Annotated in this window: 62 protein-coding genes and 1 riboswitch; of the genes, 13 read left to right on the top strand and 49 right to left on the bottom strand. The window is 49.7% G+C overall.

The window, feature by feature from the left end; translation table 11 throughout:
* Window positions 1–272 precede the first annotated feature (272 nt).
* The 12 genes from I8U21_RS10155 to I8U21_RS10210 form a co-directional block, all read right to left on the bottom strand.
* A complete protein-coding gene (locus I8U21_RS10155) occupies window positions 273–1,292 on the bottom strand; it encodes a cytochrome d ubiquinol oxidase subunit II (protein ID WP_198053835.1) in 1,020 nt (339 codons plus the stop codon).
* Entirely contained in the window at window positions 1,276–2,640 is a 1,365-nt protein-coding gene (locus tag I8U21_RS10160; protein ID WP_198053836.1) for a cytochrome ubiquinol oxidase subunit I, read from the bottom strand. Before I8U21_RS10160 ends, I8U21_RS10155 begins: the two co-directional genes overlap by 17 nt.
* 114 nt (window positions 2,641–2,754) lie before the next feature.
* The gene (locus I8U21_RS10165) at window positions 2,755–3,927 is read right to left on the bottom strand and encodes a dihydrolipoamide acetyltransferase family protein (protein ID WP_198053837.1); all 1,173 of its coding nucleotides are present in this window, start codon (window positions 3,925–3,927) and stop codon (window positions 2,755–2,757) included.
* Between the two features lie 13 nt (window positions 3,928–3,940).
* The gene (locus tag I8U21_RS10170; protein ID WP_198053933.1) at window positions 3,941–4,918 is read right to left on the bottom strand and encodes an alpha-ketoacid dehydrogenase subunit beta; all 978 of its coding nucleotides are present in this window, start codon (window positions 4,916–4,918) and stop codon (window positions 3,941–3,943) included.
* Window positions 4,918–5,988, bottom strand: coding sequence for a pyruvate dehydrogenase (acetyl-transferring) E1 component subunit alpha (gene pdhA, locus I8U21_RS10175; protein ID WP_198053838.1), 1,071 nt, complete (start codon window positions 5,986–5,988; stop codon window positions 4,918–4,920). The genes I8U21_RS10170 and pdhA (I8U21_RS10175) overlap by 1 nt, the downstream gene beginning before the upstream one ends.
* A 9-nt stretch (window positions 5,989–5,997) precedes the next feature.
* Window positions 5,998–7,155 (bottom strand): Leu/Phe/Val dehydrogenase, encoded by a 1,158-nt coding sequence (locus I8U21_RS10180; protein WP_232337616.1) that lies wholly within the window; start codon window positions 7,153–7,155, stop codon window positions 5,998–6,000.
* 85 nt (window positions 7,156–7,240) lie between these two features.
* Complete coding sequence (locus I8U21_RS10185; protein WP_181731603.1) at window positions 7,241–8,014, bottom strand: enoyl-CoA hydratase-related protein; 774 nt, start codon at window positions 8,012–8,014, stop codon at window positions 7,241–7,243.
* A 154-nt stretch (window positions 8,015–8,168) separates the two neighbouring features.
* Complete coding sequence (locus I8U21_RS10190; protein ID WP_037996279.1) at window positions 8,169–8,432, bottom strand: AbrB/MazE/SpoVT family DNA-binding domain-containing protein; 264 nt, start codon at window positions 8,430–8,432, stop codon at window positions 8,169–8,171.
* A gap of 70 nt (window positions 8,433–8,502) precedes the next feature.
* Complete coding sequence (locus I8U21_RS10195) at window positions 8,503–9,567, bottom strand: anti-sigma factor domain-containing protein (protein WP_198053839.1); 1,065 nt, start codon at window positions 9,565–9,567, stop codon at window positions 8,503–8,505.
* Between the two features lie 22 nt (window positions 9,568–9,589).
* Window positions 9,590–10,165, bottom strand: a complete 576-nt coding sequence (locus tag I8U21_RS10200) for a hypothetical protein (protein WP_332307411.1) — start codon at window positions 10,163–10,165, stop codon at window positions 9,590–9,592.
* Between the two features lie 361 nt (window positions 10,166–10,526).
* Window positions 10,527–12,467 carry an AMP-binding protein gene (locus I8U21_RS10205; protein ID WP_181731600.1) on the bottom strand — a complete coding sequence of 647 codons (1,941 nt, stop codon included), beginning with the start codon at window positions 12,465–12,467 and terminating at the stop codon, window positions 10,527–10,529.
* 132 nt (window positions 12,468–12,599) lie between these two features.
* Window positions 12,600–13,958, bottom strand: a complete 1,359-nt coding sequence (locus I8U21_RS10210; RefSeq protein WP_181731599.1) for a YjiH family protein — start codon at window positions 13,956–13,958, stop codon at window positions 12,600–12,602.
* Window positions 13,959–14,238: 280 nt separating this feature from the next.
* Here I8U21_RS10210 and I8U21_RS10215 point away from each other — a divergent pair, with 280 nt between their 5' ends.
* Window positions 14,239–14,958, top strand: coding sequence for an alpha/beta hydrolase (locus I8U21_RS10215; protein ID WP_181731598.1), 720 nt, complete (start codon window positions 14,239–14,241; stop codon window positions 14,956–14,958).
* An 80-nt stretch (window positions 14,959–15,038) separates the two neighbouring features.
* On the opposite strand, the gene I8U21_RS10220 is transcribed toward I8U21_RS10215, so the two are convergent.
* The 9 genes from I8U21_RS10220 to I8U21_RS10255 all read right to left on the bottom strand — a co-directional run bounded on the left by I8U21_RS10220 (window position 15,039) and on the right by I8U21_RS10255 (window position 20,683).
* A complete protein-coding gene (locus tag I8U21_RS10220; protein WP_198053840.1) occupies window positions 15,039–16,124 on the bottom strand; it encodes a glycine-rich domain-containing protein in 1,086 nt (361 codons plus the stop codon).
* Between the two features lie 104 nt (window positions 16,125–16,228).
* Entirely contained in the window at window positions 16,229–16,672 is a 444-nt protein-coding gene (locus I8U21_RS10225) for a BrxA/BrxB family bacilliredoxin (RefSeq protein WP_181731596.1), read from the bottom strand.
* Between the two features lie 56 nt (window positions 16,673–16,728).
* Window positions 16,729–17,220, bottom strand: coding sequence for a preQ(1) synthase (gene queF, locus I8U21_RS10230; RefSeq protein WP_181731595.1), 492 nt, complete (start codon window positions 17,218–17,220; stop codon window positions 16,729–16,731).
* Complete coding sequence (locus I8U21_RS10235) at window positions 17,217–17,624, bottom strand: 6-pyruvoyl trahydropterin synthase family protein (protein ID WP_198053841.1); 408 nt, start codon at window positions 17,622–17,624, stop codon at window positions 17,217–17,219. The genes queF and I8U21_RS10235 overlap by 4 nt, the downstream gene beginning before the upstream one ends.
* Window positions 17,625–17,629: 5 nt before the next feature.
* A complete protein-coding gene (gene queC, locus I8U21_RS10240; RefSeq protein ID WP_181731593.1) occupies window positions 17,630–18,322 on the bottom strand; it encodes a 7-cyano-7-deazaguanine synthase QueC in 693 nt (230 codons plus the stop codon).
* A 15-nt stretch (window positions 18,323–18,337) separates the two neighbouring features.
* Window positions 18,338–19,054 carry a 7-carboxy-7-deazaguanine synthase QueE gene (locus tag I8U21_RS10245; protein WP_370527065.1) on the bottom strand — a complete coding sequence of 239 codons (717 nt, stop codon included), beginning with the start codon at window positions 19,052–19,054 and terminating at the stop codon, window positions 18,338–18,340.
* Window positions 19,055–19,156: 102 nt separating this feature from the next.
* Window positions 19,157–19,423 carry a hypothetical protein gene (locus I8U21_RS15385; RefSeq protein WP_483316386.1) on the bottom strand — a complete coding sequence of 89 codons (267 nt, stop codon included), beginning with the start codon at window positions 19,421–19,423 and terminating at the stop codon, window positions 19,157–19,159.
* Window positions 19,362–19,730: a DeoR family transcriptional regulator gene (locus I8U21_RS15390; protein ID WP_483316387.1), complete on the bottom strand. Its 369-nt coding sequence runs from the start codon at window positions 19,728–19,730 to the stop codon at window positions 19,362–19,364. Before I8U21_RS15390 ends, I8U21_RS15385 begins: the two co-directional genes overlap by 62 nt.
* A gap of 203 nt (window positions 19,731–19,933) precedes the next feature.
* Entirely contained in the window at window positions 19,934–20,683 is a 750-nt protein-coding gene (locus tag I8U21_RS10255; protein WP_198053842.1) for an IclR family transcriptional regulator, read from the bottom strand.
* A gap of 351 nt (window positions 20,684–21,034) precedes the next feature.
* Here I8U21_RS10255 and acnA point away from each other — a divergent pair, with 351 nt between their 5' ends.
* Window positions 21,035–23,749: an aconitate hydratase AcnA gene (gene acnA, locus I8U21_RS10260; RefSeq protein WP_198053843.1), complete on the top strand. Its 2,715-nt coding sequence runs from the start codon at window positions 21,035–21,037 to the stop codon at window positions 23,747–23,749.
* A gap of 78 nt (window positions 23,750–23,827) precedes the next feature.
* On the opposite strand, the gene I8U21_RS10265 is transcribed toward acnA, so the two are convergent.
* From I8U21_RS10265 to I8U21_RS10275, 3 genes are all read right to left on the bottom strand, one after another.
* Complete coding sequence (locus I8U21_RS10265) at window positions 23,828–24,019, bottom strand: hypothetical protein (protein WP_037992942.1); 192 nt, start codon at window positions 24,017–24,019, stop codon at window positions 23,828–23,830.
* A gap of 52 nt (window positions 24,020–24,071) precedes the next feature.
* Complete coding sequence (locus tag I8U21_RS10270; protein WP_181731590.1) at window positions 24,072–24,620, bottom strand: S1 RNA-binding domain-containing protein; 549 nt, start codon at window positions 24,618–24,620, stop codon at window positions 24,072–24,074.
* Between the two features lie 154 nt (window positions 24,621–24,774).
* A complete protein-coding gene (locus I8U21_RS10275; protein ID WP_198053844.1) occupies window positions 24,775–25,575 on the bottom strand; it encodes an ABC transporter ATP-binding protein in 801 nt (266 codons plus the stop codon).
* Between the two features lie 555 nt (window positions 25,576–26,130).
* On the opposite strand from I8U21_RS10275, the gene thiC reads away from it, so the two are divergent.
* The gene (thiC, locus tag I8U21_RS10280) at window positions 26,131–27,876 is read left to right on the top strand and encodes a phosphomethylpyrimidine synthase ThiC (RefSeq protein WP_198053845.1); all 1,746 of its coding nucleotides are present in this window, start codon (window positions 26,131–26,133) and stop codon (window positions 27,874–27,876) included.
* Window positions 27,877–27,882: 6 nt separating this feature from the next.
* Here the strand turns inward: thiC and thpR are convergent, their stop codons facing one another.
* From thpR to hutU, 5 genes are all read right to left on the bottom strand, one after another.
* Window positions 27,883–28,437 carry an RNA 2',3'-cyclic phosphodiesterase gene (gene thpR / locus I8U21_RS10285; protein WP_198053846.1) on the bottom strand — a complete coding sequence of 185 codons (555 nt, stop codon included), beginning with the start codon at window positions 28,435–28,437 and terminating at the stop codon, window positions 27,883–27,885.
* 73 nt (window positions 28,438–28,510) lie between these two features.
* Window positions 28,511–29,038: a thiol peroxidase gene (gene tpx, locus I8U21_RS10290; protein WP_198053847.1), complete on the bottom strand. Its 528-nt coding sequence runs from the start codon at window positions 29,036–29,038 to the stop codon at window positions 28,511–28,513.
* Between the two features lie 132 nt (window positions 29,039–29,170).
* Window positions 29,171–30,055, bottom strand: a complete 885-nt coding sequence (locus I8U21_RS10295) for an agmatinase family protein (RefSeq protein WP_232337618.1) — start codon at window positions 30,053–30,055, stop codon at window positions 29,171–29,173.
* Between the two features lie 124 nt (window positions 30,056–30,179).
* Complete coding sequence (gene hutI, locus I8U21_RS10300; RefSeq protein WP_198053848.1) at window positions 30,180–31,439, bottom strand: imidazolonepropionase; 1,260 nt, start codon at window positions 31,437–31,439, stop codon at window positions 30,180–30,182.
* 5 nt (window positions 31,440–31,444) lie between these two features.
* Complete coding sequence (gene hutU, locus I8U21_RS10305) at window positions 31,445–33,103, bottom strand: urocanate hydratase (protein ID WP_198053849.1); 1,659 nt, start codon at window positions 33,101–33,103, stop codon at window positions 31,445–31,447.
* Window positions 33,104–33,315: 212 nt separating this feature from the next.
* Here hutU and I8U21_RS10310 point away from each other — a divergent pair, with 212 nt between their 5' ends.
* Window positions 33,316–33,633: a hypothetical protein gene (locus I8U21_RS10310; RefSeq protein WP_198053850.1), complete on the top strand. Its 318-nt coding sequence runs from the start codon at window positions 33,316–33,318 to the stop codon at window positions 33,631–33,633.
* Between the two features lie 39 nt (window positions 33,634–33,672).
* The gene (locus I8U21_RS10315; protein WP_198053851.1) at window positions 33,673–34,257 is read left to right on the top strand and encodes a YdcF family protein; all 585 of its coding nucleotides are present in this window, start codon (window positions 33,673–33,675) and stop codon (window positions 34,255–34,257) included.
* Between the two features lie 8 nt (window positions 34,258–34,265).
* Here I8U21_RS10315 and I8U21_RS10320 read toward each other — a convergent pair whose 3' ends face one another.
* A complete protein-coding gene (locus I8U21_RS10320; protein WP_370527067.1) occupies window positions 34,266–34,670 on the bottom strand; it encodes a DUF309 domain-containing protein in 405 nt (134 codons plus the stop codon).
* 43 nt (window positions 34,671–34,713) lie between these two features.
* Here I8U21_RS10320 and I8U21_RS10325 point away from each other — a divergent pair, with 43 nt between their 5' ends.
* A complete protein-coding gene (locus I8U21_RS10325) occupies window positions 34,714–34,947 on the top strand; it encodes a DUF1128 domain-containing protein (RefSeq protein ID WP_181731579.1) in 234 nt (77 codons plus the stop codon).
* 27 nt (window positions 34,948–34,974) lie between these two features.
* On the opposite strand, the gene I8U21_RS10330 is transcribed toward I8U21_RS10325, so the two are convergent.
* The 8 genes from I8U21_RS10330 to I8U21_RS10365 form a co-directional block, all read right to left on the bottom strand.
* Window positions 34,975–35,367: an acyl-CoA thioesterase gene (locus tag I8U21_RS10330; RefSeq protein ID WP_198053853.1), complete on the bottom strand. Its 393-nt coding sequence runs from the start codon at window positions 35,365–35,367 to the stop codon at window positions 34,975–34,977.
* Between the two features lie 21 nt (window positions 35,368–35,388).
* The gene (locus tag I8U21_RS10335) at window positions 35,389–35,964 is read right to left on the bottom strand and encodes a hypothetical protein (RefSeq protein WP_181731577.1); all 576 of its coding nucleotides are present in this window, start codon (window positions 35,962–35,964) and stop codon (window positions 35,389–35,391) included.
* A gap of 183 nt (window positions 35,965–36,147) precedes the next feature.
* The gene (lpdA, locus tag I8U21_RS10340; protein ID WP_198053854.1) at window positions 36,148–37,566 is read right to left on the bottom strand and encodes a dihydrolipoyl dehydrogenase; all 1,419 of its coding nucleotides are present in this window, start codon (window positions 37,564–37,566) and stop codon (window positions 36,148–36,150) included.
* A gap of 1 nt (window position 37,567) precedes the next feature.
* On the bottom strand, window positions 37,568–38,839 hold the full coding sequence (locus tag I8U21_RS10345) for a dihydrolipoamide acetyltransferase family protein (protein ID WP_370527068.1): 1,272 nt from the start codon (window positions 38,837–38,839) through the stop codon (window positions 37,568–37,570).
* Between the two features lie 103 nt (window positions 38,840–38,942).
* Entirely contained in the window at window positions 38,943–39,923 is a 981-nt protein-coding gene (locus I8U21_RS10350) for an alpha-ketoacid dehydrogenase subunit beta (protein WP_181731575.1), read from the bottom strand.
* Window positions 39,924–39,926: 3 nt separating this feature from the next.
* Window positions 39,927–41,030 carry a pyruvate dehydrogenase (acetyl-transferring) E1 component subunit alpha gene (gene pdhA / locus I8U21_RS10355; protein WP_198053855.1) on the bottom strand — a complete coding sequence of 368 codons (1,104 nt, stop codon included), beginning with the start codon at window positions 41,028–41,030 and terminating at the stop codon, window positions 39,927–39,929.
* A 553-nt stretch (window positions 41,031–41,583) separates the two neighbouring features.
* Window positions 41,584–42,939, bottom strand: a complete 1,356-nt coding sequence (locus I8U21_RS10360; protein ID WP_198053856.1) for a hemolysin family protein — start codon at window positions 42,937–42,939, stop codon at window positions 41,584–41,586.
* 90 nt (window positions 42,940–43,029) lie between these two features.
* Window positions 43,030–43,899, bottom strand: a complete 870-nt coding sequence (locus I8U21_RS10365) for a Cof-type HAD-IIB family hydrolase (RefSeq protein ID WP_181731572.1) — start codon at window positions 43,897–43,899, stop codon at window positions 43,030–43,032.
* 128 nt (window positions 43,900–44,027) lie between these two features.
* Here I8U21_RS10365 and mnmL point away from each other — a divergent pair, with 128 nt between their 5' ends.
* Both mnmL and mnmM read left to right on the top strand, forming a co-directional pair.
* Window positions 44,028–45,023 (top strand): tRNA modification radical SAM protein MnmL/YtqA, encoded by a 996-nt coding sequence (gene mnmL, locus I8U21_RS10370; protein WP_198053857.1) that lies wholly within the window; start codon window positions 44,028–44,030, stop codon window positions 45,021–45,023.
* Window positions 45,020–45,592 carry a tRNA 5-(aminomethyl)-2-thiouridylate-methyltransferase MnmM gene (mnmM, locus tag I8U21_RS10375; protein ID WP_198053858.1) on the top strand — a complete coding sequence of 191 codons (573 nt, stop codon included), beginning with the start codon at window positions 45,020–45,022 and terminating at the stop codon, window positions 45,590–45,592. The genes mnmL and mnmM overlap by 4 nt, the downstream gene beginning before the upstream one ends.
* Window positions 45,593–45,681: 89 nt before the next feature.
* Here the strand turns inward: mnmM and I8U21_RS10380 are convergent, their stop codons facing one another.
* On the bottom strand, window positions 45,682–46,056 hold the full coding sequence (locus tag I8U21_RS10380; RefSeq protein WP_181731569.1) for a S1 RNA-binding domain-containing protein: 375 nt from the start codon (window positions 46,054–46,056) through the stop codon (window positions 45,682–45,684).
* Window positions 46,057–46,408: 352 nt separating this feature from the next.
* Between I8U21_RS10380 and I8U21_RS10385 the strand changes: the two genes are divergently transcribed.
* From I8U21_RS10385 to udk, 3 genes are all read left to right on the top strand, one after another.
* On the top strand, window positions 46,409–46,546 hold the full coding sequence (locus I8U21_RS10385) for a hypothetical protein (RefSeq protein ID WP_198053859.1): 138 nt from the start codon (window positions 46,409–46,411) through the stop codon (window positions 46,544–46,546).
* Between the two features lie 180 nt (window positions 46,547–46,726).
* The gene (gene pckA, locus I8U21_RS10390) at window positions 46,727–48,304 is read left to right on the top strand and encodes a phosphoenolpyruvate carboxykinase (ATP) (protein WP_198053860.1); all 1,578 of its coding nucleotides are present in this window, start codon (window positions 46,727–46,729) and stop codon (window positions 48,302–48,304) included.
* Between the two features lie 128 nt (window positions 48,305–48,432).
* Window positions 48,433–49,113, top strand: a complete 681-nt coding sequence (gene udk, locus I8U21_RS10395; RefSeq protein WP_181731566.1) for a uridine kinase — start codon at window positions 48,433–48,435, stop codon at window positions 49,111–49,113.
* Window positions 49,114–49,141: 28 nt separating this feature from the next.
* Here udk and I8U21_RS10400 read toward each other — a convergent pair whose 3' ends face one another.
* From I8U21_RS10400 to I8U21_RS10435, 8 genes are all read right to left on the bottom strand, one after another.
* On the bottom strand, window positions 49,142–49,567 hold the full coding sequence (locus I8U21_RS10400; protein ID WP_037992978.1) for a hypothetical protein: 426 nt from the start codon (window positions 49,565–49,567) through the stop codon (window positions 49,142–49,144).
* 306 nt (window positions 49,568–49,873) lie between these two features.
* Window positions 49,874–50,263 (bottom strand): glycine cleavage system protein GcvH, encoded by a 390-nt coding sequence (gcvH, locus tag I8U21_RS10405; protein WP_049720543.1) that lies wholly within the window; start codon window positions 50,261–50,263, stop codon window positions 49,874–49,876.
* A gap of 16 nt (window positions 50,264–50,279) precedes the next feature.
* Window positions 50,280–50,726: a TlpA family protein disulfide reductase gene (locus I8U21_RS10410; protein WP_232337619.1), complete on the bottom strand. Its 447-nt coding sequence runs from the start codon at window positions 50,724–50,726 to the stop codon at window positions 50,280–50,282.
* Window positions 50,727–50,822: 96 nt separating this feature from the next.
* Complete coding sequence (locus I8U21_RS10415) at window positions 50,823–51,179, bottom strand: arsenate reductase family protein (RefSeq protein WP_181731565.1); 357 nt, start codon at window positions 51,177–51,179, stop codon at window positions 50,823–50,825.
* A gap of 51 nt (window positions 51,180–51,230) precedes the next feature.
* On the bottom strand, window positions 51,231–51,788 hold the full coding sequence (locus tag I8U21_RS10420) for a cob(I)yrinic acid a,c-diamide adenosyltransferase (RefSeq protein ID WP_181731564.1): 558 nt from the start codon (window positions 51,786–51,788) through the stop codon (window positions 51,231–51,233).
* On the bottom strand, window positions 51,785–52,585 hold the full coding sequence (locus I8U21_RS10425) for a heme ABC transporter ATP-binding protein (protein WP_198053861.1): 801 nt from the start codon (window positions 52,583–52,585) through the stop codon (window positions 51,785–51,787). Before I8U21_RS10425 ends, I8U21_RS10420 begins: the two co-directional genes overlap by 4 nt.
* 13 nt (window positions 52,586–52,598) lie before the next feature.
* A complete protein-coding gene (locus tag I8U21_RS10430; protein WP_181731562.1) occupies window positions 52,599–53,624 on the bottom strand; it encodes a FecCD family ABC transporter permease in 1,026 nt (341 codons plus the stop codon).
* Window positions 53,621–54,577 carry an ABC transporter substrate-binding protein gene (locus I8U21_RS10435; protein ID WP_181731561.1) on the bottom strand — a complete coding sequence of 319 codons (957 nt, stop codon included), beginning with the start codon at window positions 54,575–54,577 and terminating at the stop codon, window positions 53,621–53,623. Before I8U21_RS10435 ends, I8U21_RS10430 begins: the two co-directional genes overlap by 4 nt.
* 137 nt (window positions 54,578–54,714) lie before the next feature.
* Window positions 54,715–54,906: riboswitch (cobalamin riboswitch) on the bottom strand.
* A gap of 74 nt (window positions 54,907–54,980) precedes the next feature.
* On the opposite strand from I8U21_RS10435, the gene I8U21_RS10440 reads away from it, so the two are divergent.
* Complete coding sequence (locus I8U21_RS10440) at window positions 54,981–55,835, top strand: alpha/beta hydrolase family protein (RefSeq protein WP_198053862.1); 855 nt, start codon at window positions 54,981–54,983, stop codon at window positions 55,833–55,835.
* 39 nt (window positions 55,836–55,874) lie between these two features.
* Window positions 55,875–56,195: a metal-sensitive transcriptional regulator gene (locus tag I8U21_RS10445; protein ID WP_181731559.1), complete on the top strand. Its 321-nt coding sequence runs from the start codon at window positions 55,875–55,877 to the stop codon at window positions 56,193–56,195.
* 249 nt (window positions 56,196–56,444) lie between these two features.
* Here I8U21_RS10445 and I8U21_RS10450 read toward each other — a convergent pair whose 3' ends face one another.
* Both I8U21_RS10450 and I8U21_RS10455 read right to left on the bottom strand, forming a co-directional pair.
* The gene (locus I8U21_RS10450) at window positions 56,445–57,320 is read right to left on the bottom strand and encodes an SDH family Clp fold serine proteinase (RefSeq protein ID WP_181731558.1); all 876 of its coding nucleotides are present in this window, start codon (window positions 57,318–57,320) and stop codon (window positions 56,445–56,447) included.
* Window positions 57,321–57,340: 20 nt separating this feature from the next.
* Entirely contained in the window at window positions 57,341–57,532 is a 192-nt protein-coding gene (locus I8U21_RS10455; protein ID WP_181731557.1) for a hypothetical protein, read from the bottom strand.
* Window positions 57,533–57,671: the final 139 nt, after the last annotated feature.

Raw genomic sequence — 57,671 nt, forward strand, 5'->3', positions numbered from 1 at the left:
ATCGGCTCCTGGCGCCAAGGCATCCACCGTGTGCCCTTAGTAGCTTACCCTACTGGCTCTCTTGGAGATTACTTCTCCCGGTGATTGCAACTTGACAAGCGACGTGTGAAGATTCTCGTCATACGAGTCTCTTCAACCTCGTCATGCTTCTTCCATATCTCATTTTCAAGGTGCGTCGTTTTCCTTTTGTCCACCGCCTCGCGGCGACAAGAAATAATCTAACATAAATCGACGAATTGTGCAAGACATTTTTTTAAAAAATTTTATGTTCCCTATTCCTGCTTTTGCAAATAACGTTTATCCTTCAGGAAGAAACGCCAAAAAATCAGGAATCCCGGCAGAAGCAGGGCAATCCCCGCACCAAGGATTTTAAGCAGGGAATAAAAGGTGTTGATGTTGGTAAATGCTTCTCCGACCGTCAAGTAAGGATAGACAATATACGGGAGATGGGCAATTCCGTAAGCAAACGTGGCAAACGCATATTGTAAAAATATAAAAATAATCGCCAGCCGGATCTTCCGGCCTCCCCGCCATAAAAAGAGGTACCCGATCAAAAAACAAATCATGGAGAACAAAAACAGTTTCAACTGTCCGCTGAGCCTTTGCAACAACCACTCCGCTTCCGGCTCCAAAAAAACGAGCGTCAAAACCGCCGCCACGATGGCCACCGGCCCGAGCCAGACAGCTTGCCTCCGGTACATCGCATAAGCCTCCGTATCATTGGCTTCCCTGGAATAATCCGCGAGAAACAAAGCAGACAAAAACAACTCCGAGGCAAGCCCGAACAACATATACAAATACACGGAAGGACTGGTTAACCACTTATCAAACAACATTATGATCTGTCCTCCGGTTTCCCGGATAAAGCCGCCTTCCGTCACCGGCAACGCACTGATCAAAAGCGCCGGGACAAACAAGCCGGTCATGCCCGAAACAATCCGGAGCCCTTTGGCTGCCCCCCCTGCCGAATAAGACAACACCAGAAAGGAACTGCGCAAGGTAATCAGCAACAAAATGATGCTGACCGGAACCAACAGCACCGTTCCCAGCATATAAGCCGCTTTCGGGAAAAAGCCCACGGTGGACACCACCAACAACACCAAAATCGTATTGGTCACTTCCCAGGTGGGAGATAAAAACCGGTTGGCCACTTGTCCGGCTTTGGATCGTTTTTGATTATAAAGCATCGCCCAAAAGCTGGCTCCAAAATCGATGGATCCGGCCATGCTGTAGACGAAGACAAGCATCCAGATCAACAAAATGGCAATGGACGGTTCAATAGTTTGCTCCATAGGAATACCCCTTTTGTCTCATTTGTTCCAGGTCTTCTTCGAGGGGATGGCGCCGGAAATAGGAGATCATCACTTTGACCAACATCCAACTCAACAACAAGTATACCGCGGCAAACAGGATATACAGGAAACCGAGGTTTCCGGCTTTGGTTGCCGCTTCCGCCGTGGTTTGCACCCCGTAAATCGTCCAGGGTTGCCGGCCGCTGCAGCTGAAAATCCAGCCAAATTCGATCCCCAGTATGGATAAGGGCCCGGATGCAACCAGTAACCACAACAGCCAGCGGGGCAGATTTTTTTCCTTGGCCTCCCGTTGTTTCCACCAAAAATAAAGGGCCAAAGCGGAAAGAGCCAGCAAGAGGACACCGATCCCCACCATGATGTTAAACAAGGTGTGCACATAGGCCGGCGGCCAGGTTTCCTCCGGAAATTCTTCCAAACCTTTGACTTCCGTGTCAAACCGGTCTCCTGCCAAAAAGCTGAGCATGTAAGGGATCTCAATCCCGTTTCTTACTTCTCTTTTCTCTTGATCCACCACACCACCGATGATCAAGGGGGCATAACGCCGGGTTTCAAACAATCCTTCCGAAGCGGCGAGCTTTTCCGGATTATATTGATGCAAATTTTGTGCGGATCCATGTCCGGAAACTGCCGTCAAAAACGACATGGCAAACGCTAAAATCAACGAGAAAAACAAAGCTTTTTGATGAACGGGACGTTCAGCGGCCCTCCCCCTCAACAAGCGGTAACTGGCCACAGAAACGATTACAAAAGCTCCGGTCATGAGCGCACTGACCACCACGTGATAAGCGGTGTTTCCAAAACTCGGATTAAAAAAAGCTTTCCATGGATCCACATTGTAGACCGTCCCGTCCGGTTTCATGTCAAACCCCGCAGGGGTATTCATCCAAGTGTTTGCCGACGTGATCAAAATGCCCGAAGCCGCGGCGCCGAAAGCCACCAGAAACACGGAAATCACCCGCCACAAAGGGGCCAGGCGGTCAGCGGCGTAAACATAAATGGACAAGGCGAGCGCTTCCAAAAAGAATGCATAAATTTCGATCTGAAACGGTACCGAGATCACTTGACCGACAATTTTCATAAATCCCGGCCACAACAGCGAAAGCTGGACAGCCACAATGGTCCCGCTCGGAATGGCCACACCCAAAAGCAGTGCCACCGACTTGGTCCACCGCTTTGCCATGACCGCATAGTGAAGATCTTTTCTTTTGTAAAAGAGCCATTCGCTCACAAAAACCATCGCGGACAAACCGATTCCCAACGTGGCGTAGATGATGTGAAAAGCCAAAGAAGTCCCAAAAAAGATTCGGGCCATGGTAACCTGATCCATACCAATCCTCCTCGTCTCACCGTCTGTCTTAGTTTGATTGCATCAGGAAATTTTATGCAAAAAAAAGAAGACTTACTGGGTAAGCCTTCCTTCAAAACCTCAAAACCCGTTTTATCAAACCATTTCCCGCAACAACTTTCCGGGATCGCGGGTATATTCGCCTAATGTTTGTGTAAAGCGGATGGCATCGGCTCCGTCCAACACCCGGTGATCAAAACTGAGCGAGACGTTCATCCGCCACCCGACGGTCAGCTGGTGATGTTCCACGACCGGTTTTTCCGCGATCCGGTGCAAAGCAAGAATGGCCACCTCCGGGGGCTGGATGATCGGGGTTGCCCATTCTCCCCCCAAAGCCCCGGCATTGCTGATGGTGAAGGTGCTTCCCTTCATTTGTCCCGGCGAAAGCTTCCCTTCTCTGGCCAGTCTGGTCAATCTTCCGATCTCTTCTGCCAGCTGGTCGATGCTTTTTTGCTCCGCCTGCTGAATCACCGGAACGACGAGTCCTCCCGGGGCATCCACTGCCATCCCCAGCGAAATGGATGAAAACTGCCGGATGCGCTGAGTTTCCTCATCATAATGGGCATTAAACCGTGGATGATGTTTCAAGGTCACGGCGACCAATTTCGCCAAAACGGCCATATACGTCAATTTGGGCACTGACGGATCGCCGGCCGAAGCTTGTTTTTGTTGTTCGTACCACCGGACCAATCCGTCCACCGACAATTCATCAAAATGGGTGGCATGCGGCTTGCGGGTAACCGAATAAAGCAGCCGGTCCCCGATCACCCTGCGTGTCGGCGACAAATCTTCCTCCACCACTTCCGGGGCGGGAACTTCCGCTTTCGGAAGGAAGATGCCGGGGGCCGGGCTCTCCTTGTTTTGATTCACGTGGCGGAGGACATCTTCTTTGGTGACCCGACCATGTTCCCCCGTTCCCTTGATTTCATTGATATCCACACCGTGTTCCCTGGCCAGACGCCGCGTGGAGGGGGTTGCCAAAACTCTTTTTTTCTTGTTCTTCTGCAGAGCCACCGGGGAAGGAGCGGTTTCGTCTTCTTCCATTTCATACAAAACTTCCCCAACGGGAACCACTTGCCCTTCGGTCCATTTCAAATTCATGATTTTTCCGCCGGCAGGCGCAGGCAATTCCACCACCGCTTTGTCGGTCTGCACTTCCAAAACCGGTTGATTTTCTTCGATTCTCTCTCCTTCTTTCACCAGCCAGCGGATAATTTCGGCTTCCGTCACCCCTTCGCCGATATCCGGCAAACAAAATTTCACTGCCACTTCTTCTCCCCCCTCAATAAGAAACGACTTGGCAAATCGATTGGTACACCCGTTTCACATCCGGGCGGAAATCATCTTCCAAGGCATACATCGGCACCGGCACGTCATAACCCGTCACCCGGGTCACCGGGGCTTCCAGATACAAAAAAGCTTGTTCATTGATCAGTGCCGTCAACTCCGCTCCTACCCCGGCGGTCCGGGGAGCTTCATGGACAATGACGACCCGTCCCGTGTTTTTGACAGAGTGAATAATCGTCTCTTCATCCAACGGAGACAAGGAACGCAGATCAATCAAATCACAGGAGATCCCTTCTTTTTTCGCTGCTTCTGCCGCTTTTTTCGCCACCGGCACCATGGTTCCCCATGCAATCAGGGTGACATCTTCCCCGTCCGTCACTTTCCTCGCTTGACCGATCGGAACCTCATACCATCCTTCCGGAACTTCTTCTTTCACCGACCGGTACAACTGCATCGGTTCCAAAAACAAAACCGGATCCGGATCTTCAATGGCAGCAAGCAAAAGCCCTTTGGCATCTTTCGGAGTTGAAGGCGTGACAACTTTCAATCCGGGAATGTGGACAAATAAGCTTTCCGTGGAATCAGAGTGCAATTCGGGCGCCCGGATCCCCCCGCCATACGGAACGCGCACGACCATGGACGCCGGATACCTCCCTTGTGTCCTTGTCCGCAAGCGCGCGGCATGCGTCACCAGCTGTTCCATCGCCGGATAAATAAAACCCATGAATTGCACTTCCGCCACCGGACGAAACCCGCCCACAGCCAGTCCGATCGAGGATCCGATGATGCCCGCTTCCGCAAGTGGGGTGTCCATCACCCTCTCCTCTCCGAACAATTCCCACAATCCCTCCGTCGCGCGGAAAACCCCTCCGTTTTTCCCGATATCTTCCCCCAGCAGAATCACCCGCGGATCGTTCTCCAATGCCACCTTCAATGCATCGCATATGGCTTGCACCATGGTTTTTGGTTTCATCAACGGTGATCCCTCTCTTCCAGCTGCTGTTTTTGTCTCTTTTCATTTGCGGACAAGGTTTCATACACATGCGCAAACATATGCCCGGGAGGGGCCGGTTCTTCTTTTTCCGCCCGGGAAATCGCTTGATCCATTTTCTCTTTGCAGGTTTCTTCCCACGTTTTCTCCTCTTCGTCCGTCAACAACCCTTCCTTTTTCAACAGGCGGGTGTATCTCAGCAAAGGATCTTTTTCGTTCACCCATTCTTCCACTTCTTCCGGCGGACGGTACCGCGTGGCATCATCGGCCGTGGTGTGAGGACCGAAGCGGTAAGTCACGGCTTCGATCAAAGTGGGGCCTTTCCCGGCCCGGGCGCGCGCGACGGCTTTGGACATCACATCATACACGGCCAAAACGTCATTTCCATCGACGCGGATTCCCGGGAAGTTATACGCTTTTGCCTTTTCGGCCACCGTTTTTGACGCCGACTGGCGTGAAAACGGCACACTGATGGCATAACCGTTATTTTGGCAGAAAAAAATCACCGGGATGTTGAAAACCCCTGCAAAATTGCAAGCTTCGTGAAAATCCCCTTCGGATGTGGCACCGTCCCCAAAGTAACAAACCGCGATGCTGTCCTCTTTTTTCAATTTCGATGCCCATGCCGCCCCGACCGCATGCGGAAGATGGGTGGCAATCGGCACGGAAGGCGGCAATAAGCGAATTTCTTCCGGAGCCTTGCACCCTTCGACCCTGCCCATCCAATAAAGCAAAATTTGCGACAACGGCATTCCGGCAATCATCGCCACCCCGTGTTCCCGGTAACTCGGAAAAATCCAATCTTGTTTTTGCAGGGCCAAGGCACTTCCGACCTGCGCCGCTTCCTGCCCTTCCAAAGGCGCATAGGTTCCGATTCTCCCTTGCCGTTGCAAGAAAACCGACCGCCTGTCAAAATGGCGGACGAAGGCCATCCACCGGTAAAAGTCTTTTTTCTTTTCCACACTCAGCCGGTTCCAGATTTCCTTTCCCGATTCCGTCAAACGGCCATCCGGGGCAAGATGGCGGACATCCTCCTCGGTCATCAGTTTCATCAATGATTTTTACCTCCTTGCGCTGTTGCGGGGATCCTCCAACAAGATCCGGCGAATATCGGTTAACTTTTTCAAACGCTCCATCACGATCCGGTCCGCTGCCTCACAAGTGGGAATATTCTCATTTTTCGCCCGGTGAAAAATATCCAGGACCATGTCATAAATCGCTTCGGTTTTGACGAGCACTCTCTCTTCATGGAAGCCTTCCAGTTCATCAGCCACTTGAATCAGCCCGCCGGCATTCACCAGATAATCGGGTGCATACCAAATGCTCCGTTTTTGAAGCAGTGCCCCATGCCGGTCTTCCACCAGTTGGTTGTTGGCGGATCCGACAATGGCCAGGCAACGGAACTCGTCAATGGTGTCATCATTGACCACGCCGCCTTTGGCGCAAGGCGAGAAAATATCGCAACTCTCCTTGTGAATCCGGTTCACATCCACCAATTGGACCTTGTCGCCATACTTTTCTTTCAGCTGTTCGCATCGCACCGAATCGATGTCGGCAATTTTGCAGTAAGCCCCCGCTTCGACCAAAAGCTGCAACAAGCGCTCTCCCACCTTGCCGACTCCCTGGATGGCAACCACACGCCCTTTCAGCTGATCCGTCCCCCATAAAAACCGGGCGGTGGCCCGCATTCCGTGAAACACCCCGAGCGCGGTTGGAATGGATGTGTCCCCGCTTCCGCCGTACGATTTCGGCAATCCGGCAAAAGATTTCGATTCCCTGGCGGCATGGACAAAATCTTCCGGATTGGTTCCCATGTCGGTTCCGGTATAGAAACGGCCGTTTAACCCGCCCACAAAACGGCCGATCACGCGAAACAACTCCGGCGATTTATCTTTTTTCGGATCGCCGATGATAACCATTTTTCCCCCGCCAAAGTCCACATCCGCCAGACTGCATTTATAGGTCATGCCTTTGGACAACCGCAAAACATCCTCCAAGGCTTCGTCCGTCGAAGCATACGGGATCATACGGCATCCACCCAAAGCCGGCCCCGCGGTTGTATTATGCAAGGCGATGATCGCTTTGAGACCGGTTTGCGGATGACGGCAAAAAATGACCTGCTCGTGGCCATAGCGGTCCATCATTTCAAACACGTCGCGCATCTTCGCTTCCTCCAGCAAAGATCCCCGCTTTTGTTCATTGATTTTCATGCTTCCCATTCTTATCATCTCCACTTTGAACAAGTTGACTGACAAGCCTGAAAATCTTTCAACTCATCATATGCCCAAAACCGGAAGTGTGATCTTATTCCCCCCGAAAAACCGGTTTTCTTTTTTCCAAAAACGCCCGCATTCCCTCACTTTGATCTTCGGAGGAAAAGAGCAGGAAAAAAGCATTTTGTTCCAAATTCAAACCGTGTTCCAAGGGAAGTTCCTGGGCCTTTAAAACCGCTTGTTTGGCCAGCCGGACAGCAACCGGCGGCTTTTCTGCAATCTCTTTTGCCAAAGACAGCACCTCTTTTTCCAAATCCTCCGCCGGAACCACACGATTGATCAGTCCCCACTTCAGGGCTTCTTCTGCCGAAATGCTCTTTCCGGTCAAAATCATTTCCATCGCTTTTTTCATTCCGACTGCTTTGGTCAGACGCTGTGTTCCCCCGGCTCCGGGGATCACTCCCAATAAAATCTCGGGTTGTCCAAATTGAGCCGCGTCGGAAGCAATGATCATGTCACAGCACATCGCCAGTTCATTGCCTCCGCCCAATGCATAACCGTTGACAGCCGCAATCAAAGGTTTGGAGATTTTACGGATCCGTTCCCAATCCCGGAAAAATTGTTTCATCACAAAGTCGACCGGCCTGGTTTCAGACAGTTCTTTAATGTCGGCTCCCGCCGCGAAAGCCTTTTCACTTCCGGTCAAAACAATCACCCGGATCGCTTCGTCCCGGTCCAGCCCTTCCAGTTCATCGGCCAGTTTTTTCATCAGGCCGGAGTTTAAGGCATTGAGTGACTTCGGACGATTCAGCGTTATTTTTGCGATCGGCTCCATCCTTTCCAGCAACAGCATTTCCTGATCCATTGGAATATTCCTCCTTATAAAGAAAGCGATTTCATTTTTCGAAAAATTATTTATTTATTATATGTTTTCATTTTACCAAACAAGCGATTGTTTGTCAGTCCGTCACGGTGAAGCGGTTATGGGATAAAGAAGACATGCATCAAAAAAAGCGCCCTTACTCAGGCGCTCCTTTCATCATCACCTTGGATGTTTCCTCTACACATTTTTTGCAAATCATTTTTCCGCGATAGTAGATCACTTCTTCCAGGCTCCCGCAAAAAATGCAGTTGGGCTCGTATTTTTTCAGCACGATATATTGATCATCCACAAACACTTCAACACCGTCGCTGGGATGAATATTCAAAAGATCCCTCAGGCCTTTTGGCAATACGATCCTTCCCAGATGATCCACTTTTCTTACGATCCCAGTCCCTTTCATCGAAATCGGCCCCTCTCATTTCTGTTGTAAGCTGGTGGGAGGTGTCAGCTTGCAACCCCTGTTCAACGGTTTACTCATCCGTCACCATGTTGGACTCTTTCGGATCCGACGCATTTGAATCGGAAGAGGAGTCTGTTTTTTCATCTGCAGGCTTCGGTTTTTGATCCTGATCTTTTGATGGAGATTGGGAATCGGTTTTCTCCGGTTCCTCCTTGTTGGCAGGTTCCTCCTTATTCGTATCCGAAGCCGGATCACGGGTGGAACCCGAAGAAGAGTCATTGCTGGTTTTGTCAGGTTGTTTGGCGGGGGCATCGTCTTTGTGATCCGTTTTGGGTTGATTCTCATCTTTGATGATGCTTTCCCATTCTTCTTCCGATGGCGGCCGATTGAGAAGATCGGATACCGGCTTGATGTCTTCAGCCAGTTGAGTTATCGGAATCTCTTCCATCTCTTTGACATCCAAGTTTTTCCCCTCTTTGTTTGCAATCATCCACACGGCATATTTCGCCGGGGACAAACCGGTTTCATCTGCTTTTTTCTTCACTGATTTCGGCATCGTCAGCGTATGAACAAGCAATTCCAGTTTCTCTTCTTTGCTTTCCTCGTCAATCATGGTTTCAATCTCTTGTAACGTTCTCACGCTGGTTTCTTCATCGTTGTAACCGGATAAAACAATTTGGTCTTTCGGATGCAAGAAACCTTGTTGTTTCGCTTCATCCAAAAAATGTTCCACAAATTCGTCCACTTGCTCGTTTTTGTAACTTTTACCGCCAAGCACTTTTAAAGCGGATTTGTTTAAGGGTTTGACCTCGGTGATATGTTTGTTTTTATCCATTCCAATTGCAATGCTTGGATTCACATCCAAATAAATATATCCTTCTGCATGGGCTTCCTTGGAAGGCGAAAATTGGGGAAGAACATAAAACATTCCGATCATCGCTGCCACGCCGGCACTGATCGCCGCAATCCAAGGCTTTCTCTTCCATGCGGAAGAACGATTCACAACCAAGGGAAACTCCACTTCTTCTCCCACGGTCAGTTCCATGTTTGTTCTCGGCACACGAACAAACTCGCCATCCGGTGTCATCACAATCCAATGGCGCGGCCGAACTTCCATGATAACTCCTTTCCGCATTCATTCGCCCCCTTTCTTACCCTTACAGACCCAAATAACTTCGCACAAGGGTTAAATCTTCCGTCATGACAATGGTAAGAGCCGTCAGGTATTTTCTGTGCCGATTCAAAGTTCGGCGATGCATTCCCAAATATGAGGCAATCTCTTTATCCAGCTTTTTTTGGTGCAGGAATTTGTGCAAAAGCTCCTTCTCAGACACCAGCTTTTTCGCCACGTGGAATAAATTTTCGCGTGTATCCCGGTGTTTCGGGCTTTTTTTGACCAATTCATCCAAAGTGATCCCTTGCTTGGCCAACGCTTTTTTAAAAATTTCGATCTCAAGGCGGCGCATTTTGCTCAGTTCTTCATCCCGGTAACTTTCAAAGGCTTTGGCCACCACTTCCTGGTTTTGGATCTCTTCCTCATTGGGCCCGGAAGTCAAAAGCGGCACCGTTTTCTGATGCTTTGCCTCTTGCCGGAAATAATCCACCAACCGCCGATGGATCACTTTGTACGCAAAGGACATGAATGTTGCCTGAAATCCTGAGCTGTAGCCACTGATCGCTTCATCCAAAGCTTTGTAAGCGATCATGTACTCGTCATCCTGCTTAGTGATCACCCTCCTGCAAACACGTGAAGCGATTCTGCGCACATGTGGTTCCAGTTCCCTAAGCAGATCGTCTCGTTTGTCTGGAGAGTGTGTTTCTTGCACCTGAAGCACACGTGTTTCTAAATCTGTTCCCCGGAACATGCAATACCGACACCTCTCCTATGTATTCATTCGCACGGCTTCTCTGTTTTTCTGTCCATTTCATGGATCAGTATCATTGTATCACGGATCATTCCCTCCATTATATAGACAAAAGCGATCATTTTATCAACAACAAAAAACAGAATGAACCAAAAACCGGCTCATTCCGCAAGGTAAGCAAATTCATGAATCACTCAAATATATATATTTTATCATATTTATGAAAATCTTATTTTTCGTTCCCGGCCAACCGGCGGATCGCCTCAACGGTCTCCGTGTTTTCCAGCGAAGACAGATCACCGGTGTCTTCTCCCAAATAGGCGGCCCGGATCACGCGGCGCAAAATTTTTCCATTCCGGGTCTTGGGCAATTCGTCCACCACCCATACCCGCTTTGGTTTTAATGCTTTTCCCATTTTGCGGGCCACAAACCGGATCAGCTCCTCTTCCAACCCTTCGGTTGTCCCGCCTTTTAAGACGACAAAGCAGACGGCACTCTCCCCTTTTTCCGCATCCGGAATCCCGATGGTTGCCGCTTCCGCCACCAAGGGATGATTGACCAGAACCGATTCCATCTCTGCCGGCCCCAACCGTTTTCCAGCGATTTTCAGCGTGTCATCCGAACGTCCGGTGATAAACCAGTTGTTTTCCTCATCGATATACACCCAGTCCCCGTGCAACCATACATTCGGCCAGCGGCTCCAATAAGCTTGTTCATACCGCCGGTCATCCTGCCAGAAGCTTCGCGTCATGCCGACCCATGGCTGACGCAAAACCAGCTCCCCCACTTGCCCGCGGACCGGGCGGCCCGAATCATCAAACACTTCGGCATCCATTCCCAAAATGGGGCCGGCAAACCCGCACGGAACAATGGGCTTGAAAAAATGATTGCCTAAAATGCCGCCGGAGATTTCAGTCCCGCCGGAATAATTGAAAATGGGCACTTTCTTTTTGCCGACTTGTTCAAACAGCCAATGCCACGGCTCCGGATTCCAAGGCTCCCCCGTGGAACCGAAAACGCGCAGGCTGCTTAAATCCCATTTTTCATGCCACTTGTCCCCGTGCTTCATCAACGCCCGGATCAAGGTCGGGGAGATTCCCAAGTGAGTGACCCCGTTTTTTTCGACCAACTGCCACAAACGGTCCGGTGCCGGGTAATCCGGCGTTCCCTCATAAACAATCATGGTGCTTCCCATCATCAAAGCACCGAACACCATCCAGGGGCCCATCATCCACCCCATGTCCGTCACCCAAAACAACACATCCCCCGGTCCCACATCAAACATGTATCCCGCATCAAAAGCCGCTTTCACCGGAAACCCCGCATGCACATGGACCGTTCCCTTCGGTTTGCCGGTGGTCCCGGAAGTATAAATGATCATCACGGGATCATCCGCCGCCGTGGGATGGGGTGACAGCGCTTTCAAATCTGTCCGCAACCGGTCCCAATCCACATCCCTGTCCCTTGCCGGGCACTCCCGGTTGGCCCGCCGCACCACAATCACTTTCTCGACAGATGGCGATTGATCCGCGGCCAGATCGGCTTCCTCTTTCATCCGGACCAATTTTCCCCGCCGGTAGAACCCGTCCGCCGTGATCAGCCATTTGGCCTCGCATCCTTGAATCCGGGTGGCCACCGCATCGGCGCCGTATCCGGAAAAACACGGGATGAAAATCGCACCAATCCTGGCGACCGCCAACATGGCAATCACATTTTCCGCAATCATGGGCAGGTATATGGCAACCCGGTCTCCCGGCTTCACACCCAGCTTTTGCAACCCTCCTGCAATCCGGTTCACTTCCAGCCATAAATCCCGGTACGAATATTTCCGGCACTCCCCGTTATCGCCTTCCCAGATCAACGCAATCCGGTGACGGGACGATGGATCATCGACAAACCGGTCCAAGCAATTTTCCGAAATATTGAGTTTCCCGCCAACAAACCAGCGGGTCCATAAAATGCCGTCACTCATGTCCATCACTTGACGATACGGAACCTGCCATCTCAACTGCATATCTTTGACCGCTTCATCCCAAAACCAGGCAATATTTTTCACACTGTCCCGGTAAAAAGCGTCATAATCCTGATAACCCAGCCGGTTCATCCATTGATAAAGACGGGTTTTTTTCATCTGTCCGGGGGTTGGAACCCAGGCCGGTTCATGACTCATCGCCCATATCACTCCTATCTCAAATAAAATGACTCATCATTATTTTAAATGTATTTAAAAGATTAAGCAAAATAGATATACGCATAAAAAAGGGCTTTCTGCTTTTAGCACAGAAAGCCCGCCCGGGTTCCGTCAAAAAATCAGATGAGCCATCAAGGCGATGATGGGCAACGTCAGCAACGTACGCTGCAGGAACAAAATCACCAGATCTTTAAAATCAACGGGGACTTTGGAACCCAACAACAGCCCGCCCACTTCGGACATGTAAATCAATTGGGTCACCGAGAGACAGGCAATGACAAACCGGGTCAATTCGCTTTCAATCGCTCCGCTTGCAATCACGGAAGGAAGGAACATGTCCGCAAAGCCGACCACAACCGTTTGGGCCGCTTCGTGTGCTTCCGGGATGTTCAACAAGGATAAAATCGGGACAAACGGCAATCCCAGCCATTTAAACAACGGGGTATATTCCGCGATAATCACTGCGGTGGTTCCAAAAGCCATCACAACCGGCAAGACGCCCAGCCACATATCGAAGATGTTTTTGGATCCGTTTTGAAAAACTTTTTTAAACTGCATGCTGCGCGCACGTTCCACGGCTTGGTGCAAACCCCATTGCCACACGGAAAAGCCTTCCGGAAACGTTTCATTCAGGTTCCCTTTCAACCCGTCATAATACGTATCCTCTTTCCGGGACAACGGAGGGATCCGCGGCAAAACAATCGCCGCCACCAACCCGGATAAGGAAATGGTTAAATAATAAGGCCCGAACAAATGCCCCAATCCGATCTGTTCCAAAACGACAATGGTAAAAGTGATGGACACCACGGAAAACGTCGTTCCGATAACGGCCGCCTCCCGCTTGGTATAAAAGCCGTCTTCATATTGCTTGTTGGTAAGCAAAACCCCGATCGTTCCATCCCCCAGCCAGGATGCCAGACAGTCAATGGAAGCCCGTCCGGGAAGTTTGAATAACGGACGCATCAACCGTGTCAACAACGTTCCGGTCATTTCCAGCAATCCAAAATCCATCAAAAAAGGCATGAAAAGTCCGGCAAAAATAAACACTGTAAACAATACGGGAATCAGGTCATACAGCAACAAACCGCCTGTATTTTCCGACCAAACCCAATCCGGTCCCCACTGAAACAGCGTCAGCACGGCCAATACCGCTCCCAAAGCACGAGTGACCGCCCAAAAAACCGACACGTGAAACAAACTTTTTAAAAAGGGGCGATCCATGATCCAAGTTGGTTTGATAAAAGATCCAATGAGCGTGAGCACTGCAGAAACCAAGATCAGGACCGTTGCCAAAGCCGGGAGGACATCCGCCAGCAACTCCTGCAACCATTTGGCCAGCATGGCAACAGGAATGGTCATTTCCCCCCCGATGGAGATCGGAATCATAAATAAGATAATACCGATGATAGATGGGATGATAAATTTCAAATAGCTCGTCACCGGGCGCGTCCCTTTCTGAACATTTTCCATATCGACTGGATCACCTCAATATTTGCGTATAGATAAAACATAGATACATAAATCTTATAATTATTTTATAAAAAAGAAAAGATATATTTTTCCGACCAATTTGATCCATATGAATTGTTTATACAGATAAAAAACAGATATAAATGGATAACAATATTATTTTTTCAATAACACAGTATAAATATACAAAAATACGATATAAATAATCAATAGGAAAATATAACAAAAATAAGGTATAGTAGTATTAAACCACTTTCATCCAAAAGGGGACTATACAAACATGATCAAGCGGACCATCAAAAAAGAAGTACTTGACAGCAAACATCTCGATGAAACAAAAGAAATCCTGATTTTTCTTCCCGAAGAAGAACCATCATCCGTCCGGAACTATCCGCTGGTCCTCCTTCATGACGGGCCTGATTACTTCAACTTGGGACGTGTGGTGACTCAGGCCACCCAAATGATTGCAAACGGGGAGCTGAAGCCCTTTGCCATGGCAGCCATTCCGGTGGACAAAAAGAAACGGACATCGCAATACTCCCCTGTTGGAAAACAACAATCCGGACATATCCGAATGGTGATGGAAGAACTCCTTCCATTGCTTCGTGATAAATATCCCGTCTCCCGTGAAAAAGAGAAGCTGGTGATCGGCGGTTCATCACTGGGTGGAACGGTTTCTTTGCACATTGCCTTGCAACATCCGGAGCAGGTGGTCAATGTCTTTACCCAGTCGGGAGCCTTTTTGGAAGAAACCTGTGAAGAAATCCTGCGGCAAGACACGCTTTCCCATCTGCGCATCTATCAATCGGTCGGAACCTCTGAAACGAAAGTTCCCACCCATATGGGGGATCTGGACCTCTTGGCCCGCAACCGGGAAGTCCACCGTTATTTAAAAGAAAAGGAAGCCCGGGTGCAATATGCAGAAAAAGACGGAGATCACACCTGGGGCTTCTGGCAACGGGATCTCCCGGATGTCTTGAAAACCTTTTTTTCGTCCTGAATCATAAAAACAGCCATCCGTGCGCCCCACAGATGGCTGTTTTTTTACCGGATGCTTCCATTCCTTTTCACCGGCTTGCTTCAAACACTGCTTCCGCAACTACTGCCACTGCAACTGCTTCCGCCGTCACTTCCTCCCGAAGAGTCACTGCCGGAGCCGCTTCCCGCGTCATTCCCCGAATCCGGTCCTGTGTCGCCACCTCCGACGTCTTCCCAAAAATATTCCGTGCCGGAAGATTTGTGATCATTGCCTGTCCGTTTTTTGGCGTAAACCACGGAACCATGATCGTCTTCCAGTGATTTTTTACAGAGCTCGTGGTATTTTTCATGGAATGCATCGGCATGGTATAACGAAAGGAAAATCGCGCCATGGACCGGATCGCCTTCTTTGAACGGACCGGAATCTTTTTTGAAATGGCGGCGGAATTCTTTGATGGAGGTTCCCTGATTCACCACATGCTTTTCGACTTCCTCCAATTTTCGTTTCAAAAGCCGGATCATGTTATCCATGACACGGGCTGCCGGTTCCAAATTTTTCACGGTGTGCGGATTAAAGTATTGATCCTTTAATTCCAAATCCGAGCAGTGCTTAATGTCATCCAAAAGCGCTTTGGAAAGCGGTTGCCGGAAAAAATCCCCCCAAGTGTGGCGGCTGTACGGGGTCGGACGAAACAAAAGCAAATAGATTAAATCAAAAAAACTTTTCTCACTTTCACTCACCGTTTGCCCCGGCACATTGGGCTCATGATGCAAAGTCGTGCCCAGGAAACGGTTGGAAAACTTTTCGTATTCCCTGGTAAACATCAGCATTTCATGCCAAATCTCATCGACTTCATGACTGTACATCGGCACTTTTTTCAGGATGGCTGTCATAATTAAATATCGTTTCCACTCAAAAAAACGGTTTTCCCATTCGGTCAAACTGATTTTATATTCACGGATCACACGTTCTTTGACCCGTTCCACATAACTTTCTTGAAATGAATGTTCCAAATGTTGCACCAGTGCTTGAACATCCTCCTGCAGCTGCGGCCGGGGCTGAACCCCCAGATCTCCAAGCACATAACTCTTTTTATGGTTTACTTTTTTCGCCGAGCGGTACAAGACATTCACAATGATCGATGTGATGATAAACAAAGCCACCAAAAAAAAGGCGATCAATTCCATTCCTTCACCATCCTTTCCCTTTTATTTTAATGAAAAAAAACCCTGCCGCCTATGTACCTATAAAAAAACTCCCCTATCTTTCACACAGGGGAGACTTTGTAAATTTAATCCACGAAACGGTCATAAGCATCCGTCAGGTTCTTGGCAATTTCCTCCAGCGGGACGTTTTCAATATCGTGGCGATGCACCATGTGCACCAGCTTCCCGTCTTTCAACAAGGCAAAAGATGGCGAAGACGGGGGCATTCCTTCAAAATATGAACGGGCCCGTTCCGTGGCTTCCCGGTCTTGTCCGGCAAAAACGGTATACAAGTGATCCGGGACTTTGTCATGTTTCAAAGAAAGAGCCACTGCCGGGCGGGCCAGGCCGGCTGCACAACCGCAAACCGAGTTCACCGCCACCAAGGTGGTTCCTTTCGCTCCTTCCCCCTGCAGGGCTTCATCCACTTCTTCCGGAGTCCGGAGCTCTTTGAAACCGACGCTGGTCAATTCATCACGCATATGTTGAACCATCTGCTGCATTTGCAGAATATAGAAGTTTTCACTCATTTTGAACCCTCCTCCCCCCTATTCTATCCCAATCGGAAAACGGAGAAAAGAAACATTTACCGGTTGTCCACTTTTTCGGGATACAGGTCATGCTGCGCCAAACGCTGTTCGGCGATTTTCTCCCACCGGGTTCCCGGCTTTCCGTAGTTCACATAAGGATCGATGCTGATCCCGCCTCTGGGTAAAAATTTCCCCCACACTTCGATATATTTGGGATCCAGTTTCTCAATCAAGTCCTTCATGATCGTGACAATGCAGTTTTCGTGAAAATCGCCGTGATTGCGGAAACTGAACAGATACAACTTCAGCGACTTGCTTTCCACCAGTTTTTGGTCCGGAACATAACTGAGATAAATGGTTGCAAAGTCGGGTTGGCCGGTAATCGGACATAAACTGGTGAACTCCGGGCAATTGAACTTCACAAAATAATCCGTCCCCGGATGACGGTTGTCAAACGTCTCCAACAAATCGGGGTTGTATTCGAAATGGTAAGTGGTTTCATTCCCCAACGCTTTCAGGGACAATTCCTCTTTCGACTTGTCGCTCATGACTTTTCCTCCTGTTCATCCACACGTTCAAAACGGGCATAAGCTTCATTAGTTTCTTCGACTTCAACCCATTTGCACCGGGGTTGATTCGATTTTTGTCGGCACAAGCCTTCAATAATCCGGAAAAATACCTCCGCCACTTTCTCGGTGGACGGGGCCACTCCGGTTTGATCGGGATCAAACTCCGGAAAATCATTCAAATAGTGATGGTCATACTTTTTCTCGATGGCATGTTTCACTTGCCGGAAGTCAATCAACATATGCTTTTCGTCCAACTCAAACCCTTCCACACAAAAAGTGACTTTATAGTTGTGCCCGTGAATCCTTTCACATTTCCCGGCCCCCGGAATGCTGTGGGCGCAGGAAATCCAAAAGTGTTTCACCATCGTGTATTTGCCGCGCATGTTTATCACCTTAATTGTTCAGGGATTTTTTTATAAGCAATGGGATCCGTCACGTTATTCTCCTTAAACCCTTTCAGGCGGAGCAGGCAGCTGTCGCATTCCCCGCACGCTTCCTCTCCCCCCAGGTAACAGGAAGTGGTCAGTTCATAAGGAACGTTCAGTTCAAGCCCTCTTTTGATGGTTTCCGCTTTGCTCAAATGAATCAGCGGCGTCCGGATCTCAATTTTTTCGGATACGCCCATTTTGGTCGCCAAATTGACCGTTTCGCTGAAAGAACGGATAAATTCGGGGCGGCAATCGGGATAACCGCTGTAATCCACCGCACTCACCCCAGTATAAATCCGTCTGGCCCCGATCACTTCCGCATAAGCCGATGCCAGTGACAGGAAGATTAAATTGCGGGCAGGCACATACGTATCCGGAATATCTCCTTCCACTCCCCCGGTCCGCACTTCCATCGTCTGATCCGTCAGGGCGCTGCCGCCGATTTCGCCGAGGAAAGAAACGTTTACAATTTTATGACGGTGGCCCACTCCGTAGTGTTGGGCGATTTTCTTGGCTTGCTCCACTTCCCTGCCATGGCGCTGGTTGTAATAAAAGGTGATCGGATACAGCGCAAAACCTTCTTCGCGGGCAATCCCCATGCATGTCGTGCTGTCCAATCCGCCGCTCAACACAATCACAGCTTTTTCTTCCACCCGTTATCCCTCCTGTCATACCCCGCGCAAGTCGGGGTCCCAAATCACTTTGTGCATCTGCAGGCTCAATTTCACCTGTGTCAATTGATGCTTCAAGATCAAATCCACCAGTTTTGCCGGTTTCATCGATTCCCACACCGGACTGAACAAGGGAATTCCTTTTTTCATCTTGGTTTGGACGACTTCTTTGGCCACCTTGAAGTCTTCTTCCCCGGCAATCACAAATTTGACCTCGTCGGCATCGTTCAAATAAGCGAAATTCTCTTCGATCATCCGCTTGTTTTCGCCGCTTCCCGGCAATTTATAATCCAAAATGAACCGGACTTTTTGTCTTGCCGCTTCATGGTTTTGCCTTAACTCCGCAAACGGCTTCAAATGGATCGCGCCGTTGGTTTCAATGTGAATGTCCTCGATATGGTCAATCTCGGCCAATGCTTCAATCAACCGTTCGGATTTATATCCATGCATCAACGGCTCACCGCCCGTCAGGCAAATGAACCGGTGCGGAAACTTTTTCACTTCCTTTACGATTTCGGAAACCCGCGCAAAATATTCCGGTTTGGAAGGGGCGTAGCTGTAAGGTGTATCACACCAGGTACAGCGCAGGTTGCAATTAAACAACCGTACAAACGTGGTGGGAAATCCGGCACGGGTCCCTTCCCCTTCAACGGTTTGAAAAATTTCCACCATCGGAAGTTTGGGATCTTTTACGGATCCGGAATCTGGTTGCAAAAGGGCACCTTCTCTCCTGCAAAAAATATAGACATCACAAAAATTATATTCTACTTTGTCATGCTATCAAAAGCAAACGTTTTCGGGCAAGCGATGCTTGGGTCAACCTTCTGCAACGTGCCACTCCACATTAGCTTTTTCCAGACATTCTTTCCAATGATCCGGCAAACGGTCCGTCACCAAAAGATCAACATCTTCCAAACGGCAGATTTGATAAAAAAACTGCTTTCCAAATTTTGTGTGATCGGCCAGCACGATCACTTGTTCCGAACAGGCAATCATCTGTTTGACAACCTGGCCTTCCTCTTCATCCTTGACAAAAATCCCGTCTTTGGTGATTCCCCCGCCGCCCATCAAACACTTGTTCACCCGGAACTCCTGCAAATGGCGGAGGGTCGCGGGGTTGGATGGTTGCGGCGGCCAGCCGCCCGATCTTTGCTTTGGCTTCGCTTTTCTGCCCCACGCGTTTTTTGTAACTGTCGACTTCTTTTTCAAGAACCGGCAAAATGGCCCCGCCCCGCGTTCGGATGATGGCATTTTGTTCACTCAATTTCACCAAATCCCTGCGTGCTGTGTCACGGGAAACCCCGAACATCCCGCAAATCTCCTGAACGCTGATCCGGTGATGTTTTTTTAAATGGCGCAAAATCATCATCATTCTTTCTTCCTGATACACCCCTCGTCCCTCCTTTCACCCGGTGATAAGCGATCATAAGTAATTATAAGACATAACACTCGACATCCGTGCCGATATTGCTTATAATTACTTAAAAAGAAGCTCACAGGATCAGCGGGAATGGAGCGTGACCTTCAGCGGGCGTGATCTTTTCCCGTTCTCTAAATTTTGTCAGCCCGAGAAACCTCGGGCTTTTTTTCTGCTCAATCCCCTATCATTTTCCCCATTTTTCCCGCCGCTTCCATCATATACGGGACGAATTGCTCCATCTTGTCCACATTCATCCGGGAAACCGGCCCCGACACGGCGAGCGCCGCCACCAATTTTTCCCGGCGGGAAAAGATCGGGACCGCCACCGCGGCTGTTCCGGCTTCCCTTTCTTCGATGCTCACCGCGTAACCGTCTTTCCGGATCTGTTTCAGTTGGTTCAGGTATTCAGACTTTTCCACATGGTCCGGCCATTCGGATTCGGCCAGCACTTTTTGCAACAGCGCCGGCTCCGCGAATGCAACCAGAACTTTACTGGAAGCCCCGACGGTAAGCGGCATCCGGACCCCGACCGGAGCCACCCGGCGAATCGCCTGATTGCTCTCGACAGCCTGAATGCGGATCCGCTCGATGCCGTCATAAACATACAAGCTGACGGTCTCATCCAATTCATCCCGCAGCCGCTCCATTTCCGGCAAGAACAGCACGGCAGGATCCTTGGACCGGTTCAAATGGGCGGAAAGCTCCCAAATCCGGAAACCCAGCTGATATTTTTCGGTATCCAGGTCTCTTTTCACAAATCCTTTGCTCTCCAAGGTGGCCAGCAAACGAAACACCGTGCTTTTGTTCAATCCAGTGCGTTCGGCGATTTCCGTCATTCCCAGCCGGGTTTCATCCACAAAGCACAACAAAATATCCAGTGCACGCTCAGCTGCTCGGACTGTCGATTTTTTTTCTCCACTCAAAATCAAGTCTCTCCCCCGTGTTTCACTCTGTGAAACTCATTTTTCAAATATTATACTCCTCTCTTTTCCATTAGAAAACGGAAATTTTGACAGAAAACAAAGAGATCGGCCCTTCTATGTGATTTTGCAAAAGAACAACCGTCTGACTTGTCCGTTTTTTTGCATTTTTTATAAAGAGTCTATACAAGTTTAAAAAAACATTGTATAATGAAGACGAATTTAGAACTTAGTTTCATCTGGTGAAACAAGACGTTTCCCTCAGCGAGTCTTATTCCTTGCACTTTTCACGCGTCTCATTCAGCCACCGCTGATATGAAAGCTTTTACATCTTTCTTCAAAGGAGGTTTTCCCATGGCAAAGGACTTGTACAATGTGCGCTCCACATTAAAAGTGGGCGATAAAGAGTATGTTTACTACCGTCTGGACAGTTTGGAAGAACAAGGGATCGGAGAAATTTCCCGGTTGCCTTTCTCCATCAAAGTGTTGTTGGAAGCCGCCCTTCGCCAATATGACGGAAAATCGGTCACCCGGGAGCATATTGAGCAGTTGGCTTCCTGGACCCAAAACAAGGATAAAAAGGAAATCGGTTTTAAACCGGCCCGCATCGTTTTGCAAGACTTTACCGGTGTGCCGGCCGTCGTGGACCTGGCGGCATTGCGTTCGGCCATGAGCCGGGTGGGCGGCGATCCGGAACGGATTAACCCGTTGATTCCGGTTGACCTGGTGATCGACCATTCAGTGATGGTGGATCGTGCCGGAACCGAAGATGCACTGCAATACAACATGGATCTGGAATTCAAACGGAATGAAGAACGCTACCGCCTGCTTCGCTGGGCTGCTGAATCCCTTGACAATTTCCAAGCGGTTCCGCCTGCAACCGGAATTGTCCACCAAGTGAACCTGGAATACTTGGCCCGCGTCGCACAAACCCGTGAAGAAAACGGCGAAACCGTGGTATTCCCGGATTCCCTCGTCGGAACCGACTCCCACACCACCATGATTAACGGACTGGGCGTTGTCGGTTGGGGAGTTGGCGGAATCGAGGCGGAAGCTTGCATGTTGGGGCAACCGTTATACTTCATCATCCCGGAAGTCATCGGATTCAAATTGACGGGACAACTTCCGGAAGGGGCAACCGCCACCGACCTTGCGCTCACGGTCACGGAAATGCTCAGGAAAAAAGGCGTCGTCGGCAAATTCGTCGAATTCTACGGCCCCGGCTTATCCAACCTGAACCTTGCGGACCGGGCCACAGTGGCAAACATGGCGCCGGAATACGGTGCAACGGTCGGTTTCTTCCCGGTTGACGAAGAATCCTTGAACTACCTCCGCACCACCGGCCGGGACGAAAGCCTGATTCAACTGGTGAAAGCATATTATCAGGCACAAGGCTTGTTCCGGACCGATGACACCCCGGATCCGGTCTTCACGGACACCATTGAACTGGATCTCAGCACCGTGGTTCCAAGCCTGTCCGGACCGAGACGCCCGCAAGACCGCATCGAACTGAACAAGATGAAAGAAGCTTGGAACGAAACCTTGCGCAAGCCGATTGACGAAAGCGGCTTTGGCCTGACGGAAGAAGAAATCAGCAAATCCGTGCAAGTCACCCGCCAAAATGACCGGTTTGACCTGAAACACGGTTCCGTGGTGATTGCCGCCATCACCAGCTGCACCAACACGTCCAACCCGTCCGTCATGGTGGGAGCCGGCTTGGTGGCGAAAAAAGCCGTCGAAAAAGGATTGAGCGTACCGGCTTATGTCAAAAGCAGTTTGACCCCCGGTTCCAAAGTGGTCACCGAATACCTGGCCCAAGCCGGTCTGCTGGAACCGCTCGCCAAACTCGGCTTCACCGTTGCCGGTTACGGATGTGCCACTTGTATCGGTAACAGCGGACCCCTCGCGGACGATGTCAGCAAAGCCATTGAAGAAAACGATTTGACGGTGGCTTCCGTTCTGTCCGGAAACCGGAACTTTGAAGGACGCATCCATCCGCTGGTCAAAGCCAATTACCTGGCTTCCCCGCCGCTGGTAGTCGCTTATGCGCTTGCCGGAACCGTCAATATCGATTTTGAAACCGAACCGATCGGCCACGGCAAAGACGGCCAACCCGTCTATCTCAAAGATATCTGGCCGACTTCCCAGGAAATCAGCCGGGTCATGAGCGAAGCGATCAACGCGGAACAATTCCGAAAACAATACAGCCGGGTGTTTGATGCCAACGAACGCTGGAATCAATTGCCGACTCCCAAAGGCGTTCTCTACGATTGGGATGAAAACTCCACCTACATTCAAGAACCGCCGTTCTTCGTGGATATGTCGGTGGAAGCGGAAGAAATCGCTCCCATTCAAAACGCCCGTGTTCTCGCTCTGTTGGGAGATTCTGTCACCACGGACCATATTTCGCCGGCCGGAAGCATTGCCCCCAACAGTCCGGCAGGGAAATATCTCCAAGAACATGGCGTCAAAGTCAAAGACTTCAACTCGTATGGTTCCAGACGCGGGAACGACCGGGTCATGACACGCGGAACCTTTGCCAACATCCGGATCCGGAACCAAATGGTACCCGGTTCTGAAGGCGGAGTAACCGAACATGTACCGAGCGGGCAAGTCATGTCCATTTATGATGCGGCCATGAAATACAAAGAAGAAAACACGCCGCTTGTCGTGATTGCCGGAAAAGAATACGGCACGGGAAGCTCCCGTGACTGGGCGGCAAAAGGAACCAACCTGCTCGGGGTAAAAGCGGTCATCGCCGAAAGCTTCGAACGGATTCACCGCAGCAACCTGGTCGGCATGGGCGTATTGCCGCTCCAATTCAAAGAAGGACAAAGTTGGAAAAAATTGAACCTGACCGGAAAAGAAACCATTGACATCCTCGGCTTGAATGATGACATTCAACCGGGACAAAGCCTGACGGTCCGCGCCACCAAACCGGACGGCGAAACCACGGAATTTGAAGTCACCGTCCGCCTCGACAGCGTTGTGGATGTGGAATACTACAAAAACGGCGGCATCCTGCAAACGGTTCTGCGCCAAATCTTAAACACCCAAAAAGCTGAATAACCGGAAACAAAAAACCTCCCGGGGACTTTCCCGGGGGGATTTTTTTTGGACAGACGGCGGGTAGATCCAACGACAGGCTCAATCTTTGGCTTCCATCCACATCCCTTTGACAATGGCCGATTTGATGATCCAGCGGTCCTGATCCCGGATGCAAGGAAATCGAATATCCTGTTCGCGATGGTACAAATAAAGATGGCGGTCGGTCTCCAGGATCACCTGGCTCTCCCGAATCATCCGGTCAATCTCATGCCCGGAGATTTTTCGGTTCAAACGTTCTTCCAGCCGCTTCCGCAAATGATAGGAAAAATGGTAAGAACGCGTTTCAAAGATGTTCCCTCCCTTGGCTGCTTAATTCCTTCAAAAAATGGTAAACCAAGTCCCTTTGAAACTGCGGAAGCGTTCTCATCATTGCCTTTGTAAATTGATAAACCCCCATTTCCCGGACCATATCCTTGATGATGGTTTTGGACTCTTCCGACACGACGCCGAATTCTTTGGAAAGGTCTTGAATGATTTGATCCACTTCGTCTTGCGGAACCTCTTTCTTGGGGAGTTCATTTTTGACATTTTCCAATAATCGAAAAGGATTGTCTCTTTTATCCATATGCATCAGACTGAACTCCACTTTATGGTCTTCTTTCACTTGCCTCACCTCGGCATCGATCACCTGGTTGACTTCCACGGTCACCCCGTCGGGAATTTGGGAGATATGGATCAATCCCGAAGCCATGTGTTCATCCTTGGTCACGACAAAGGCGCCGTAATCCATGATCCGGGTGATGCGAACCTTGACTATATCACCAACCGCATAAGGCAGCGGAGCTTTCCTGTCACTATGTAGGAACTTGTCGATCCGTTCATCAATGCTCATTTCCGCTTTCCTCCCCCTGAGAAACGATTTTCATTCCATTATAAATACAGAGATAAAAAAAGGGCAAAGTGATTTCATGATCCACGCTCTTCACACCCTCGCCCTCGTTTCATCGATACAATATATTCTCTCTCTTCACCGAACGTCATTAAAATTAAAAATGATGTTCTTTCCTAAGGTAAGAAAAGGCTTGCATCGCTTCGTACCAAGCCCGTACCGTGCCCTCCGGGACCCCGGATGTCAAAATCTTTCGACTCCCCAAGCGCCTGCAAGCTCCCGATTCCAGCAACATCAAATCATTTGCGCATTCGGCCAAGTCCATGTCGGTGGTCGTCGCAAACAAGGTGATGAGCCCTCTTTGGCGTTTTTTCAGCTCATGCATCAACAAATAACGTCCCCATGGATCCAACCCTTCCGTCGGCTCATCCATGATCCAGACCGGGGCGGGTGCAATCAAGCTGCGGGCCAACAAAAACCTTTTCAAAACCGCTCCGGAAAGTTCGTACAAAGGCATTTTCCGGAAACCGGCCAATCCCCATTTTGCAATGATTTCCGCAATGGTTTTCCTGGGATTTGGAACGCGCATCAACTGCGCATGCATGAAGAGTGAAGATTCGACGGTGGTATCCTGGTTCAACCGTTGAACATGAGGAGTGTAGTGAATCAGCGACTTGAGAAAGGAAAGATCTGAAAGACCGGAATGCAACATTTTCCCTTTCGACCAGACGTGCGGCTGTTTTGTATGGGAGAAAAAAACAATCCTGCCGTCATCCGGAACCATTTTCAGGGCGGTCAGCTTCAGCAACGTGGTTTTTCCCGAACCCGCCGGGCCCAACAAGGCCGTCACTCCTTCCCGGACCGAAGCGGAAAAATCAATGAGCCCCGTCATCCTCGTGCGTGAAATCTGCGCCTTTTGTCCAAATACTTTCCGCACATGATGCCACTCTATTCTCAATTTTCATGCACCCTTTCTCCAAGCTCTCTCAGGTACAAAAAACAAGATCATTTTCACAACTTTTCACAATCAACCAAACATGGAAAATATCCCCTTCTCCGGGGTTTGTTTATTTTAAGTATAACGGACAAAAAATATCCTGTCTAAAATGAGGATTATGAATATATTGCAAAATCGTGACAAAAAACCTTTATAAATCACAGATTTCGACAGTATGGGGATTCCGCCAGTTTTCCTTCTCCTCTCATATAAATTTATTCTTTTGTGATTGACCTCCCGTAAAATCTGTGATAGCTTGAAAAAGAAAGCAACTAAATAGGGTCAAAAAACGGGAGCTTGGAGTCAGCCAGGCTGAGAGGGCGGAGAACTCTGCCGCCGACCGTGTACCTGATCTGGGTAATGCCAGCGTAGGGAAGATGACGGGACTCGTGTGTCCCCTCATCGTTTTGATTTCTTACCCGATCCATACGCATCAGGTGTATGGTTTTTTTGTGTCGTATTCGCCCTTCGTCCGTTTTGGCCATTGGTTGCAATCACCAAAGGAGGGCAATATTGATGGAACGTTATTTTTATCCGAACAGCAAAAAAGTTTATGTCAAAGGGTCCAGACCCGATCTCCGCGTTCCCATGCGGGAAATTTCCCTTTCCCCCACCACTGACTGGCGCGGAACCCGTGCCAATGAACCTCTCCGCATCTATGACACAAGCGGGCCTTACACCAATCCGGAAGCATCCATTGATTTAAGACGAGGATTGCCAAAATTGCGAAGAAACTGGATTTTGGAACGGGGCGACGTGGAAGAAACCAAAGGCCGCCCGGTCCAGCCCGTCGACAATGGATACCGCTCGGAGGAAAAGGCAACGCTTGAATCATTTCCTCATCCCAACAAACACCCGTTAAAAGCAAAACCCGGAAAAATCGTCACCCAGATGCATTATGCCAAAAAGGGGATCATCACGCCGGAAATGGAGTTTGTCGCCATTCGCGAGCAGTTGGATCCTGAATTTGTGCGGCAGGAAGTCGCCAGCGGCCGGGCCATCATCCCCGCCAATATCAATCATCCGGAATCAGAACCGATGATCATCGGCAAAAACTTCCATGTCAAAATCAACGCCAACATCGGGAATTCCGCCGTTTCCTCCTCCATTGAGGAAGAAGTGGAAAAAATGACCTGGGCCACCTTATGGGGAGCCGATACCATCATGGATTTATCGACCGGAAAAAACATTCACAACACCCGGGAATGGATCATCCGCAATTCACCGGTCCCGGTTGGAACCGTTCCCATTTACCAAGCGCTCGAAAAGGTCAACGGGGTTCCGGAAGACTTGACATGGGAAATTTACCGTGACACCTTGATCGAACAAGCCGAACAAGGGGTGGATTACTTTACCATCCATGCCGGCGTGCGGCTCCATTACATCCCGCTCACTGCGGAACGCACCACCGGGATTGTTTCACGCGGCGGTTCCATCATGGCCGCATGGTGTCTGGCCCATCATGAGGAAAACTTTTTATACACACACTTCCGCGAGATCTGCGAAATTCTGCAAGCTTATGACATTTGCGTTTCGCTCGGCGACGGCTTGCGTCCGGGATCAATTGCCGATGCCAATGACAAAGCCCAATTCGCCGAACTGGAAACGTTGGCGGAACTGACCCAAATCGCATGGGAACACGATGTGCAGGTGATGATTGAAGGTCCGGGACATATCCCGATGCATAAAATCAAAGAAAACGTGGATATTCAGCAAAAACTGTGTCAAGAAGCTCCTTTCTACACCCTGGGACCGCTGACCACCGATATCGCCCCCGGCTATGACCACATCACGTCTGCCATCGGTGCGGCGATGATCGGTTGGTACGGCACCGCCATGCTTTGTTATGTGACGCCGAAAGAACATCTGGGGCTCCCCAACAAACAAGACGTAAAAGAAGGCGTCATCGCATATAAAATCGCCGCCCATGCCGCCGATTTGGCCAAAGGGCATCCGGGAGCACAAAAACGGGATGATGCATTGTCCAAAGCCCGCTTCGAATTCCGGTGGGTGGATCAGTTCAACTTGTCCCTGGATCCGGTCCGGGCAAGAGAATTCCATGATGAAACCTTACCGGCCGAACCGGCAAAAACCGCCCACTTCTGTTCGATGTGCGGCCCCAAATTTTGCAGTATGAAAATCACGCAGGATATCCGGGAATATGCGGACAAACAAGGATTGACCCTGGAAGAGGCCGCCAAAAAAGGGATGAAAGAAAAAGCCCGGGAATTTAAGAAAAAAGGCTCTTCCCTCTATCAATGATCCCGGTCAGAGGGAAACAATGCCCACCGGTTCATACATCGGCTGCCGCCCCAATTTCGTCTCGTAGCACGCTATTTGCCGGACCTGCCATTCAATATTTTGGAAGTTGGAGCTCATTTCGGGCGTCAGCGTAAAGTTTGGCTGCCGGCATTTGCGAGCAATCGTGACATGGGGGCGGTATGCCCGTTTTTCACCCGGAAAACCGAGCGGTTCCATCGTCCGGACCACTTGTTTTTGCAAGCGGGACAAAGGGTCCAGATCCCCCGAAACACCGGCCCACAAAACGCGCGGCTGATGTTCCCTGCCAAATGTTCCGAGACCGGACAGTTTTAACGAAAACGGCTCCGTTCCTTGAACGCAGCGGGGCAAGGCGCTTAGAATTTTGTCTTTTTTCTCCGGGTTGACATCGCCCAAAAATTGAAGCGTAATATGGTAATCCTCTTCATAGACCCAGCGGGAAAAATCGCATTGTTGCTTCAACATGTCACTTCCCCGCGCCAAATACCGTTTTACTTCCGACGGCAATTTCAAGGCAATGAACAAACGGGATTCGTCTGTCATCTCCGATCCGACCTCCATTCCATGATGAAAAGGCTCAGCGGTGGTCATCGCCGAGCCTTTTTTTCATATGGATTTATTGGTTCAATGCTTTTTTCGCAGCAAGAATCGGCGCTTCATAATCCGGATGATTGGTGGCTTCCGGTACGTATTGCACATAGACGATCTGATCATTTTGATCCACCACAAACACGGCCCGGGCCAACAAACGCATTTCTTTAATGGCGACACCGTAAGCCATTCCGAACGACAAATCGCGGTGATCGGAAAGAGTTTGCACGTTTTCCACACCGGCCGCCCCGCACCAGCGTTTTTGGGCGAACGGCAGATCCACACTGACGGTCAGTACTTTCACCCCGTCAATGCCGCCTGCTTCTTCGTTGAAACGGCGGGTTTGCGCATCACAAACTCCTGTATCCAGAGACGGAACCACACTGATAATCCGGACAAACCCTTTGCTGTCCGCCAGTGTGACTTCGGACAAATCATTTGCCAACACTTTAAAATCCGGCGCTTGATCCCCGACTTTCAACTCCGGGCCAAGCAAAGTGACCGGGTTTCCTTTAAATGTTACAGCACCTTTTCGTTCGATGGCCATGAGCATTTCCTCCTTTAAAAAGTCATCTTCTTTATCTTAACACTGTTTGAAAACAAAAAAAATAAACATCCCCCGCCACAAATAAAAGAGCCTCTGTTTCTCTGCAAGAAAAGGCCGTTTTTTCAAAAAACGGGGTTTTTATTCTTCGGATGAACCCGACTTCCTTCTTAACACCCCGGATAAGAAGGAAAGCATGGTGTGGGTTGCCGTTTTGACCGACACCGATCCCACATCCCGCATGGGATCGAGACAAACAATGTCCAATGCCTTGACTTTCGGTTCTTTTCCCAGCCGGAACATCGCCTCAAACAATTCCCGGGAATACAAACCGCCGGGATGGGATCCGGGAGAACCCGGCAAAAATGAAAGATCCAGCACATCCATATCCACAGTCACATAGATGAAATCGACCGATTCGGTCAATCGGGACAGCGCCTCTTCAAAAACCGCGGCAAATCCTTTCTTCCAGATTTGATGCATGGTATAAAAAGTGATTCCCTGCTCCTTGGCATATTGGCGGTAGATCCGGGAATTGGCAAAGCCGTGGATGCCGATCTGGACAATTTCTGTTCCTTCCAGGGTGCCGGACTCCAACAGCCCGCGAACCGGTGTCCCGTTGCTCGGCCCTCCGCTTTCCAAGCTCCGCACGTCAAAATGCGTGTCAAACTGGAGCAAGCCGGTCTTGCCGGGCGGACAAGCTTTTTTCCACGCCTTGACTGAGGGGCACGTGACGGAATGGTCCCCTCCGATGATCACCGGCAAAAAGAAGTCCTGCTTTCGTGCCTTTTGATAAACTTCTTCCATTCCTTTTTCAATGTAATGATGGCAAAGCGGAATATCCGTCACATGCATGCGGACATCGCCCAGATCCCGCACCGTCAAGCAGGTTAAATCAACATCATGATCCACATCATAGGTGGAAAAGCTTTTCCAGCTTTGCCGGACGGCCCACGGTGTTTCGCTCGCTCCCGACGCACTGATGGAAGAACGGGACAACGGGACCCCGATCACTCCGACATCCATGGTTTCTTTCCCGTTCCACGGCCGGATTCACTCACTCACTTTCGGGTCATTGGGATCCGCCGTCTGAAAACGGTGGACAAAGGGGGGCGGATTCAAATAACGAAAGTTCATCCTTCCTTCCTCCCTAAACAACCCATTTTCCTTTTTTCATCACCCGTTCCACGTCATTGGATCCGTAATGATACGTCAAATGCAGATAATTGGGCACATCGAACACGACCAAATCCGCCTGCTTGCCAGGCTCCAGACTTCCGATCCGGTCCGCCCGGCCGATGGCATGGGCAGCATTGACGGTCACTGCCGTTATCACTTCCGCCGGTGTCATCTTCATGTGAAAACAAGCCAGATTCATCATCAAAAGCAAAGACTCGGTCGGGGAAGAGCCCGGATTGCAATCCGTCGACAAAGCCACCGGCACCCCGGCATCAATCATCTTTCGCCCGTCGGCAAAGGGAGCCATCAGGAAAAAAGCCGTTCCCGGAAGCAAGACCGCCACCACTTTCGCTTTGGCCAGTGCGCGGATTCCTTCATCAGACGCTTTCAGCAAATGGTCCGCGGAAATAGCGCCGATGCGGGCAGCGAGTTCCGCCCCTCCCGTCGGTTCGAGTTCGTCCGCATGAATCTTCGGGATCAGGCCGGCTGCTTTGGCCGCCCGGAGAATGGTTTCAGACTGTTCGACGGAAAAGACGCCTCTTTCGCAAAAAACATCGCAAAATTCAGCCAAACGTTCGGAAACCACCCGCGGAATCATCTCGTCCGTGATCAGTCTGACATACGCATCCGGTTGTTTTTGGTACTGCTTCGGAACCGCATGCGCTCCCATAAAAGTGGATACAACTTCCACCGGATGCTCCTCGTTCAATCGTTTGGTCACTCGGAGCTGTTTCAGTTCATGTTCCGGGGACAGCCCGTATCCGCTTTTTGCTTCGACAGTGGTCACCCCGTTCTTTAAAAACCGGTCCAGCCTCGCTTTGGCTTGCTCCACCAATTCATCGATCCCCGCTGCCCGTGTTCTTTGGGTGGTTGACAGAATCCCGCCGCCTGCCTCCAAAATCTCCAAATAGGTTTTTCCGTTCAGGCGCATGTTCAGCTCATCTTCGCGGGAACCGGCATACACCAAATGGGTGTGCGGATCAATGAGCCCCGGCATGATGACTTTTCCCGTTGCATCCATATGGTTCACCTTCTCCCATGAACCCCAGCGTTTCCGCGCTTCGCTCTCCACTTCTTTGCGGGTCCCGACGGCAATGATGGTGTCTTTTTCAACCGCCACCGCCCCGTCTTCGATGATGCCCAGGTCATTCATTTCTTTCCCGGTTTTCGGGCGTCCCGCCCCTTGCAACGTGAGCAATTGGTTTGCTCCGGTAATCAGCCACTTCTCCATGTGCCTCACTCCAACATCGGAATCTGAATCCCATGCTTTTTCGCCGTTTCGACCGCTTTTTCATAACCGGCGTCCACATGGCGCACGATCCCCATACCCGGATCAGAAGTCAATACCCGTTCCAAGCGCCTCGCCGCTTCTTGGCTGCCGTCTGCCACCACCACCATGCCCGCGTGGATGGAATAGCCCATCCCGACACCGCCTCCATGATGGACAGACACCCAGCTTGCCCCGTTGACCGCATTGATCAATGCATTTAGCAACGGCCAATCCGCAATGGCATCACTGCCATCTTTCATCGCTTCGGTTTCGCGGTTGGGAGAGGCCACCGAACCGCAGTCCAAATGATCCCGTCCGATGACAACCGGCGCCTTCAGTTCCCCCGATGCCACCATTTCATTGATGATTCGCCCGAATCGCGCTCTTTCGCCGTAACCCAGCCAGCAAATGCGGGCCGGCAAGCCTTGAAATTGCACCTTTTTGCGGGCCAAATCAATCCAGCGCACCAAAGTGGGCTGGTCCTTGAATTCCCGTTTGATCACTTCATCCGTTTTATAAATGTCTTCCGGGTCGCCGGACAAGGCCACCCAGCGAAACGGGCCTTTTCCTTCACAAAACAGAGGCCGGATAAAAGCCGGGATGAATCCGGGGATGGAAAACGCTTCTTTCACTCCTTCATCGTAAGCGGCCTGCCGGATGTTGTTTCCGTAGTCAAAGGCAACCGCCCCCCGTTCTTTCATCGCCAACATCGCCTTGACGTGTCCGGCGATGCTCGCCTTGGCCCTTTGGATATATTGCTTTGGATCGGTCTTGCGAAGCTGCTCGCATTCCTCCAAAGCCATCCCGGCGGGGTAATACCCGTTCAACAGGTCATGAGCCGAGGTTTGGTCGGTCACCAAATCCGGGATAAACCCCCGTCTCACCATTTCAGGGAGGCATTCGGCCGCATTTCCCATGAGTCCGATGGACAACGGTTCCCCTTTTTGTCTGGCCGCTTCCGCCATGCGAATCGCTTCATCCAGACTGTCCGTTTCCCTGTCGAGATAACCCGTTTGAATTCTCCGCCGGATTCGGGAAGGATCGCATTCGACCGCAATGATCACCCCTTCGTTCATGGTGACGGCAAGCGGTTGCGCGCCTCCCATTCCGCCCAACCCGGCAGTGACCGTGATCGTTCCTTTTAAACTGCCGCCGAAGTGTCTCCTTGCGGCTTCGGCAAACGTTTCATACGTCCCTTGCAAAATCCCCTGGGTTCCGATGTAAATCCAGCTTCCTGCCGTCATTTGCCCGTACATGATCAAGCCTTTTTGTTCCAGATCGCGGAATGTCTCCCAATCAGCCCAGGCCGGAACCAGATTGGAATTGGCCAGCAAGACCCGTGGCGCATCCGGGTGTGACTTGAAAACCGCCACCGGCTTTCCGGATTGAATCAGTAACGTTTCGTCATTTTCCAACGCCTTCAGCGAACACAGGATCGCATCAAAACACTCCCAATTCCGGGCGGCCTTCCCCATTCCTCCGTACACCACCAGCTCTTCGGGACGCTCTGCCACATCCGGATCCAAGTTATTCATCAACATCCGGTAAGCGGCTTCTTGAACCCATCCCTTGGTTCTTAAATCCGTTCCCCGCGGAGCGCGGATCTCTTGCCTCTTTCCATTCACCACGGACGGCTCCTTTCGAAATATTCTTTAAAAACACAATTTTATTTATATTTTACTTTCACCTTATCATGCTTGAAAACCGGGGAGCAAGCCATTCCGTTATCGAGTTAGCTCAGCGCAGAAAACGGACCGAAAGCCCTCTGCCTTTCCTTTCATGTCTTACGGATTTTTGCTATATTGATGAAGAATGCATTTCAAGGAGTGAATATCCATTGAGTATGGTGATTTCCGATTTGGCGGCCGGGAAACTGCACTGGCTGCTTTACCAGGAACAGCAGTCGGAAAACCGTCCGTTGGGAGTGAAAATTGTTTCCCTCACATCCGGGTGCAACAGCCCGATGTATGCCCTCGAGATCACGGAAACGGATCCGGCCTGTGAGCAAGAAAACATTAAAGGCATCCCGTTTATGTGGCAAGCCGGCGAAAAGGAATGGATCCAAGGCTTGAAAATCGATTATGATCCGGTCCGCAGAAAATTTTCTTTGACCCATCAACATCCGCCACGCATGCCCGACTGCCCGATTGCATGAAATAATACAGAGACACCAAAAACAACGGAGAGGGGAATCATGCTGACAAGCAAATGGTTTTGGTTCGGATGGCTGTCCGCCCTTTTTTTCTGCGGGGTGTTTGTCTTCATTCACCTGTGGCAATGGGTTTCCCGCTTTGACCATAAAGATCCGCCGGAAGAACATGCAGAAGTCGGAATCGTGTTGGGAGCGGCATTATGGAATCAACAGCCGAGCCCGGCCCTGAGGGAGCGTTTGGAGCTGGCTTTGCAATTGTACCGGCAAGGGAGAGTGGATTATCTCATTTTATCCGGGGGATTGGGCAACAACGGGATCACAGAAGCGGAAGGTATGAAAAACTACCTGGTGGAACGCGGGGTTTCCCCCGCCCATCTTCTTCTGGAAGACCGTTCCTCCAACACCCGGGAAAACCTGCTGTATTCAGCGCAAATCATCAAGCGGAAGGGGTTTGAGAAGACCACCGTCATCACCCATGACTATCACATGGTACGGGCTTTGAATTATGCCCGGCAAGCCGGTCTCAAAGTGACGGCTTCGCCCGTTCATTCCAAGGTATTATTCCTTCCGTACCACAAAGCGCGTGAATGTCTGGCCTTGATCAAGCAACAAGTATTTAAACACTGACGGAACCCCTAATGATCCGGATTTCCCATCCCGGCCACTTCCTTTCTTAACACCGGATCCGTCAGTTCGATCACGATCCGCTCCGGAGTGGCATCCGGAAGGGCATTTCCGTTTAAAAAGGTGATCATCTTTTTCACATCCCGTTTTAACCGGTCCAAGTGAATTCCCATCCACTCTTTCTCCGGATAAAGCGACAGCTTTTCCAAAGCACCGGAAAGCAATTTTAAAGCTCCGTTCCGGTTGTCGTTTTGCAAATGATACAATCCGACAGCCACTTGGAGCAACCCTTGGTAATAGGGTTCCCTGCCCTCTTCTAGCCACAGCTCTTCCAACACATCGTGGCATACATAGTAGTCACAGACGGTGTTAAAATAATGAAAAAAAGCAATATATAAAGGGGAATAAGGCTCCACGGATTTCACTCCTTTAAAAAACGGCAGAGAGGATGGAGCAAATTTGAATTCTGGCACGCCCAGCAAGGAAAACCTGGAACAACTTGTCGAGGAAATCAAAAGCAACCTGAGATTGGTCAATGCATCCATCATCAGACCGGAAGATTTCGATTTGGATCAATATGAGGATTTGTTGGAAATCCACCGGCTGATCCAAAAAAAAGAAGGCCGGCTGACAATGATGGAAATCGAAGGGATTCTGGAGGAGTTAAGGGAACTCCGGGCAAACGCAAAATGAAGGCAGGGCTTTCCCCCTGCCTTGTTTTTATGTAAATACTTTGGCCAATGGTTCGGGCAATGCAACCGATTTTCTTTTTTTCAGGTCGATCGTGACACTGGTCACTTCCGCATCCGCCACTTTCTCCCTTTGTTCATTATAAATTTCATGCTTGAGCACAAAACTGGTTCTCCCTTTCCGCACCGGCTCTGTGGATATCACCAACTTTTGCCCCAACAACGCTTCCTTCCGGTAGTTAATGTTGATATTGACGGTCACCGTTCCCACTCCCATCTTGGTAAACACATCAAACGGGAGTCCCATTTTGTTGTACCAATCTTCACGGCTCCATTCCATATACTCTAAATATTTCGCATTATTCACATGCCCCATGACATCGATTTCCGTCGGCCGCACTTCGATTTGAATGGAGGTTTTCATCTCTTTCTCCCCTTTTTGAGATCAAAATAACGATTTTTTCTTTGTCTGAAAGGCATTTTTCTTGATGTCATCGATCATCTCCAAAATCTCCAGCCAATATTGGTGATCCTCAACCAACCCGAACTTCCGTGTAAGGTATTCATGATTCCAAACAAATGCACGCAACGTAAATGCGTTGATCACCACGGTCTGTCCCTGACAGGATTCATAAAAACTTTTGTACAAAATGGGTTTCATTTTCAGAAAAGCCGCCTCCATCAACTCATCCTGTGCGGCTCCGCCTTGCCGGACATAAATGCCCGGCCGGATCTTTTTCCACTCTTGCAAGATCCGCTTGTTTAAAAAGCTTTTCTGATATTGGACAAACGCTTTACGTTCCTCTTTCGTCACTTCCCCTTTGCTTCCCGCAATCTGATCCATGATATGGAAGATGGTGTTTAATTGGGGAGGTGACAAATTTTCCGGTTTTCGGTGCCTGACATAAATATTTTGGTGTTTGAGAGAAGGAATCAACTCACCCATTTTCACGGCAATGGTTCCGCGCCAGCCGTTGCAAACCTTCAGAAACAACCGAGCCCATCGATGATACCAATTCATCTGCTTCACCCTTAACCATGCATGAATTGCCAGACCAAAAAAGATTATTTTCAGAAATATTCCCTTCCCATTATAATACGAAAAGCTCCCAAGCAGTTTAAATCACGATTATTTTTAAATTTCCGTCAAATCTCACCAAAAAAATACCCCGTGAAAGAGTCACGGGGCACCGGATCCGAAAGTTTACCGGTTCACCATATGGATGGCATGGCCCAGAACGCCTTCGGCCGCTTCCATGATCGTTTCGGTCAAGGTCGGATGCGCATGAATCGTCAAAGAGAGATCTTCTGCGTTGGCACCCATTTCCACGGCAAAAACGGCTTCCCCGATCAATGTGGAGGCCTCCGGACCGACAATTTGAACGCCCAAAACCTGTTTGGTTTCGGAGTCGGCCACGATTTTGACAAAACCGTCGGCCTGATTCATCGACAAAGCGCGTCCGTTTGCTTGGAAAGCAAAGCGGCTGACCACCGGATCATAGCCTTGTGCTTTGGCTTCTTCTTCCGTCAGGCCGGTGTAAGCAATTTCCGGATCGGAGAAGACGACAAACGGCATGGCTTGATAGTCGATGACGCTGTTCATGCCGGCAATGACTTCTGCAGCCACTTTTCCTTCATAGCTGGCTTTGTGGGCCAACAGCGCGCCGCCGGCGCAATCCCCGATGGCATAGATGTGGTCCACATTGGTGCGGCATTGATTGTCGATTTTGATAAAGCCGCGCTCATCCAGTTCCACTTGGGCATATTCCAATCCCAATTCGTCGGTGTTCGGTTTCCGGCCGATCGCAACCAGGCAATAGTCTGCGGTATATGTTTTTTCTTCCCCGCCGACCGTGGCTTTGATTTCCACTTCTTCGCCTTTGTTTTCGCCGCCTTGAACCATGGCTTCCGTCACAACGTTGACGCCCAGTTGTTTCAAGCGGCGCATCACCATTTTCGTCAATGCCGGATCGCTTCCGGGGAGAATGGATTCGGCTCCTTCCAAAATGGTGACTTCGGCACCCAGTTTTGCATAAGCGGTACCCAATTCCAGACCGATGTAACCGCCGCCCACGACCACCAAACGTCCGGGAACTTCTTGCAATTGCAGCGCTTCGGTGGAAGAGAGGATCCGTTTTCCGTCAAACCGGAGAATCGGCAGTTCAGCCGGGCGGGATCCCGTTGCAATAATCACATCGTTAAATTTATAAGTCTGGCTGGAATCGTCCGTGACAACGCGGACCGAATCGGTGCCGTTAAAATATGCTTCTCCGCTGATGATCTCCACTTTGTTTCCTTGCAACAGAGATTTCACACCACCGGTCAACTTTTTCACAACGCCGTCTTTCCATTTCATAAGTTCCGGCATGTTCACTTTGACGTCCCCGGAAACTTCGATCCCCATCTGATCCACTTCTTTGATGGACAGGAAACGTTCAGAGGCCGTGATCAAAGCTTTGGACGGAATACAACCGCGGTTCAAGCACACGCCACCCAAAGCATCTTTATCGACAATGGTCACTTTGCGGCCCAGTTGTGCAGCACGAATGGCTGCCACGTATCCTCCCGGACCGGCTCCGATCACCAGAACATCGACTTCTTGTGCAAGATCTCCCACTACCATATCAGCTCATCTCCATCATTAAGAGTTTTGGATTTTCCATCAACTGTTTGAACCGACGCATAAATTGTGCAGCCAAATCGCCATCCACCAAACGATGGTCAAAGCTCAAAGATGCAAACATTTGCGGGCGGATGACAATCTCTCCGTCACGAACCACCGGTTTTTCCTGGATGGTTCCAACGCCCAAGATGGCCACCTCCGGATAGTTGATGATCGGGGTGAAGAATTGCGCCCCGTATCCGCCGAGGTTGGAAATGGTAAAGGTGCTGCCTTTCAACTCGCTGGGATCCAGTTTCATTTCGCGTGCTTTGGTTGCTTTTTCGGTGATTTCCTGAGCGAGTTCGAAAAGCGATTTGCGATCGGCATCTTCAATAACCGGTACCATCAAACCATGGTCGGTCGCGGTGGCCAGACCGATGTTGTAGTATTTTTTGATGACAATCTCTTCTCTTTCTTCATCGATGGACGCGTTCAGTTCCGGGAACTCACGCAATGCAGCGATGGCCGCTTTGATCATGAACGGCAGGTAGGTCAATTTGATTCCGCGTTCTTGCGCCACTTCTTTTCCCCACTTGCGGATGGCCATCAATTCCGTTGCATCGATTTCGTCCATCAAGGTGACATGAGGAGCGGTGTGTTTGCTTTCCACCATGCGTTTGGCAATGGTGCGACGGATACCGCGAAGCGGAATGCGTTCTTCGTTTCCTCTGGTTTCCACCGGTGTTTTTGCCTCCACGGTTTTCTCTTGAACCGGTTTCGTTTCCGGTTGGGCTGCCGCTTCAGCTTGCCCGCCTTCTGCAAAACGTCTGACATCTTCGGCCAAAATCCGGCCATGTTTTCCGGTGCCGGTTACTTGGGTGATGTCGACTCCCAGTTCACGCGCCAATTTGCGGACAGACGGCATCGCCGAAACATTCCGTTTGTTGCCTGTTTGCTCCGGAGCCGCTTTTTTCTCCTCTTTGGTTTCCTGAGCCGGTGCTGCCGCCTCTTCAGCCGCGCTTTCTTCTGCCGCCGCTTCTTCTTCAAAATCTCCTTCTGCATCGATGATGGCAATCACCGAGTCAACCAGCACCACATCCCCTTCTTTGACTTTGATCTCTTTGATCGTTCCCGTTACCGGGGAGGGGATTTCGACTACGGCTTTATCGGTTTGAACTTCGGCAAAAATGTCAAATTCCTGGATGGTGTCTCCTTCTTTGGCATGCAGTGCCACGATTTCGCCTTCATGAATTCCTTCGCCCACATCCGGCAGTTTAAATTGATATGCTGCCACGAAAATAGCCTCCTTTTCTGATTTCATGTTTAAGAAAGGACGCGGTGATGTCGAAACCACCGCATCCATCCGTTATGTGTCTTTCCGGCACTCTGTTTCACAATCAGAAGTCAAGCACTTCGTTAATGCCTTGCACCACGCGTTTGACATCCGGAATCCATTGGTCTTCAATCATCGGGAATGCGATGACGGTATCCGGAGGAGCAATCCGTTTGACGGGTGCTTCCAGTTTCAAGATGGCATGTTCATTGATTTGGGCAATCACTTCAGCCGCAATTCCGGAAGATCTTTGCGCTTCCTGCACCACCACGGCGCGTCCCGTTTTTTCCACCGATTGGATGATGGTTTCGGTATCCAGCGGGCTGAGCGTGCGAAGGTCGATCACTTCCACTTTGGCTCCGCGTTCTTTTTCCAATTGCTCTGCCGCTTTCAAGGATGTATGAACCATGGCACCGTACGTGATCACCGTGACATCGGAACCTTCCCGAACCACGTTGGCTTTGCCGATCGGAACGGTGTATTCCCCTTCCGGAACATCTGCTTTTTGCGAGAAGTAAAGTTTCAAGTGTTCCAGGAAGAATACCGGGTCATTGTCCCGGATGGCCGAAATCATCAACCCTTTGGCATCATACGGATTGGAAGGCATCACCACTTTCAATCCCGGTGTTTGGGTGAGCAATCCTTCCAACGGGTCCCCGTGAAGTTCCGGCGGTTTCACTCCTCCGCCAAGCGGTGCGCGGAACACGATCGGGGCATGGAAACGGCCGCCGGTCCGGTAACGCAAGCGGGGAGCTTGTACACAAATCGAATCCATGGCTTCAAAGATAAAACCGATAAATTGGATTTCAGCAACCGGACGGAATCCTTGGCTGGCAAGACCGACTGCCAAACCACCGATTCCGGATTCGGCAAGCGGAGTATCAAAAACGCGGTCTTCCCCGAATTCTTTTTGCAGTCCGTCACTGACACGGAACACACCGCCGTTTTTCCCCACGTCTTCCCCAAACAAGAGGACGTTCGGGTCCCGTTTCAACTCGACACGAAGTGCATCATTAATCGCTTTTACCATTGTCATTTGTGGCATGGCTTATTTCCCCTCCTTTGTATATTCCGCTTTTTGTCTTTCAAGGTTCGGAGGCGTGACTTCGAACATGGAGTCAATCAAACCAGGAATGGTCATTTTCTCATATTTGTCCGCTTTTTTAATCTCTTCGGATACGGTTTGTTTTGCTTCTTCAATCACTTGATTTTCGTCTTCTTCCGTCCACAAACCTTTGGATTGTAAGTATTTGCGGAAACGAACCAACGGTTCGATTTTTTCATATTGTCCCGGCTCATCTTCCGGACGGTAACGGGACGGATCGTCACCGGACATGGAGTGTGCTCCGAGACGGTAGTTAATGGCTTCGATCAAGGTCGGTCCTTCACCGTTGCGGGCACGATCGGCAGCATCTTTCACCACCCGGTACACGGCCAAAACGTCCATTCCGTCCACTTGCACGCTGCGAATACCCGCAGCCACCCCTTTTTGCGCGACGGATTTTGCCGCTGTTTGTTTGCGGAACGGTGTGGAGATGGCATAACCGTTATTTTGCACGACAAATACGGCAGGCAATTGATAAGCGCCGGCAAAGTTCATTGCTTCATAGAAATCCCCTTGGGAACTTCCCCCGTCACCGGTGAAGGTGATGGCAACGCGTTTTTCCCCGCGGCGTTTAAACGCCATGGCCACACCGGATGTTTGCACATATTGCGCCCCGATAATGATTTGGGGAACCAAGACGTTCACGCCTTCCGGAATTTCCCCGCCGTGCTGATGACCGCGGGACCACAGGAATCCTTGGTACATCGGATAGCCATGCCAGTAAATTTGCGGAATATCCCGGTATCCCGGCAAGATAAAGTCTTCTTTATTCAAAGCGTATTCGCTTCCGATCATCGTGGCTTCCTGCCCGGAAACAGGCGCGTAGAAACCCAGACGTCCTTGGCGGGCGAGGCTGACTGCACGCTGATCCCATGTACGGGTAAAGACCATTCTTCTCATTAATTCTCTCAGCTGTTCATCGCTTAACTCCGGCATTTGTTCTTCGTTGATCACTTCCCCATCCGGAGAAAGGGTGGCAAACGGCTCTAACGGTTTCAGGCTGACTTCCGATTTGCCAAAGACGGCAGCTTGTTTTGTTTTTGCCATGATTCATTCACCTCTTTGAATTAGTCTCAAAAAACCAATCAGTGAAAGCGTTTCACTGTTACACCCATTTTTTTATTCTGTTTTATAACAATAAAAATAAACAAGGGAAAGCAATTGATTTTATTAACTTTTGTGCTTTGAAACAAATGGCCTTTCCTCAATAATACAACTCACAGCAAATTTGTCAATCGCTCCAGAGCATCATTTTGTACTTTCCTTATCTTACCCATTGGCAAACACGCTCCATGCACAATCCGGGAATCATCACCTGTTCATCAAAAAAACAATTGATGAAATTAAATATTTAAGAAATTAATTCCTTTATAATTAAATTAAAAAATGGTACATTTTATAGAAGGATTTTTGTTTCCCCGCATGATTATCCATTTAATTTTTAAATGAAGAGGTGACGTTTCATGTGCACATTTTTGGAAGCGGACCCGCCCATCAGCCAAGCCTCTTGATCACACAGAAATCACGGCAATTCATCTCAGCCCGTCATATATACATACAAAAAACAACACCAAAAGGCCTGGAAATGGATCCAGGCCTTTTAGTGTTCCGAAAATCGCGGCATGACATTTTCCCATTTCGGGGGAACCGGTTCCGAAAAACGGAATTCCCCGGCCCGCCCTGCTTCCGGTGCCCATGCATGCCTTTGATCCAGTGACACTTCTATTTTGCTGATCCGCAAATGATCCACTTGTTTCACCCGGAACAACAAATGGGAAAAGGCGACTTGATCTCCGACTTCCGGCGCTTTCTCCAACCGGGAGAAAAGCCATCCGCCGATGGTGTCATTGTGATCGTCCTGAATATGACAATGAAAAACCTGATTCACCTCGTCAATCAACCATCCCGGGTCGATCTCCATCTTGATGGAATCAGACAGCGGTTGCTTTTCTTCGGGCAACGGACGGGGAATCTCTTTCAGCATCTCATTCACAATGTCTTCCATCGTGACCAGCCCGGAGGTTCCGCCGAATTCGTCGATGACCACTGCCAGCCCGGTGTTCTCCTGCCGAAAACGGCGAAGCACGGCTTTGAGCTCCATCGTCTCGGGCACAAACATCGCCGGACGAACCAAATCCCTGATGGAAAAACCATCGCCTTCCCTCATCTTTTCAAACACGTCTTTGATATGGATCACGCCGAGAATCTCATCTTTGTCTTTCCCGCAATAAGGAAACCACGTGTGGCTTGACTGTCGGATGGTCTGAAACATCTCCCGTTCCGATTTCCCTTGATACAGGCAAACCATTTCCACCCGGGGAACCATCACTTCCCTCACGACACGGTCAACCAATGCAAAGACATTATCCACCAGGGCAAAAGCAGTTGGATCGATCTCCCCATGTTGATAGCTTTGCTCCAGCGACCGGCGGATCTCTTTTTCCGATTGAACCCTTTGTTCACCGGCATCCATCCCCAGTTTCCGCGAGAGGAAAACGGTCAATTGCCGCAAAATTTGGACAACCGGACGAAAAACATGGTAACAGCCAAGCACCCACGGCGTCAAAAAACGCATCACATTTTCCGGTTTGGAAAGGGCAAAAAGCTTCGGCAAGATCTCGCCAAAAACCGCGTGCAACAATGTCAACAACAAAAAGACCAAGAAAAAAGCAATGATTTGAACGGCTCCGTCCGACAGGCCGAAACGGTTCAGCCCGGATTCCATCCATTGAAACAAAAAAGATCCGCCCATCCATCCCAAACCGAGCGAGGATACCGTTATCCCGAGTTGCGCGGCAGAAACATATTGGTGGATATCCAACCTTTTCAACGACATTTCCAGCCTCTTCTTTGCCGGCGTATGACGCACCATAAGCTCTGCTGCAACAAAAACGGAATTAAACAGCACCAATAAAAGAACGACTCCAAGCACCCACCAACTGTCAGGATCTTCCAATTGTCAATGCCCCCTAAAGCGTTCTCGTTCTTATTATAGCAAAAAAACTCTTCATGAGACCGTATTCCGGCCCACAAAGAGTTTTCCCCTCTATACCACCGCTTCGATGCCGGCCCAGGTTTGAATCGCGTAGGCCACCCCGTGTTCATCATTGGTGCGAGTGACATAACGGCAGGCTTTTTTCACTTCTTCCTCCGCATTTCCCATCGCCACGCTGACACCGGCCCGTTTCATCATGGAAAGATCATTGAATTGATCGCCCAGGACCATGACTTGTTCCATCGGAATCCCGTGCTGCCGGGCAAAAAACTCCACCGCGATCCCTTTTTGCGCTTCGGGATGATTGATTTCGATGTTTTGCCCGTTCGAGCTGGTCACACAAACCCCGGCAACCGATTTCGCCTTTTCGCGGGCTTCGGCCAATTTTTCTTCCATCAACGAATAAGCCAAGACTTTATAGACGGGGGATTTCGCTTCCTCCATCACATCTTCATAATACCGGTCGCAAATCTCCGTCGTGCGAAATTGTTTCTTGGCCAAATCCCGGATCCATTCCTGAACCTTTGCACGATCGATCTGAAGCCGGTCCAGCTCCCCTTTCAGATTTTGAAATCCGTCGCGATTGCAGTAAATTCCGCCAGAGGTGTATAATTCATGATAAATCCCCACTTCCCGTAAGGCTTCATGCAGCTTCCGGACCTGATTTGCATCCAGAGAGATCTCCCGGAGAATTTCCCCTTTTTCCGACCGGATGCAAGCGCCGTTCAAATGAATCAAAGGCAACCGGAGACCGGCTTCCTCAAGAACCTTGACGGCGCCTTGGTATGAACGCCCGGTTGCAATGACCACCAAAATTCCTTTTTCGCGGGCCAATCGCAACGCCTTTTGATTTTCCGGACTGATCTTCCCTTCGTGATTCAATAACGTCCCATCCATGTCTGTTGCAATCATTCGAACCATGTTCCCCACTCCTTCCCGATGCTGACAAATCATTTCTTACCCCAACCAGCCATCCCTTAACCATCCTGAACCAAATCATGTATAATGGTCAATGGAATTTGACAGCAGACAAACACAAGGATGATACCATGAAAAACCATGAATCTAACACCCCTTTCTTTTGGGGCGAGAAACGATATCACACATGGAACCACCATCTGCGCCGGGTTTTCGGACAAAAAGTGTTTAAGGTGGCCTTGGACGGCGGATTTACTTGTCCCAACCGGGACGGAACCGTGGCTGTCGGCGGATGCACGTTTTGCAGTGCACGCGGCTCCGGGGACTTTGCCGGAAACCGGCGGGATGATTTATTAAAGCAATTTCACGAAGTCAAAACGCGGATGCATCAAAAATGGCCGGAAGCCAAATACCTCGGCTATTTTCAGGCCTTCACCAACACCTATGCCCCCGTGGAAACATTGAGGAACATGTATGAAATCATATTAAAACAACCAGGTGTTGTCGGCTTAAACATCGCAACACGACCGGACTGCCTGCCGGATGACGTGACGGCGTATCTGAAAGAACTCAACGAACGGACTTATTTGTGGGTGGAGTTGGGGTTGCAAACCATCCATGATGAAACGGCCAAACGGATCAACCGCGGGCATGACTTCTCCTGTTTCCTGGAAGCCGTGGATAAACTGAGGCAACACGGAATCCGTGTCTGTGCCCATATCATTCACGGCCTGCCGGGCGAAACCGAAGAAATGATGCTGGAAACCGTCAAAGCTTGTGCTGGCATGGACATCCAAGGAATCAAAATCCATTTGCTGCATGTATTAAAAAATACGCCGATGGCGAAGCAACATGAAGCCGGGCTTATCCGGTTTTTGGAAAAAGATCAATATGTACGTTTGATCGCCGATTCCCTGGAACTTCTCCCTCCCGACATCGTCATTCACCGGTTGACGGGCGACGGTCCCCCGGACTTATTGATCGGACCGATGTGGAGCACCAACAAATGGAGTGTGCTCAATGCCATCGATGCCGAATTGAAAAGGCGCAACGCATGGCAGGGAAAAAAAGCCAAACCGCGCAAGCCGATGACGGCTTCCGCATCCAAGTCAGGAGGAAAAGCATGATTGTTCCATCCATCTTGCAAAGTGCCCACCAATGGGCGTCCGAAGTATTAACCCCCGGCGGGGCGGCCATCGATGCCACAACGGGAAACGGCCATGACACCTTGTTTTTGGCCAGGCAAGTCGGGCCGGACGGACATGTCTTCGGCTTTGATATTCAAGAGCAAGCCATCCAAAACACCCGCCGGCGGCTCTTGGCGGAAAACGCGCATCATCAAGTCACATTGTTCCAAAAAAGCCATGATCAAATGTATGAAGTGTTGCCGGAAGAACTCTTGGGAAAGGTCCAGGTCGTGATGTTTAATCTGGGCTATCTCCCGCACGGGGACAAAACGATCATCACCCGGCCCGACACCACCGTCAGGGCCATGCAACAGGCCCTCCGATTTTTAACATCCGGCGGACTTTTGATCGCGGCTTTGTACACCGGCCATCCGGGCGGAAAGGAAGAAGCCGGCAGCGTCATTGCGTGGGCTTCCGGCTTGTCCCCCCGTTCTTTCCAAGTCATGTGGCAACAGATGGTCAACCGGGACCGGTCCCCTTCATTGCTGATGATCGAAAAACGTTCATAAAAAGACGGATCCCCGCGGCGATCCGTCTTTTATAATAAAAACATCTTCCCGGCTTCCTGGAAGATGTTTGATGGCTGATTTATGAAACATTATCGGTTTTTTCTTTGCTTGGCTGCAAGGGCACTCAGTCGTTCTTCGCTGCTTTTCATCCATTTTTTCATCATGTCTTCGAAGTCCGTCGAACTTCTCCGACCGGAACGTCCTCCTCTTCGATCCCGCGGACGATCCGCCTGGAGCGCTTTTATTGACAAGGAAATTTTTCCTGAAGGATCAATGGAAAGCACTTTCGCTTTAACTTTTGCACCTACTTGCAACTCATCTTCAACTTTTTCCACATATTTTGTCGAGATTTGAGAAATGTGAACCAAACCCGTTTCACCGGATTCCAGTTTGACAAATGCGCCGAACGGTTTGGTGGTAATCACTTCCCCTTCTACGACGGCCCCTTCCTTTAACACGCTCATTATAACACTCCCGAAGTGTAATTAATTCTGTACAAAAATACCATTTATTTTCGTAAAAGTCAATGGGTAAAAATGTCTCCGCACCCGATGATGCGCTTATTTTATTTATCTCCTTGTTTCCACGGTTCCAAACCCTTGCCTTTAAAATATACACCAAGACATGGCAAAATATGCCCTTGATTTCCCACCTGTTTCTTAGTTTAATATTTTTCTTATAAGGGAATTTGAAAGGATATGTGATTGTATAATCCCTTTCTGATTCTGTTGGACAAATCTGAGGCGGGGATGAAGCGGCGACATCCTCCGTGAACAACCCGTGCCGCGCAGAATTTATCGTTGGGAGGCTATTTTTGTGCAGCATTCGGTGAATGACGTGAAAATCATTGAGGAAAAGGCTAAGAAAGATCAGGCGGAAGAAAGAAAAGCGATCCGGGTGGTTCGGGAAGCAACCAAACATTTAAAAAACGAAAACAATCATCATTTAAAATAAACCTTTCCCAGCCAAATCCATCTCAGAAAAGGGGAACCCCTGCACCGGGTTCTTCTTTTTTTATTCCTTTCCAAAAAAATGAATGATCCTATTCACCTTATCCGGGCAATTATGTTATACTAATCGATGATTTAATATATCACAATCGATTCGGAATCTCATAAAAAGGTGGATGTAAACATGAGCATGGTTATCCCGACGAAAAATGAACCTTCTCTTCACCTCGGGGGAAAATTGCACATCAACCTCCCTGTCAGCCAATTGGTGGAACACGCCATCTTGAGAAACGAAGCCGTTTTGACGGAATCCGGCGCCATTTGCGCAACCACAGGGGCTTTTACCGGACGTTCACCCAAAGACAAATTCATCGTTCAGGAACCTTCCGTCGCTGAACACATCGACTGGGGAAGCGTTAATCAACCCATGGAACCGGAGAAGTTTGAACGTTTATTAAAACGGTTACAATCCTATCTGGCAGAAAAAGAACTCTACATTTTTGACGGTTTTGCCGGCGCAGACCCTGCTTACCGCCTGCCGATCCGGGTCATCAATGAGTATGCTTGGCAAAACCTGTTCGTACATCAGCTTTTCATTCGCCCTTCAAAAGAAGAACTGGAAGCGCACGATCCGGAATTCACCGTGATTTGTGCCCCGGACTTCAAAGCCGACCCGAAATCGGACGGAACCCGGTCCGAAACGGTGATTGCCGTCAGCTTTGAGCACAAAATGGTGCTCATTGCGGGAACCCGTTATGCAGGGGAAATGAAAAAATCCATCTTCAGTGTCATGAATTACCTGTTGCCGGAACGCGGTGTGCTGCCGATGCATTGTTCGGCAAACATCGGGAAGGAAGGAGATGTGGCCCTCTTTTTCGGACTGTCGGGAACCGGAAAAACAACGTTGTCCGCAGACCCTGAACGCTCGTTGATCGGAGATGACGAGCACGGCTGGTCCGATAAAGGGGTGTTTAACATGGAAGGCGGTTGCTATGCCAAATGCATCGGCCTGACCGAAGAAAAAGAGCCGCAAATCTACCGTGCCATCCGCTTTGGCTCCGTATTGGAAAATGTCGTGGTGGATCAAGACGGCGTTCCCGATTACGCGGACGCTTCGTTAACCGAAAACACGCGCGCCGCTTATCCCATTCATCATATTTCCGGATCGGTCATTCCGGGGATCGCCGGACACCCGAAAGTCATTCTCTTTTTGACAGCGGATGCTTTCGGCGTATTGCCCCCGATTTCCAAGTTGACGCCGGAGCAAGCCATGTATCATTTCTTGTCCGGCTATACGAGCAAGCTGGCCGGAACCGAACGGGGAGTCACGGAGCCGGAAGCCACTTTTTCCACATGTTTCGGTGCCCCGTTCCTGCCCCGCCCCGCATCGGTTTACGCGGAAATGTTGGGCGAAAAAATTGACAAACACCAAGTCGATGTTTACCTGGTCAACACCGGCTGGACCGGCGGGCCTTACGGGACCGGCAAACGCATGGATTTGAAATATACGCGCGCCATGGTCCGTGCCGCCATTTCCGGGGAACTGAAAGAAGCGGATTATGAAACGGATCCCGTTTTTGGTTTGTCCATGCCCAAAACTTGCCCGGACGTCCCGGATGAAATATTGAATCCGCGCAACACCTGGGACGATCCCAAAGCTTATGACGAAAAGGCACAGGAACTGGCCCGTCGGTTCCACACCCATTTCGCTAAATTTAAACATATCAAGGATGAAATCCGCAACGCCGGCCCCCGGCTCTGAACTTTTCTTTTAAAAACAGCTCTTATTTTTCAAGAGCTGTTTTTTATTAACAAAAACGCTTATTTTATATTTTTTGATATCCTGTTATCTATTGAAATCAATGTAATCTATTGGTATGATCAGCAAAGATGAAGCTTGGACGAAAGAAAGGAAGCTCAGTCATGTCAACAAAACCTGTCATTATCGGAGTTGCAGGAGGAACCGGTTCAGGAAAAACGACCATTGCCAAAAAACTGGTGGAACAGTTTTCGGAATCAGTGGTTTATCTGGAACAAGATTCTTATTATAAAGATCAATCCCATTTACCTTTTGAAGAACGCATCAAAACCAATTACGACCATCCTTTGGCCTTTGACAACGATTTGTTGTATCAACATCTCCTTCAGCTGAAAACCTACCAACCGGTTCAAAAACCCGTTTATGATTATGCACGGCATACCCGGGCAAAAGAATCCGTACATCTCGAACCCAAAGATGTCATCATCTTGGAAGGCATTTTGATTTTGGAAGATGAACGTTTGCGCAATCTGATGGATATCAAAATTTTTGTTGACACGGATGCGGATGTCCGGATTTTAAGAAGAATTGACCGCGACATCAAAGAAAGAGGAAGAGATCTGGATTCGGTGATCAACCAGTATCTGACCGTTGTGCGTCCGATGCACATGCAATTCATCGAACCGAGCAAACGTTATGCCGACATCATCATTCCTGAAGGAGGGCACAATCAGGTGGCCATCAATCTTTTGGTCAATCAAATCCGGACTTATTTGCAAAAGACTCCTTCCTTTTCCAATAAAAAAGCCTAGATCGCTTACACGACCTAGGCTGGATTTCTTATTTGCTTTCTTCTTTCTGCTCTTCGAGCTCTTTCAGCTGATCGCTTAACACGTGGAGACGATGCTTCAATTCTTCGCCCCACTCTTTATCATTTAATACTTTTGATACTCTCAACAAGTCAAGTGAATGATCAATTTGTTCGCGCAAGATGGGTTCAAAGTCTTCAGACTCTTGAAAACTTACGCCATATTCTTTCCATTCAGCGATCATTTCGGGGGTAATGGTATCTCGGAGGGTGACTTCTCTTACGCGATCTTCCCGAGCGTACTCCACCACTAGCTCGAACTCTTCTCTCACCGATGGATGAACTTGAACGTCATGGCAAACCGGACAGTACATCAGTGGCACCTTATGAACCATGACGGACTCTGAACGATACGATCCGATAAATCCGATGGTTGATGCGCCACAACAATAACTCATCTGCGATCCCCCCTGTCCCACTCATGATCGGCGACATATCCTGGTGCGATTTGGTTCCATAGAGTATAAGGCGTCTTACATATATTTTATCACAAATCACTATTATCCAAACATATTTATACAAAGAAAAAACATGACAATTTTTTCTGTTCACCGAAAATCTTCACTTTTAAAAATCTCCCGATCAGGGAAAGGGGAGCGCCCGGGCCGCCGGAAGGCAAAAAAATATCCTCCTGTCAAAAAACCTCTTTTGCACCGAGATTTTCCTTCAGGAGGACAAATCAGACCGTGACGGCACATTAAGAATCAGTCTTCTTCACTGACCATCGCTTCATATTGGCTTGCATCCAACAATTTCTCCAGTTCGGAGGGATCGGACATTTCCAACACGATCATCCAACCGTCTCCATAAGGGGATTCATTCACATTTTCCGGCGAATCTTCCAGTCCGCTGTTCACCTCAAGAACTTTTCCGCTGACCGGAGCATAAAGTTCCGAAACCGTTTTCACGGATTCGACACTGCCAAACGATTCTTCGGCAGCCAGTTCCTGTCCTGCCTCAGGCAATTCCACAAAAACAATGTCTCCTAACTGGTCTTGGGCAAAGTCCGTAATCCCGATGCGAACTTTGTTGTCTTCCAAAGTTTCCACCCATTCATGTTCTTTGGAATACCGCAGTTCTTTTGGCACGTTCATTGTTCGATTCCCTCCGTTATTCAATTTCTCCCGACATCCGTTCCAGCGGGCGCTTTAACATGGACAATGCCCTGGCGCCTCCGAAACGGTGTCTTAATTGACCTTTGGCATCGAATAAGTAAAATGCCGGTACATACTCATTCTCAAAGGCATCCACAACAGCGTGCCTGTTATCGATCCCTTGAGGATGTTTCAATTCATATTTTACGATAGTTTCTTTCACCGCGTCTACATCTGTATCTTTTTCCGAACGCGGGACATGAATACCTATAAATTCCACCTGCGGATGTTCTCCCCGCAGTTTGTTCAATTCTTTAAACCCCATCTTGCACAACTCGCAACTGACGGACCAGAAATGAACAAGCACAGGTTGTCCCGTGAGGTCGTCGTTTGAAACCTTTTGATTCACCCATTCCGTGACGCCGCCGATGTCCGGCAATGCCGCCTGCAACCGCAGGACCATGTGCCATTCCTCCCATCCCGTACGGACAAAGGCCCGACAGATTGTCAGGCCTTCCGGCTTGCTTGCCCGTAAACTTTTTTCAGACCCAATGTCACTTTACAGCCATTTTTCTTTGAACTCTTCTTCTTTAAAACCGACCGTGACCTGGTTTCCGTCGGTAATAAGCGGCCGCTTAATCAGCATCCCGTCCGACGCCAGAAGATCCAACTGCTCTTCTTCGCTCATCTCTTTCAGCTTTTTGGACAATCCGAGTTCACGGTATTTCTTGCCGCTGGTGTTGAAAAACTTTTTGACGGGTTGTCCGCTTATGGAAACAAACTGAGCCAATTCATCACGGGAAGGAGGGTTTTCGACAATATTTTGCTCAGTGAACTGCACTTCGTGTTCCTCCAAAAATTTTTTGGCCTTACGGCACGTCCCACATTTCGGATACCAGTACATTTTCAGTGCCAATTTCAGCTCTCCTTGTTGGACATCATTATTCTTATTCTATCCTGAACAAAATCATTTGAACACTTGGCCGCCTCTTTTATATTCCACATCCGCCACATTTTCCCTCACATTGGCCACCCTTGCCGCGACGAAGAAAAAGTCGGACAAGCGGTTTAAGTAGCGGCGGACTTCCTCATTGGTCTTTTGTTCACGGCACAACGTCACCACCATGCGTTCCGCCCGGCGCACCAGTACGCGGCAAATGTGCAATGCGGCCGCTCCCCGGGTTCCTCCCGGCAAAATAAACCGTTTTAACTCCGGGCACTCTTTCTCATACTGATCAATCCAGTTTTCAAGGCGACGGACCATCTCTGCATTCACCTTATACTGCCGCTTTTCCCCCGCTTGTGCCAGGTCGGCTCCGGCATCAAACAATTCATGTTGGATTTCGGTCAAATGCCCGATCAGATCGGCATACTTTTCGTCATCCAACCGGGTGATGGCATCTCCGACAAACGCATTCAGCTCATCGACGGTCCCATAGGCTTCCACGCGGATGTCATCTTTATCCACACGTCCGCCGATCACACTGGTTTTTCCTTCATCTCCCGTACGGGTGTAAATTTTCACGATATCTCCTCCTGATAAACACCCTTGGCGGATGTTAAAAGAATTTGCGGAACATGGAGGGTCGGGTGATCAATGATAACCGGCCTGACGCCATATACTTCTTCAACAAGGCCGGGCTCGATCACCTCCCTCGCCGTGCCGGTTCTTACCAGCTTTCCGTCTTTCAGCACCAGAAGCGCGTCACAATATTGGGCGGCCAGGTTTAAATCATGCAAGACCACAATCACCGTCAATCCGTCCCTTTTTTGCCAGTTTTTCAACCGGTCCAGCACTGCCAGCTGATAGTGAATGTCCAAATAAGTGGTCGGTTCATCCAATATCAGCAACTGGGGCTCCTGCGACATCACCCGGGCGATGGATACCCGTTGCCGTTCCCCTCCGCTCAATTCGGAATACAGACGATGTCTGACCGGATAAACCTGTGTTTCCCGCATGACCCGGTCCACCACCATCCGGTCTTCCCCGGTCTGTCCGAAAAAGCGGCGGCGATAGGGATAACGTCCCATGAAAACAACTTCTTCAGCCGTGAAAGAAAGATCCGAAACCTGTTCCTGCGTCAATACCGCCCATTTTTTGGCCCTTTCTCTGAGCGGATACGATTCGAGCGGCTGATCATCCAACCAAACTTTTCCGGCATCCGGAGCATCCTCCCCGGTGAGAAGGCGCAGCAATGTGCTTTTTCCGCTTCCATTCGGACCGATGATGCCCAACATTTCCCCGGGTTTGACTTGAAAAGAAATCTCTTTCAACACCCAGCGTTGCCCCAACTTTTTCGCCAGTCCGGCCGCTTTTAACATCGTTTGTCTCCTTTCATCCCTGACTTCTCTGATGTCTGCGCAAAATGCCCGCGAAAAAAGGAGCCCCCACAAAGGCTGTCACCACACCAATCGGAAGTTCCTGAGGGGCCAGCACCATCCGGGACAACCCGTCGGCCCAAATGAGAAAGGAAGCCCCGAACAACGCCGACAAAGGAAGCAAAAACCGGTGATCGGCCCCCGTCAACATGCGCATGATGTGAGGGACCACCAATCCGACAAAACCAATCATTCCCGAAACGGCGACAGCCGCACTGGTCATCAGGGAAGCGATGATCAATAAAAAAATCCGCATTTTCTCCACATGGACGCCAAGATGGTGAGCCGATCTTTCTCCCAACGCCATCAAATTCAGTTCCCGTGAAAACCGCCAGCAAACGAAAAAGCCGATGAGAAAAAATGGCAGCATCAAACCGATGTGTTGCCACCCACGAAAAGCAAAACTGCCCATCAGCCAAAATTGAATCCGCTGCATTTCCTCCGGGGAAGTCGAAATGGCCAAGGTCAACACCGCGCTGAAGAACGCTTGGATCACCACACCGGCCAGAATTAATGACGTCGCCTGCGACGCTCCCCGTCCTCTCCCCAGCTGAAGCACCAACAAAAGCGCCAGACAAGCTCCCAGAAAAGCGAAAAGAGGAAGCATCCAGCCGGACCGGTTCCCCCAGCCGGTGATGATGGCCAAAGCCGCTCCGACAGCCGCACCGGAAGACACCCCCAAGATATACGGGTCCGCCAAATGGTTTTTGAGCAATCCCTGATAAATCACTCCGGCCGTCGCCAGACAAGCTCCGACCAACCCCACCAACAACACGCGGGGAAGCCGCAACTCCCAAATAATGGCGGCGTCGGCTTCATCCATGTTCACCCCGTCCATCAGGCCGGTATGTTGCAAAATGACTTTCCACACCGTCCAAAACCCGACATGCGTGCTTCCCAGAAAAACCCCGAGGGAAACGGAGAGGATCAGGGCGATCAACAGCCCTCCTCCCCACAACCACTTCATTTTGCCGATCGTCATCGGGCACTCTCACCAAACCGGTCAGGATACAATGTTTCCGCCAATTGTTTGACCCCATCGTAAACACGCGGACCGGGACGGCTCAACAAATCCGGCTCCAGTGCGTAAACCCGGCCTTCCTGAATGGCACGGATGGATTGCCAGCCTGCCCTTTTCTTGATTTCTTCGGTATCGCCATGCAACGAAACAATCACATCCGGATTCCATTTCACCACTTGTTCCGGAGAAACTTTGGGCCATCCTTTCAGCCCTTGCGCCACGTTTTTTCCGCCGGCCAATTGGAGCAATTCATGCATAAAGGTGTCTCCCCCGACCGTATACAAGTTGCCGTCCAATTCAATCCACACTTTCACCCGTTTTTCTTCCGGGATTTGAGCCACCTTGGCATAAACCGCCCGCAATTGTTTTTCCATTTTGGCAACCAATTGGTCCGCCTCTTTCAGATGATTGGTTGCTTGCGACAAGATGACAATGGACTCATAAATCTCTTTGGTGCTTTTGGGATCGGCCACCAACACGGGAATCCCCATTTTTTTCAATTGATCCAGGACTTGTTTTTCATTTCCGGAACTTGCCACAACCAGATCCGGCTTTAAAGCCACCACTTGTTCCGCATTGATTTGGAATGCACTGACTTTGGGCAAATTTTTGACTTCTCCCGGATAATCATCCTGATCGGACACCGCGACCACTTGCTTTCCCGCACCCAGCGCAAATAAAAGTTCCGTGTTGCTCGGCATCAGGGATACGATACGCTTCGGCTCTTTTTCAATCTGAACCTGATTGCCTGTCTGATCTTTCAGGGTCAGCGGATAATGGACGCTTCTGTCTTGCATCGGCCCGTATTGCACGGCCGAATCATCCTGGTTTTGCGGAGAACAGCCGGCGATTCCGCCGATCAGGACCAAAAGTGCGATCCCCAGGGAAAAAACTCTCCACTTGCATTGTTTCATGTTTGAACCCCTCTCTGTTGCCAATAAAAAAACCCGTGCTGACGGGGCACAGGAGTTACATGCATGCAAAACACCAGCCCGGCATGAGACACACAACGGGCCAAGTGCATACGTCTCTCCTCACCCCCGAAGGAGAACGTAAGTAAACAGAAAAGGCAGGTCTCCTGGCTTATGGGTCATCGTCAGGCTCGCCTTCCCGTTTTCTTGCGAAAACAGTGGCATCAAGAGCCGTCCTCCCCAAATACAGTGGCGGGGCCGCGCCGGATTCCAACCGGTCTTCCCTATTACCTTTCTCCTGTCGGAGAAAGACCTTTTCTTCTATTCACTTCGTTCGTTATCATTATAAAAGAAAGGAAAACGGGTTTCAATTTTCAGACCTGCAGTGGAAGGGAGAGACAACACTTTGCTTAAAAAATCTTTTTCTTTCGATTTGGGAAAAGAAAATCGTGTCATCCGCGGAGATGTCCGCTTGCCGAAACTGCAATCACCCTCGCCGGTCCTTTTCATTTGCCACGGTTTCAAAGGATTCAAGGATTGGGGGTTTTTCCCCGTATTGGCCGAAAAACTGGCAGAAACCGGCTTTGTTGCCGTCACGTTTAACTTTTCCATGAATGGAATCGGCGAGGATTTGGAAAACTTTACGGAGTTGGAGAAATTTTCATTGAACACCTTCAGCCGGGAACAGGAAGATTTGACCTTTTTGATCCAAAAGGTCCGCGAAGGGGACTTTCCGCATGCGGATGCCATCGATCCGGGACGAATCGGACTTTTCGGCCACAGCCGCGGAGGAGGCAACAGCCTGATCCATGCCTTGGATCACCCGGACCGGATCAAAGCGGTTGCCGTTTGGAACAGCATTCACCGGGCCGACTTCTTTGCTCCCGAAGTGATGGACGACATCGAGCGCAAGGGTATCGGCTATGTATCCAATGCACGCACCGGACAACTTTTGCCCGTCCGCCGGGAAGTCATCGAGGACATCCGGCAGAACCGGGAACGGTTTGACATCAAAAAACGGCTTTCCGACCTGCATATTCCTCTGCTCATCGTGCAAGGAACCGAAGATCTCCCCGGCTTCTTGGAAGGAGCACAAGAAATGGCTGACTTGGCAGACAAGGCCTCTCTCTGTCTCATCGAAGGGGCCAATCACACCATGGGTGCGGTCCATCCTTTTGAAAAAATGACTCCTCAGCTGGAAGAAGCAATTCAAGCCACCTCCTCTTTTTTTCTGAAGCATTTGTCTCCTGAACAGGTATAATGATAGCAAGTGCATCATTGTAAAAAGCAGGTGAATGGTATGCAAACGCAGAAACCGTCTTCGGATTGCCCGGCGGGGGCACCCCGGAAAAGCCACCACCCCGACAAAGTGAAAAACAATCTGATTTCCCGGCTCAACCGCATTGAAGGACAAATTCGTGGCGTCAAAAAAATGATCGACAATGATACTTACTGTGATGATGTGTTAAATCAGATTGCAGCGATCCAATCGGCTTTAAACAGTGTGGGCAAAATTCTTCTGGAAGGCCATTTGAGAAGTTGTGTGGTGGAACGTCTCCAAGAAGGGGAGATGGAAGTGATTGACGAACTGCTTGTCACCATGAATAAGTTGATGAAATAAGCGTGAAAATGCAAACAGGTTGGCGGATCCCGCCAACCTGTCTGCTTAAGGGGGTCAAACGTTTTGGATTTCTACTTGCCATCAGTGACGCGTGAGAACATGAGATCATCCATTTACAATCGGAAAGGAAAGTTGGTTTCCCTGCTCCATCCATTGTTGCATCTTTGTGCTGCGTCTGTTTGCTTCTCTGTCTATTATAACGGATCATGCTTCGGAAAAGTTTCAACAAAAAATGAAAAAAATAAAATTTTAAACCATGATGGAGACATCATGACTTTCAAACAGCTTCACGGCGGTTTTCTCACGCATATACACCAAGTAACGCGTGTAAAGCCGCCACATCCCCTGCCAGAATTCATCCCCGGCCGGCAGGTACACCACTTTCAACCCGATCGCTTTGGCTTCCTCATACCCGATGACTGAACCGTGATTCGGATATTTGTCGATGTTGATCAACGTCTCGGCAATCCGCTTGGCCTTCAGCGGATTGTTTTTATGCATGGACCGGCTCAACCACTTGACGGCCAAACGTTTTGAATGTTCAATCGATTTATGGCAGAAGTCGATCAATGCCGCATCCACGCCCTGCAAAAAAGGGAGGTAGGCTGCATTTAAAGGTTGTCCATTCGCATGCTCTTTTTTAATCAATTCGAGTCCGTTCAGGAACGCTTGAGCGGGCCGGTATTGATAACCGAGCACGGTCGGAATCGATACCTGAGGATCGATCGGACCCAGTTCCGATGTGTCGCTCATCACGATTTCATCCGCAGCCAGGCTGATCAAGGTGGCCGCACTCTTGGCTGCCTGCGGGACAATCACCCGAAGATGCCTGGTTTTGGAAAACAGCGTGTGCACCAATGTTTCCGCCGCATTCGGATCGCCTCCGGGGCTTTCGATGATCAAATCCACATCACACTGGTCCTCCAAAGAAGAAACAATCTCATAAAACGGAGCAATATCTTCCCGGGTAATGGCACTGTCCGGATGTGTCAGGTTCGCCATGTACACCAAAATGCGGCGTCCTGTCTTCTTTTCCAATTCCCTCATCAATGCCTGCCGTTCGTACCGGTCGCGATGGACAGCGTGGTAAAGAGGACTTTGCTTCGGAAAGTGTTGGTGATCCATGGAATCTCCTTCTCTTTTCATTATTGGCTTTGATAGGGTCGCCCGTACAACTTTTCTTTCGTCGGCTTGATCCCCAATGCCTCCATATCCCTTTTCAGCTTTTGCACCGATTTGGCAAAGCAATCAAAATCATTCCGGTTGTTTTCGCGCAACAATTTCTCTTTGGCTAGAAGGAGTGTGTCAAACATCGCTTGCTTCCCTCCTTGTCTCATTAGCAAGCTCCTTTTTTTTAGTATACTATATGCATTCCCTTTCCGAAAGATCACGGTGATTCTCCCGACTTTTCATTGTTGGGCACTTTCCCGTTTGCTATACTAATATATTAAGTCGATTCCATAAATATAAGGAGTT

The organism is Thermoactinomyces sp. CICC 23799 (assembly GCF_016055145.1).
GTDB lineage: Bacteria > Bacillota > Bacilli > Thermoactinomycetales > Thermoactinomycetaceae > Thermoactinomyces > Thermoactinomyces intermedius.

Bases quoted from the DNA above. Each gene is read 5' to 3' on its own strand.
- I8U21_RS10335 (WP_181731577.1), bottom strand. From the start codon at position 35,964: ATGAATTGGTATCATCGATGGGCTCGGTTGTTTCTGAAGGTTTGCAAC.
- pdhA (WP_198053855.1), bottom strand. From the start codon at position 41,030: ATGGCAAAAACAAAACAAGCTGCCGTCTTTGGCAAATCGGAAGTCAGC.
- I8U21_RS10455 (WP_181731557.1), bottom strand. From the start codon at position 57,532: ATGAGACAAGGAGGGAAGCAAGCGATGTTTGACACACTCCTTCTAGCC.
- I8U21_RS10315 (WP_198053851.1), top strand. From the start codon at position 33,673: ATGCTGACAAGCAAATGGTTTTGGTTCGGATGGCTGTCCGCCCTTTTT.
- I8U21_RS10435 (WP_181731561.1), bottom strand. From the start codon at position 54,577: ATGAAACAATGCAAGTGGAGAGTTTTTTCCCTGGGGATCGCACTTTTG.
- I8U21_RS10295 (WP_232337618.1), bottom strand. From the start codon at position 30,055: ATGGATGTCGGAGTGATCGGGGTCCCGTTGTCCCGTTCTTCCATCAGT.
- I8U21_RS10215 (WP_181731598.1), top strand. From the start codon at position 14,239: ATGATCAAGCGGACCATCAAAAAAGAAGTACTTGACAGCAAACATCTC.
- I8U21_RS10425 (WP_198053861.1), bottom strand. From the start codon at position 52,585: ATGTTAAAAGCGGCCGGACTGGCGAAAAAGTTGGGGCAACGCTGGGTG.
- gcvH (WP_049720543.1), bottom strand. From the start codon at position 50,263: ATGAACGTGCCAAAAGAACTGCGGTATTCCAAAGAACATGAATGGGTG.
- I8U21_RS10330 (WP_198053853.1), bottom strand. From the start codon at position 35,367: ATGAAAACCTCCATTCAAATCGAAGTGCGGCCGACGGAAATCGATGTC.
- hutI (WP_198053848.1), bottom strand. From the start codon at position 31,439: ATGGAGAAGTGGCTGATTACCGGAGCAAACCAATTGCTCACGTTGCAA.
- I8U21_RS10170 (WP_198053933.1), bottom strand. From the start codon at position 4,918: ATGAAACCAAAAACCATGGTGCAAGCCATATGCGATGCATTGAAGGTG.
- I8U21_RS10220 (WP_198053840.1), bottom strand. From the start codon at position 16,124: ATGGAATTGATCGCCTTTTTTTTGGTGGCTTTGTTTATCATCACATCG.
- tpx (WP_198053847.1), bottom strand. From the start codon at position 29,038: ATGCTCATGGCCATCGAACGAAAAGGTGCTGTAACATTTAAAGGAAAC.
- udk (WP_181731566.1), top strand. From the start codon at position 48,433: ATGAAGCTTGGACGAAAGAAAGGAAGCTCAGTCATGTCAACAAAACCT.
- thpR (WP_198053846.1), bottom strand. From the start codon at position 28,437: ATGACAGACGAATCCCGTTTGTTCATTGCCTTGAAATTGCCGTCGGAA.
- lpdA (WP_198053854.1), bottom strand. From the start codon at position 37,566: ATGGTAGTGGGAGATCTTGCACAAGAAGTCGATGTTCTGGTGATCGGA.
- I8U21_RS10185 (WP_181731603.1), bottom strand. From the start codon at position 8,014: ATGGATCAGGAAATGCTGTTGCTGGAAAGGATGGAGCCGATCGCAAAA.
- pckA (WP_198053860.1), top strand. From the start codon at position 46,727: ATGAGCATGGTTATCCCGACGAAAAATGAACCTTCTCTTCACCTCGGG.
- I8U21_RS10225 (WP_181731596.1), bottom strand. From the start codon at position 16,672: ATGAGTGAAAACTTCTATATTCTGCAAATGCAGCAGATGGTTCAACAT.
- I8U21_RS10205 (WP_181731600.1), bottom strand. From the start codon at position 12,467: ATGAGTCATGAACCGGCCTGGGTTCCAACCCCCGGACAGATGAAAAAA.
- I8U21_RS10350 (WP_181731575.1), bottom strand. From the start codon at position 39,923: ATGCCACAAATGACAATGGTAAAAGCGATTAATGATGCACTTCGTGTC.
- I8U21_RS10270 (WP_181731590.1), bottom strand. From the start codon at position 24,620: ATGAGCATTGATGAACGGATCGACAAGTTCCTACATAGTGACAGGAAA.
- I8U21_RS10235 (WP_198053841.1), bottom strand. From the start codon at position 17,624: ATGCGCGGCAAATACACGATGGTGAAACACTTTTGGATTTCCTGCGCC.
- I8U21_RS10190 (WP_037996279.1), bottom strand. From the start codon at position 8,432: ATGAAAGGGACTGGGATCGTAAGAAAAGTGGATCATCTGGGAAGGATC.
- acnA (WP_198053843.1), top strand. From the start codon at position 21,035: ATGGCAAAGGACTTGTACAATGTGCGCTCCACATTAAAAGTGGGCGAT.
- I8U21_RS10365 (WP_181731572.1), bottom strand. From the start codon at position 43,899: ATGGTTCGAATGATTGCAACAGACATGGATGGGACGTTATTGAATCAC.
- I8U21_RS10410 (WP_232337619.1), bottom strand. From the start codon at position 50,726: ATGGTCCTGCGGTTGCAGGCGGCATTGCCGGACATCGGCGGCGTCACG.
- pdhA (WP_198053838.1), bottom strand. From the start codon at position 5,988: ATGAAACTGATGACCGAGGAGGATGTCCGCCATCTTGCCCCGGATGGC.
- mnmL (WP_198053857.1), top strand. From the start codon at position 44,028: ATGAAAAACCATGAATCTAACACCCCTTTCTTTTGGGGCGAGAAACGA.
- I8U21_RS10445 (WP_181731559.1), top strand. From the start codon at position 55,875: ATGCAAACGCAGAAACCGTCTTCGGATTGCCCGGCGGGGGCACCCCGG.
- I8U21_RS10400 (WP_037992978.1), bottom strand. From the start codon at position 49,567: ATGAGTTATTGTTGTGGCGCATCAACCATCGGATTTATCGGATCGTAT.
- I8U21_RS10180 (WP_232337616.1), bottom strand. From the start codon at position 7,155: ATGGGAAGCATGAAAATCAATGAACAAAAGCGGGGATCTTTGCTGGAG.
- mnmM (WP_198053858.1), top strand. From the start codon at position 45,020: ATGATTGTTCCATCCATCTTGCAAAGTGCCCACCAATGGGCGTCCGAA.
- I8U21_RS10430 (WP_181731562.1), bottom strand. From the start codon at position 53,624: ATGACGATCGGCAAAATGAAGTGGTTGTGGGGAGGAGGGCTGTTGATC.
- thiC (WP_198053845.1), top strand. From the start codon at position 26,131: ATGGAACGTTATTTTTATCCGAACAGCAAAAAAGTTTATGTCAAAGGG.
- I8U21_RS10160 (WP_198053836.1), bottom strand. From the start codon at position 2,640: ATGGATCAGGTTACCATGGCCCGAATCTTTTTTGGGACTTCTTTGGCT.
- I8U21_RS10155 (WP_198053835.1), bottom strand. From the start codon at position 1,292: ATGGAGCAAACTATTGAACCGTCCATTGCCATTTTGTTGATCTGGATG.
- I8U21_RS10195 (WP_198053839.1), bottom strand. From the start codon at position 9,567: ATGCGGAAAGGAGTTATCATGGAAGTTCGGCCGCGCCATTGGATTGTG.
- I8U21_RS10380 (WP_181731569.1), bottom strand. From the start codon at position 46,056: ATGAGCGTGTTAAAGGAAGGGGCCGTCGTAGAAGGGGAAGTGATTACC.
- I8U21_RS10210 (WP_181731599.1), bottom strand. From the start codon at position 13,958: ATGGAAAATGTTCAGAAAGGGACGCGCCCGGTGACGAGCTATTTGAAA.
- I8U21_RS10450 (WP_181731558.1), bottom strand. From the start codon at position 57,320: ATGGATCACCAACACTTTCCGAAGCAAAGTCCTCTTTACCACGCTGTC.
- queF (WP_181731595.1), bottom strand. From the start codon at position 17,220: ATGAGCGACAAGTCGAAAGAGGAATTGTCCCTGAAAGCGTTGGGGAAT.